Origin of the sequence: Kocuria sp. SM24M-10 (assembly GCF_001027955.1) — a bacterium.
In the GTDB taxonomy this organism is placed as follows: Bacteria; Actinomycetota; Actinomycetes; order Actinomycetales; family Micrococcaceae; genus Kocuria; species Kocuria oceani.
In genome coordinates this window covers 1-57,671 of record NZ_LDNX01000157.1, presented here as the reverse complement: position 1 = coordinate 57,671, position 57,671 = coordinate 1, and the positions used below count along the sequence as shown (strand labels likewise).

The window sequence follows — 57,671 nt, the reverse complement described above, 5'->3', positions numbered from 1 at the left end:
GCACGTTGGACGGCTGCACAGGTCCGGCCAGCCTCAGGCGCGCCTCGGGAATGTCTTGGCGTACGAGCGCGAAGGCACGGGCGAACGTGCCCAGATCCTTGAGCGGATCGATGCCTCCCACGGAGGAGACGGTGGGTACGGCCGGTTCGGACTCCACCGCCGTGAACATGGCCGGGTCCACCCCGTTCACGATGGTCTCCCGCTGGCCGTCGCCGGCACCCGGTAGCTTCTTCCACCGTGCACTCACTCGGCTGACCGGCGTGGCCTTCGGGTATTCGCGGTACGGCAGCCTGTACGGGGCGGCCACGAAGGCCATGATGGCGCGGCGGGCGGCCCACGGCATCTCAGTCCTGCCCAGAGCCAGATACCGTTCACGAAGGTGGACCTCGTGCTCGCTCATCACACCCGGAGCTACGGTCCGCCACATGTGGACGGGGCCGACCGGCGCTGACGGACCGTTGCCTGTCGCATGGACCACGTCCACGAGGCCACAGACCAGCACCGCTTCACCGCCGTGGAGCGGTGCTGGCCGGCAGGGACCTGCTGGTCTTCCCACGCCGCCAGCAGGGAGGGCACAGACACCTTGGTGGCCAGCACCCGGGCGATGCTCATCGTCCGGGAGATGTCCGCAGTTCACGGAGAATCGCAGCGAATCGGTCGTGGCTGGCAACACTGTCCGGCGCCAGCACCGCGCCCCGCATCGCATCGAGCAGCTGCTCGGCCCGTCGCCTGTCAGCACTTGTGAGGCGCAACGGCGTCGGCCAGGTACCCCACATGGGCACCCGGTGCGCGGTGGATGAGATTGGGCGGCGGATTCCACACGTCCGGCTCCTGCCCGGTGACCACGATGGCCGTGACCTCGAACTTGTGCTCCGGCATCCCGGTGATGAGCTGATCACACCACGTGCTCCCTCCCCATGGACACCGGATAAGTGCCTTCTGTCAGCATGGCCACGCGCATGTATCACTTTCCCTGTCAATTGCTCCACCGCACGTCGACCATGGCGCCAGGCCGAAGGCGGCTGCCCTCAAGCGCGCCCCCGCGCGCCTGAACCCTGTACTTCGCAACGTCATTCGCTGTCCGGGTCACCTCCTGAGCCGTCCTCGGTGCCCTGGAGCTCCCCACGCGGGCCGGGCGGTTCCCTGATGGCGATGGCTTGCACCGGTGGTTTCGCTGTCGTGTCCGGCTCGCCCGGCACACCGGCCTCAGTGGACCCGTGCGGCGTCTCGGTCACCGAAGGTTCCGTCTCCGCGTACCTGTGCCCTCCCAAAGTGATGGTGGTGGCCGATCCACCGTCCATGGGCAGCCAGCCCGTGGCCTTGTGCGCGTATGTACCGAGGACGCCGGCCGTGCTGACGGCGGCCCCCACCGGCAGCGACAGGGGAACGACGGCGTCCTCATGGGCGAAGAGATACACCTTGCCCATCCAGTAGACGCCCGTGGCGGCGTTCTCCCGACTCCAGGCGGACTGATTCCGGAGCACGGTCCCCGCCTCGGCCATCGTCGGTACCAGCAACGGCGCGCTGTCCGCGAAGACGCTGCGGTAGGAGCTGAGCACTTCCTCGAGCACCGGATACAGGATCCGTTCGCCCGTCTGGTTCGACTGGTGCACGTAGTGCGGTCTCGGATCGTTGCCGAGAACATGGCCGAGCGCGACACGGGCCTCGGTCGGGACGATGTGGCTCGCGAATCCGGTGTCGATGGGCAAAGGCGCGATGCAGGCGCCCGGCCCCGGGCCGCTCTCGCACATTCCGGAGCCACCGTCGGCTCGGGACGTGTACATCCAGTTGTACTCGTCCACCTGCTGAGCTTCGGTGCTGACGTTGTAGAAGATGTTCATCGGATATCGCGGGACGGTCAGCGCCGGGCCGAGAGCGCGCTGCTCCTTCTCCCTGGACGCGTCCGAGGCGATCCAGGCGATACCCGCATCCGCCAGGGCCGAGGCCAGGTGCGGGTTGTCCTCCGGCTGGTCCGGCAGGGACCTCAGCCCGGAGTGCTCTCCGGTGACCACCGAGCTCGCGTCGAGAGGTATGGACGACCGGGCCGCGAAGTCGATGTTCGCGGTGATCTCTTCGAGGATGACCTCCTGCGCCACGTATTCCCCGGCGCCGGTGTCGTCGGGCGCGCAGTTCGCCGGCCCCGGAGAGCCACCGGAGGACACACAACCCAGATGGCGGTGCGTGTACGTGTGATTGATCCACCGGAACTCGGAGGCATTCCTGCGCAACGCGGTCAGCAGGGAATCCGAACGACCGCCCGGAGCAGCCTCCTTCTCGGAGCCGGCTCCGTTGAAGGCGAGGTCGACCGGGAAGTTCCACCTCCTCTGCCAGGACCGCAGGTGGTCCACGTCCGCAACGGTCATCCGAGCGACGGGTACGGGCACGTCCGCAGCAACGCGTTCCTCGCAGTCGTGGGCGTAGGTGCAGTTCGCCTTCGAAGTCCATTGAGCGTCCGCCATCAGGACATCGTCGGAGTGCACCGAGAAGTAGTGGCCGTAGTGCCCCAGGTGGACGCCTTGCGTGAGCCACTCGAGCTGACCGTGGGCCAGCACGTTGAAGTGATGCTGGTACTGGTTCGATGCGAAGGTGTTGAACAGCTCCTCGCGGGTCCCGTCTCTGTGGATGCCGGTCAGGACTCCCACCCTGCCGGAGCCTGCAACGGTGGCTGTGACCAGCGGGACGACCGCAGGGCTCTCGGGGTCCTCGGCCTCAGCGAGGTAGCCGTAGGACTCGGACACTGCGGCGTCGGTGTCGTCCAGTGCGACCGTGGGCCGGAGGTAGCCGAAGTCGCCCGTCCTGGCGATCTCGGAGATGTGCACCTTCATGCCGTCGACCTCACCCGAATAGTGCGGTGGTCGCATGCCGTGTTCGGCGCCGGGCAGGACATAGGCGCTGATCTGCCGCACTCCGAAGGAGGATTCGTAGCGGTGCAGGGAGTCCAGCTCGTCCGTGGACAGTTCCTCCGGGGCAGTTGACGGCAGGATGATTCCGTTGTACTTGCCGTGCGGGGCCTGTGGATCCTCAGTGGTCAGGTAGGCCTCGTCGAGCTTGGGCCGTTCCCGGTCGTGGAGGTCGAGGACGTCGAAGGGTATTCCTTCGCGCGAGAGGCGGTCCTGGTATGCCGTCGACGTGTCGGAACCGTCCGTCACCAGGAGGACGCGAAGGTCGATCCTGGGATCGGCCCACCTCGTCACGCCGCCGCCGAGTGCCACCTGCGCTGGATCCGCGGGGATCGTGGCGGCCTGACCTGCCGGGCCCGAGAGGACGAGTGCGCCGGCGAGAGCTGTGGGCCACGTCCACCACGCCGTCCGACCTCGTACGGTTCGGTGAGAAGGCCTGACCATGTGCCCCCCTTTCCACGGCGTTCTGCTGATCCTGTCGATGTCGCACGGGCCGGAAAGCTCGTGGTTTCCCCTCCGGGACGCCCCAGCGGCTTCACAGCAGACTACGGAGTCATTGCACCGGTTTCTGCGCATGGCCGAGTTGGGCAGAGGCACACCGGCCGTACGTGGCGAATTCGTCCCCGCAAATGTGGACAACCCCCCGGGTTTTACGAACCATGACCCCTGTCGTTCTGAAGGCGGATACGTGCGTTCCCGACGCACCTCCCGCCACGTCGGGACGCGGAACCATCAGTGCCCCGGTTCCGCCGTGATCTGGACCCCGCCCGTGTCAGCGCTCGTGCCGATGGAACCGTTGACGCCAGCGCGCGGCGGCCGGATGTTCGGCCGGTCGGACCGGGATGCCGGTACCGCAGCGGACGTCGGATCCGGATCGGCGGGCAGGACCGCGTGCACAGCTTTCCGCCCGGTGTCCTGGAGCGACGACCGGGTCCTTCGGGCCGGGCACGATCGCCCATGCGCACCGGTTCGTCTCCGGCTCCCGCGACGACATTCTGCAGTCCTGGCGCCCAGCACCCAGGTCCATGTGCTTGCGCATGGAGGTGATCCCCAACTCCTGCGCTCGTTCGCACGAGTCCCGAACGTCCTCGAACTCCAAGTCGAACACGACCTTGCCGGCGGTTGTGAACGGCTCGTAGGCCTCGCACTCGTCGTAGGCGAAGCACTCCTCGTTGATGGCGAAGGCGAAGTCGGGGTCGAGCTCCGCGATCTGGTCCACGTCGTTCTTCAGCGCCACCGCGAGACCGCGTTCGTGCGCCAGTTGCGCAACGGCCCGGTTGTGCCGCCTCCGGTCCTCCGCGAGCAGCGGATAACCGGTGTCGTTGCCGTAGCCGTCCACGTTGTCGGGCTCCACCGCGTCGAAGCCCTTCTCCGCGCACTCGTCCATGCGCGTTGCCATGATCGGCAGCAGCACGTCCGGCCGGCGCACGTCCAGCCAGAGCTCCTCGTTCCACTCCTCCATGGCCTTGCCCACGACTTCCTCGGGGAACCGGCCGGCGTCCGGACGCCAGGTCTCGAGAGTCCCCGCGCTCAGATGGCAGATCGTCCGCTTGCCCTGTTTCCGGAAGTCCGCACGGCAGTCTCCGACGTTCCGCGACCGTCCCTTCAGTAGACATCCACTCCGGGTTCGACCGACGGGGTTCCGGAGAGCTGCCACTGCCACTGCACGCCCGGCGTCGGGATCCAGCGTTCTGCCTGAGCCCCGGCCTCCGGGTCCGGGTGCGGTGAGTGACGATCGGCCGGGGGGGGGGGAAGGACGACCGTGACATCGGCTGCCACGATGGCCACGACGATCAGGACCGCGGTGACGGCCGCCCGGTGCCTCACCCCGGATCGTCCTAGCCGAACCCGTTCCACGGGTGCGGCAGGCCGCCGGCTGTGACGAACGCGTACTCGGCCCCGCTCGGCGCCGCGCACGCGCGGGCGGAGCGCAGCTCGTCCGGCGTGCAGCTGTGCACGAGGTGCCAGGCCCCGGGGAGCCCGGGCAACTCCTCGCGGTGCTTGAGGTAGTCCGCGCCGGTGCCCTCGAACACGCAGGTGACATCGAGGGCCCGGGAGACCTCGGGAACGGGGACGACCCCGGGATTCCCTGCCACGGGACCGGCACCGTCGGCCCGCAGCCGCGCCACCGCGCGCAGAGCGGCGCCGGTCACGTCCACCGGCTCGCGGCCCGAGGGGAAGCGGTCGAGCATCACTCCGTCGATCCCGTAGCGTCGCCGCCAGGCGGCGGCGTCCTCGCACACCTCGGACAGCCCACGGCGCCCGTAGTCCAGGTCGACATAGCCGAGCAGCACCAGACCAGGAGCCCTGGCAGCCAAGTCGGACAGGGGCAGCGCGTAGTACGGGTCGTCCTCGCAACCCGGGCCGTCATGGACGTTCACCACGACGAACCCGTCGGTGATGCCGTTCGCCCCGGAGAACTCCGCTGCCAGGCGCTCCCAGGCCTCCGGATCCTGGGCGGGATGGACGTACCACGGGATGCCCACCCGCGTCGTGGTGGAGCCACTCATGCGAAGACCCTCGCGTCCGAGAACTGCTGCATGAGCAGGGTCAGGGCGATGAGGCACACAACAGCGCTGATCACGGCGACGGCGGCCCCGGACATCGCCGCGAACGCCAGCATGACGACCAGGGCGAGCCCTGCCGGGACCAGCCCCCTGAACGGGGATCCGAAGGCCGTGTGCACGGAGGAGAGCGTGGCCAGCACGGAGAACAGCACGGTGCCGACGACGGTCGTGGTGATCTGCTCGGACGACGCCCCTGTCACTTCCACGACCGCGACCACGAGCAGGGCGGCGAGCAGGGCCACGAGCAGAGCGGCAGCGGACGCCAACCCCCAAGCGAACCGTCTGGACCACAGCAGGGAAGTGGAGCGGTGGGCGAACCAGGACAGACGGCTGCGCAGGGCCACGATGCCGGGGTCGGTGCAAGCCACCAGCAGCACGGCCGTGGCCACGAATGCCGTGCCGTGGCTGGCCGGGACCGCGGAGAGCGCGACCACGAGGGCGGAGGCCAGCAGCATCGCTTGGGCGACCGGAACGGCGACACCACGAAGATCGCGGATCTCGGGCGTGCCCGTCTCGGCATGACCCCTCGTCAGCCGGACGGTGTAGCCGACGACCGCCACGACGGCTGTGATCGCCGGGAGCACCGCGAGAAAGCCGGTCGACCCACCCCCCTGTGGGGTGATCAGCCACGTGGTGGTCTGCAGCACGACCGCCACCATCATCACCGCCAGCGGGACGGCAACCTTGTCGAGCACCGTCAGCAGGGAGACCGCCAGCGCGTAGGCCACCCAGCCGAGAACCAGCCCGAAACCCGCAGCTCCGAGCACGCCGGTCAGGAGCAGCAGGAAGGCCGCAGTCAGCGCTGCAGCCGCACAGACGATTGCGACGACCTCCCCGCAACGAGCGGCACGCTCCTTCGAATCGAAGCGCAGTCGGTACCACGTCATGCCGGCAACGGCCTGGCCGAGGATCCATCCGGAGCAACCGGCCAGGGTCATCTCGCGGGACCCGGCACCGAGCTGCGCCTGCACGAGGGCGGCGAGCACGGCTCCGAGGACCAGCAGCGCCGCACGCATCCATGCCTTGGTCATCGAGTAGGCGACCGACGGGGACCTGTCCTCGGCGCGGTGGCGCGGGCCGTGGTCGACGACGTCACCGGCGAGGTCGAAGACCGAGTCGTAGCCGTAGGTCCGGGCCACGGAGCGATCACTGTATCCGCGGGACTCGATCCGGGCCGCGGCGTCGAAGAGATCGACGACCTGACCTCCGTCGCCGTCGAACTCCTCCGGCACGGCGCGGGGCGAGATGACCGGCCTCTCCGGCAGAGGTTGCGTGTTGGGCTGCATTTCCGTCTCCGTCCTAGCCGACTCGGTCGAGGTCACTCAGCGGACGGGTCGCGCTGACCACGACCAGACCTGCATGTTCTTCAGGGGATGCCAGCATGTCGGCCGCTCCGTCGTCGGCGTGTGCGCCTCCGACCGTGGTGAGCGGAAGCCCCTCTTCCGAGACGGCCGCTCGCGCGTACGCCTGGCGGTAGTTGTCCAGGCACACCCGCAGATCGAACTTCGCAAGGCTGTGCTGCCGGGCAAGCCGCCCGGTCCGGCGTCGGAGCAGGTCGTCCTGGAGCAGCTCCACGCACGCGTCGGCGAAGGCACGCGGGTTGCGGGCCGGAACCAGCCGACCGGTGCGCTGCTCGTCGTCGAGGCACTCCGAAACCCCGCCGACGTCGGTGTTCACGGTGGCACGGCCGCACATCATCGCCTCGACGACGGTGAAGGGCAGGCCCTCGGAGATGCTGGACAGCGCCACGATGCTGCCCGCCTCGATGGCAGGGCGGCTGCCGGCGGACGGACCCTCCCAGGTGAGGCTGTCACCGAGACCGAGCTCATCGGCGACAGTCTGCAGGTGCTGCTGGTAGGCGAGGTTGGACCGCTGCACCGGGCCGAAGAGCCGCAGCCGGGCGGCGGGCACCTCTTGCCGGACCAGGGCAAATGCGCGGATCAGGGTCTCGAGGTCCTTGAGCGGGTCGATCCGGCCCACGAAGGAAATGGTGGGCACGGCCGGTTCGGAGTCGACGGCCGTGAAGGTCGCCGGGTCCACGCCGTTGACGATGGTCTCGACCTGTGCCTCTGTGGCCCCGAGCAGCTGCTCCCAGCGGGCGTTGAAGCGGTTGACGGGCAGGATCTTGGGGTACTGGCGGTAGGCGAGCCGGCACAGGGCGGAGGTGAACGCCATCACCGCACGCCGCACCGACCACGGCAGCGAGGACTCGCTCATCGCCAGGTAGCGCTCGCGCAGGTAGACGCCGTGCTCGGTGAGAATGCCGGGGGTGCCGGTGCGCCACATGTGGGCCAGGCCCACGAGGGCGGACGGTCCATTGCCGGTGGCGTGGACGAGATCCACGTCCCCCAGCCGGGTGTCGAGCAACGCCAGCACCCGGTCCACGAGGCCGCAGGCCAGCACGGCCTCGCCCACGTGCAGCGGGCGGGCGCCCTCCGGCACCTGCTGCGAGCTCCACGCGGCCAGCAGCGCCGGGACAGAGCCCTTGGCTGCCAGTAGCCGGCCGATCGGGACCGTCGCGGAGATCTCGGTCAGTCCCCGGAGCGCCTCGCCGAAGCGCTCGTGGTTTGCCGTGACGTCCTGGCCCAGCGCGGCGTCCCACATCGTGTCGAGCAGCACCTCGGCCTTCTTCCGGCCTGCCGTCCGCAGCCGGAGTGGGGTCGGCCAGTCTGCCCACATCGGGACCCTCCGCACTGCCCGGACATTGGCGGGAACGGTCCACACGACCGGTTCCCGCCCCGTGGCCACGATCGCCGTGACCTCGAACTCGTGCTCGTCCATGCCCGTCACGAGCTGGTCGCACCATGTACTCACGCCCCCGGTGGTCACCGGGTACGTCCCTTCTGTCAGCATTGCTATCCGCATCTTCTGCTCCCCCTTAGCAGTGCGACCGACCGCCCCCTTGACGGTGGCCCTGGGCGCTGGTGGCCGGCGCGCCCCCCAGCGCCCCGGCCACCACCGCGTGCTCGCGGCTCCTATCCCGCGGCGACAGCCGTTTCCTCCGGCGCAACCACCGGATTCGGCTCGATCTCCGTGGTGGACGGACCCGTCGGGATGCTCGTATCGCTGAAGGTGTTCGGCGCCTCGACCGTGGTGGCCGCACCCGTTCCCCAGCCGAGCGTGCCCACGGAGTAGGTCACGGAGCCGCCGGCGGGCACGGTGACCCGGTCCGTGTCCTTGCCGGCGTAGGTCGCCGGCAGCGCCGTGCCGTTCTTCGTGGCGCCGTCCGGCAGCGACACCGGCACGGACGCGCCGTCACCCGTGGCGGCGACCCGCACCTGGCCCTTCCAGTAGAACGCCGTGGCATCCTGCTCGTTGCGCCAGGTGCTCTGCTCCAGCAGCTCGGAGCCGGCCATGGTCTGGGTCGGGTTGAGCACCGGGGTGTTGGCCGCGAACGTGTTCCGGTACTGCGTGAGGATCGTCTGCAGCACCGGGTAGATGATCCGATCCTGGGTCTGGTTGGACTGGTGCACGAAGTGCGGCCTCGGGTCGTTGCCCACCACGTGGCCGAGCGCGATCCGGGTCTCGATCGGCACGATGTAGTTCTGGAACCCGGTGGTGGTGGACAGCGGCGCGATGCAGGTGGTGGTCCCCGGGTTGTCCTCGCAGATGCCGGACCCCCCGTTCGCGCGGGAGGTGTAGATCCAGTTGTACTCGTCGACCGCCTGCGCCCGGGTGGCGGTGTTGTAGTAGATGTTCATCGGGTAGCGCGGCACGGTCAGCGCCGAGCCCACGGCCCGCTGCTCCTTCTCGCGCGACGCGTCCGAGGCGATCCACTTGACCGCCGTGGCGGCGAGCGAGGGCGCCAGGTTCGGATTGTCGGTGGTGACCTGCGGCAGAGCCCGCAGGCCCGAGTGCTCGCCCGTGACCAGGGCGTTGGGCTCGTACCTCAGCCCGTGGGTGTCTCCGAAGGTCTTGTTGGCAGCAATCTCGTCGGTGATGGTCGCCTGGGGCTGCCACTTGACGGATCCGTCCGGATTGGTGGCGCAGACCCAGGTTCCGAGGGACCCGTAGATCTTCTCGCACCCCAGGTTCAGGTGGGTGTAGGTGTGGTTGATCCAGCGGAAGGCGCTCGCGTTCTTCTTGTACGCGTTGAGCAGTGGATCGGAGGTGGTGTTGGTCTCCTCCAGGTACTGGGCGGTACCGGCGCCGTTGTAGGTGTTGTCGATCTTGAAGGCCCAGTTCTGTTCCCAGTTGCGCTGATAAGTCACGTCGCTGGCCACCATGCGGGCCGTGGTGCCCGGGGCGTCGGACGGGTACTGCGTCTCGTCGCAGTCGTCGCCGTAGGTGCAGTTGCCCGCCATGTTCCACAGAGCGTCGGCCATCAGGACGTCGTCGGAGTGCACCGAGAACCAGTTGGCGTACTCGCCCAGGCGCACCCCGCGGGTCAGCCACTCGAGCTGGCCGTGGCTGAGCACCTGGAAGTGCTGCTGGTACTGGTTGGACGCGTAGGTGTTGAACAGTTCCTCGCGCGAGCCGTCGTTGAACACGCCACTGAGCACGCCCTGGGTCGAGGTACCGGGAACGGTCGCCGTGACGAGGGGCGTCACGGTCACTCCGGGCGTGGTCGCCGGTGTCCCCAGGTAGCCGTAGGACTCGTCCACGGTGGGGTCGATGTTGTCGAGTTTCACCGTGCCCTTGAGGTAGCCGTGGCCGTTCGCCTTGGTCTTCGCGGCTGCGGTCACGGTCGCGTTCAAGCCGTCGACCTTGCCGGAGTAGGTGGGCGCGTTCATCCCGTGCTGTGCGCTGGGCCACACGTAGGCGCTGATCTGGCGGACGCCGAACCGCGCCTGGTACTCGTGCAGGGCCGTGAGCTCAGCCTGGGCCAGCCCCGCGGGCGCCGAGTTCGGCATGATCACGCCCTGGAACTTCGCGTGCGGAGCTTCCGCGTCGACGGTGGTGAGGTAGGCGTCGTTGAGGACCGGCCGGCCGGACTGGTTGAGGTCGAGCACCTGGAAGGGGATTCCTTCCCGGGTGAGACGGTCCTGGTAGGCGGTGATCATCTCGGAACCGTCGGAGACGACGAGCACCCGGAGGTCGATCTTCGGGTTCACCGCCTTGGCGACCGCGGCATCCGCGGGCGTGGTGGTCGCCTGTGCCACGGGGCCCGCGAGTAGCAGGGCCAAGGCGAGCGCGCTCGTTCGTGCCCATTTCCGTGCGGCAGCGGGTTCGCGGCCCGCAACGGAACCGGCGTTGGACAGAGTGCGATGATTCATGGTTTACCCCCCGGTGTGAACGACCTGCCCCCGCAGGTCCTTCCTGGTGCGACGGCAGCGCCCCGGAAGAGAAGCAGCCGATCGCACGGATCACCCGAAGAATATGCGGGAGCAAACGGATCTGCCAATCGCAGAATGACACAGTCCGGTTTTCACCAGCACTTTTGACCGGCTTATCCCCACATGAGACGACATCCCGGGTGGCAACATGTGGCTGTGGCTCACCCGGCAGGGGTTCGAGCCGCCGTTCGCGCGCGGTGACGGCGCCACGAGGGCCACCGCACCGGTCGAACCCGCGTGCAGGGGCGGCCCATGTGCTGGGGCGTCCGCACCATGGACGCCCCAGCACGGGAGGCGTCCGGGACGCGCCCGCGGCTACCGCAGGATGAGTGATTTGTCGTCGTGTGCCGCCGGCCCGCTGCACGAAGTGCTCTCCGGCCCTGGGCCGGTGCTCAGCGGGCGCCGGCGTGCCGCTCGGCGGCCTCCACGACGTTGAGCAGCAGCATGGCCCGGGTCATGGGGCCGACGCCGCCGGGGTTCGGCGAGATCCAGGAGGCCTTCTCGGCGGCCGCCGGGTCGATGTCGCCGGTGAGCCGCTTCTTCCCCGTCTCCGGGTCCTCCACGCGGGAGACCCCCACGTCCAGCAGCACGACCCCGTCCTTGAGGGCGTCCGCGCCGATCATGTGCGGGCGCCCGGCGGCGGCCACCACGACGTCGGCCTGGGCCAGCAGCGCGTCGAGGTCCTTCGTGCCGGTGTGGGCGAGGGTGACCGTCGCGTTGATCTCCCGGCGGGTCAGGATCAGTCCCATGGGCCGCCCGACGGTCACACCGCGGCCGACGACGAGCACGTGCCGGCCGGCGAGGTCCACGTCGTGGCGGCGCAGCAGCTCCACGATGCCGTTGGGCGTGCAGGGCAGCGGGGAGGCCATCGGGTCGGAGACGTTGAGCACGAGCCGGCCGAGGTTGGTCGGGTGCAGCCCGTCGGCGTCCTTGTCCGGGTCGACGCGCTCGAGGATCGCGTTGGTGTCCAGGTGGCCGGGCAGCGGCAGCTGGACGATGTACCCGGTGCAGGCCGGGTCGGCGTTGAGCTCGTCGATGACCGCTTCGAGGTCCTCCTGGGAGACGTCGGCGGGCAGCTCGCGGCGGATCGAGGAGATCCCGACCTCGGCGCAGTCCCTGTGCTTGCCGCCCACGTAGGAGTGGGAGGCGGGGTCGTCGCCCACGAGCACCGTGCCGAGGCCCGGGGTGACGCCCTGCTCCGCCAGCGCGGCCACGCGCTGGGCGAGCTCGGCCTTGATGGCCGCGGAGGCGGCCCGCCCGTCGAGGGTGCGCGCGCCCACGCTCACCACTCCTCGAGGCCGTCGTAGAGCGGGAAGTCGGCGGCGAGCTTGTCCACGCGCGCGCGCAGGGCGGCGACGTCCGCGCCGGGCTTGAGCGCGGTCGCGATGATCTCGGCGACCTCCTCGAACTCGGGGGCGCCGAAGCCGCGGGTGGCGAGGGCGGGAGTGCCGATCCGCAGCCCGGAGGTGACCATCGGTGGGCGCGGGTCCCACGGCACGGCGTTGCGGTTGACGGTGATCCCGGCCTCGTGCAGGAGGTCCTCGGCCTGCTTGCCGTCGAGCTGCGAGTTGCGCAGGTCAACCAGCACCAGGTGCACGTCGGTGCCGCCGGTCAGGACGGAGACCCCGGCCTCGGCGACGTCGGCGGCGGTGAGCCGCTCGGCCAGGATCCGGGCGCCCTCGACGGTGCGCTCCTGGCGCGCGCGGAACTCCTCGGTGGCGGCGATCTTGAAGGCCACGGCCTTGCCCGCGATGGCGTGCATCAGCGGCCCGCCCTGCTGGCCCGGGAAGACGGCGGAGTCGATCTTCTTCTTGAGCTCACCGGTGGTGAGGATCACCCCGGAGCGGGGACCGGCGAGGGTCTTGTGCACGGTGGAGGTCACCACGTGGGAGTGCGGGACCGGGTTGGCGTGCAGGCCCGCGGCCACGAGCCCGGCGAAGTGGGCCATGTCCACCCACAGCTTGGCGCCGACCTCGTCGGCGATGGAGCGGAAGGCCTCGAAGTCGAGCTCGCGCGGGTAGGCGGACCAGCCGGCCACGATGGTCTGCGGCCGCTCGGCGAGAGCCTGCTCCCGGACCCTGTCCATGTCGATCGTGTAGCTGTCGGGGTCGACCTCGTAGGCGGCGATCTCGTAGAGCTTGCCGGAGACGTTGAGCTTCATGCCGTGGGTGAGGTGGCCGCCGTGGGCCAGGGACAGTCCCATGAGCTTGTCGCCGGGCTGCATCAGGGCCTGCATCACGGCGGTGTTCGCCTGGGCGCCCGAGTGCGGCTGGACGTTGGCGTGCTCGGCGCCGAACAGCGCGGTGGCGCGGTCACGGGCGAGGTTCTCGACGACGTCGACGTGCTCGCAGCCGCCGTAGTAGCGGCGGCCGGGGTAGCCCTCGGCGTACTTGTTCGTCAGCACCGAGCCCTGCGCCTCGAGCACCGCGCGCGGGGCGAAGTTCTCGGAGGCGATCATCTCGAGGGTGCCGCGCTGGCGTCCGAGCTCGTCGGCGATGGCCGCCGCGACCTCCGGGTCGACCTCGGTGAGAGGCTGGTTGGTGACGGACTGGATCGAGCTCGTGGACATGCCGCTCCTCGGGTGGGGACCAGGGTGGATCGCCTACGAGTTTAGGCGATCGCCGAGCACCCGGTCTCGGGCGGCGTGCGAGGCCCTGCTCACGCCCCGCTCGAGGGGGCCCTGGCCCCGGCTCCGGCGCCACAGGACCGCGAACCCGACGGCCGCGGCGGCCTGCACGAGGAACCACAGGACGGGCTGCTCGTAGTGCACCTCGAGGTTCAGCGCGAGCAGGTGGGCCGAGTAGAGGGTCAGGGTCATCGAACCGGCCGCGACCAGCGGCAGGAGCAGGGCCTCCGCCCGGCGGGCGACGAGCAGGCACAGGCCCAGGGCGAGGGCGCCGGTGCCCACGCCGCCCAGCAGCGCGAGCGGGGTGTTGGTGTGCGGTCCGTCGACCGCCAGCCACCACCAGGTGGACGTGGGCAGCACCGGGTCCGGCCCCCAGACGAGGATGTCCTGGACGTCCTCCCGGCCCAGGAACGGGCTCGCGTCGAGCAGCCGCTCCATGCCGCCGAGAGGGTGCAGCAGGAGCCACGAGACCAGCGCGGCGCCGGCCGCCAGCACGGCGCCGCCCACCAGCAGGCCCAGCTGGGTGCGCCGCTCCGCCAGGGGCAGCCGGCCGACGGCCAGACCGGCCAGGAGGTACACGAGGTACGTCAGCGCCGGATAGGAACCGGTCAGCAGCAGCTGGGCCAGGGTGGTTCCCGGCGCGGTGAGGACGTCGGCCACGGTCGGGTTGTAGCTGTCGAACCCGGGCAGGACGGGTCCCAGCGCGTGGATCAGCACGGGGCCGAGCACCGCGAACCCGGCGGCCCAGGCCAGCAGGGCGCGCGCGGACAGGTGCAGGAACGGGATCGCCAGCAGGAAGAAGACCCCGTAGTAGACGAGGATGTTGTAGGCGGGCGGGTCGTCCGGGGAGGTCTGGTTGATGAGCAGGCCCAGGACGGCGATGAGCAGCGCCCGCACGAGCAGCCCCACCCGGTCCCCCGTCCTGCGCCGGCCCTCGTGCACGCGGCGACCGCCGGAGGTGAACGCCAGTCCGACTCCCGCGAGGAAGGCGAAGAGCGCCGCGGCGCGCCCGGAGAAGACCGTCCACTGCGCGGTCGCCTCGAAGGTCTCCGGGTCCCAGGAGGGCAGGATGTGCACGGACATCATGCCGAGCAGGGCGATCCCGCGGGCCGCGTCGACCCCGACCAGGCGCCGTGCGGCGCCCCGTGCCGGGGCGGGCCCGCGGGCCGGGACCTGCCCGGCCGGGGTGTCCTCGGCCGGGTGGTGGGTGTGCGGCATGGCAGTGGTTCCCCTCTCGCGGTGGGCCGGCGGGCCCCCTGCCCGCCGGCTCCGGGCCCGGGGCCCGTCGCTGCCCCAGTCCAGCAGGCCGGGATGTGGGCGCCTTATCCCGTTCCTGTGCCCCGCCTGTGAAGCCCCGGCGCACCGCGGTGCGCCGGGGCCGCGGAGCTACGCTGGAGGCGTTCCGCGGACCGCCGGGCCGCCGCCCGCCGGCCGTGGAGCCCCGTTCCCGGAGAACCCGCCCCGGGGGCCCCGTCCCCTCGAGGCCCCGTCGTATCGAGGTCCCGTCCAGTGAGGAGAGCAGTGCCGTGACCGAGCCCGTGCAGCGGCCCACCGCCGTCGATCTGCCGCGCCTGCGGCACCCGGACGGCGCCCCGGTGCGCGCCCTCGTCGTCGACGACGAGCCGCTGCTCGCGCAGATGGTCACCATGGGACTGTCCATGCTCGGCTGGCAGGTGCGCTCGGCCCACGACGGGGCCGCCGCGGTGGCCGAGGCCCGCGGGTTCCGCCCCGACGTGCTCGTGCTGGACGTCATGCTGCCCGGCGGCACCGGGGTCGAGCTGCTCGAGCGGATCCGAGCGTTCGCCCCCGCCGTCCCGGCCCTGTTCCTCACCGCCAAGGACAGCACGGAGGACCGGATCACGGGCCTGGCCGCGGGCGGGGACGACTACGTCACGAAGCCGTTCAACATGGAGGAGCTGCTGCTGCGGCTGCACCGCCTGGTGCAGCGCTCCGGCATCGCCCACCCGGACGCCGCCGAGCTCGTGGTCGGCGACCTCGTGCTCAACGCGGACACCCGGGAGGTCCACCGCGGCGGGGAGGAGATCACCCTGACCGCCACCCAGTTCGACCTGCTGCGCTGCCTGATGGAGAACGCGCGCCGGGTGCTCAGCAAGGCCCAGATCCTCGAGCAGGTGTGGGGCTACGACTTCGGCGGCCAGACCAACGTGGTGGAGCTCTACATCTCCTACCTGCGCAAGAAGATCGACGCCGGCCGCAGCCCCATGATCCACACGGTCCGCGGCGCCGGCTACGTGCTCAAGCCGGCCGAGTGAGCGCGGGCCGGCACGCAACGGGCACGAGGTGAGCACCGGATGAGCAGGACGGGACGGGTCCGGGCGCTGCAGCTGCGCACGAGACTGCTGCTGACGGTGCTCGCGCTGCTGACGCTCGCCTGCGCCGCGGTCGGCGTGCTGGGCCACGCCGCCCTGAACGTGTCCCTGGGCGAGCAGCTGGACCGCCAGGTCCGGGACGCCTCCTACCGCACGATCGAGTACGGGGTGCGGGCCTCCGCCGGGCCCTCGGAGGAGCTGGAGTCCATGATGGACGTCCCCGCGCAGGGCGCCGGGACGCTCAACGCCCGGATCGTGGAGGACGAGGTGGTCCGCGCGGGACTGTTCGCGGCCGACGGCTCCCGGCACAGGCTCGGGGACGAGGACCGGGAGCGGATCGAGGTCCTCGTCGAGGAGCTGGGCGCGCGCTCCGACGAGGACGGGGGCGCCCAGTGGGGGCCCCTGGACGTGGACCTGACCGTGGGCGGGTACCGGGTGCTGCTGGTCGACGACCCGTGGGACTGGGGGCTCGTGCTGACCGGGCTGCCGCTGGCGGACAAGGAGCAGACGCTGCGCCGGTTCGGGGCGAGCACCGCCGCGATCTCCACGGGGGCCCTGGCCGTCACCGGGCTGTTCGGCCTGGTGGTCATCCGCCGCACGCTGCGCCCGGTGGAGCGGCTCTCCGACGTCGCGACCCGGGTCTCGGAGCTCGACCTCGACCGCGGGGAGGTGGTCCTGCCGGTGGCGGCGGTCGCCCCGGCGGCCCACCCGGACACCGAGGTCGGCCGGCTCGGCCACGCCTTCTCCCGGATGCTGGACAACGTCGCCCACGCCCTGGCCACCCGGCAGCGCAGCGAGACGCGGGTGCGCCGCTTCGTGGCCGACGCCAGCCACGAGCTGCGCACTCCCCTGGCCAGCATCCGCGGCTACGCCGAGCTGATCCGGCTCACCGAGCCGATGAGCGAGCAGGGCCGCAGCTCACTGTCCCGGGTGGAGTCGGAGTCCGCGCGGATGACCGCGCTCGTCGAGGACCTGCTCCTCCTCGCCCGCCTGGACGAGGGCCGTCCCGTGGTGCCCGAGGACGTCGACCTGCTGGAGCTGGTCGTCGAGACCGTCAGCGACCGGCGGGTCACGGCGCCCGGCCACGACTGGCGGCTGGAGCTGCCCGACGAGCCCGTCGTCGTCCGGGGCGACCCGGCCCAGCTGCGCCAGGTGCTCATCAACCTGCTGTCCAACGCCCACCAGCACACGCCGGCGGGGACGACGGTCACCACCTCGCTGGGCACCGGGCCCGGCCACGAGGCGGTGCTCACGGTGGCCGACGACGGACCGGGCATCGGCGCCGCGTTCCAGGAGCACATCTTCTCCCGCTTCGCCCGGGAGGACGACGCCCGCGCCGGGGGCTCGGGGGGCGTGGGGCTGGGGCTGTCCATCGTGGAGGCCATCGTGCAGGCCCACCACGGCCGGGTGCGGCTGCGCAGCGTGCCGGGCTCGACGCGCTTCACCGTGCACCTGCCCCTCGCGGCGGACTGAGCCGGCGGCGGCTTGCCCCGATCGCCCCGGGGCCCTTTAATGAACTGGTCAGGAACCGTCGGCACGGACGGCCGCGCCGAGCCCGTGCCGAACCCGCAACGCCGCGTCCGGGGTCCGTAGCGTGCCGCGTGCTGGGTTTCTCCGTGCGGTTCCGCCGGGGCCGCGGACGCCGCACCCACGTCCGGAGGAACCCCCGTGAACGCTCTGCCCACCGCCCCGTTCACCGCGTCCCTGCCCCGCATCGGCGGCTCGGACGGTCCTTCGCAGCCCGTCGACCAGCTCCGCATCCCCCACGAGGCCGTGATCTTCGACATGGACGGCGTGGTCACCGACACCGCCGCCGTGCACGCCGCGGCCTGGAAGACGCTCTTCGACGGGATCCTGGCCGACGACCGGCTCGAGCCGGCGGTGGAGGGCGCGGCGGTGGACCGGCGGGCCTTCGACGAGGACGCCGACTACCGCCACTACGTGGACGGCCGGCGGCGCGAGGACGGGATCCGCTCCCTGCTCGCCTCCCGCGGCGCCCGCCTGCCCGAGGGCGACGAGACCCCGGGGGCGTGGTCGGTGCAGGGCCAGGCGGCGCTGAAGAACACCTACTTCCAGGAGGCCCTGGAGGTCACGGGCGTGCGGGTCTTCGAGAAGACCGTGGCGCTCATCGAGCGGCTGCGGGCGGCCGGGGTGCCGGTGGGCCTCGTGACCGCCAGCCGCAACAGCGTCCCGGTGCTCGCCGCGGCCGGGCTCCAGGACTCCTTCGACATCATCGTGGACGGGCACTTCGCCGCCGAGCACGGCCTGCCCGGCAAGCCCGCCCCGGACACGTTCCTCACCTGCGCCCGGATGCTGGGCGTGGACCCGGCCCGGTCCGTGGTGATCGAGGACGCCGTGTCCGGGGTCCAGGCCGCCGCGGCGGGCGGCTTCGGCACCGTGGTGGGGATCCGCCGGCACGGCGAGCGCCGGGACCTGTTCCGGGCCGGCGCCACGACCGTGCTCAACGACGTGGGCGAGCTGGACCTCGGCGCCCGCCGCGACCACCCCTGGAAGCTGGTCTTCGAGGGCTTCGACCCGGCGACGGAGGCCCGGCGGGAGACGCTGCTGACCCTGACCAACGGCTACATGGGCGTGCGCGGGTCGGCCTGCGAGTTCTCCGCCAACGGGGTGCACTACCCCGGCAACTACCTGGCCGGGGTCTTCAACCGGGTGGTCAGCCACCTCAGCGGCCGCGACGTCGAGCACGAGTCCATGGTCAACGCGCCCAACTGGACGCACCTGGACCTGCGGGTCTCCGGCGGCGACTGGTGGTCCGAGGGCGGGCTGCACCCCTCCGAGGAGCGCACCGAGCTGGACCTGCGCCGCGGTCTGCTCATCCGCTCCCTCGTGCTGACCGACCTCAACGGCGACCGCGGGGAGGACGGCTCCCGCGCCCGCCTGGAGATCGTCCAGCGCCGCCTCGTCTCGCTGCGCTACCGGCACCTGGGCGCGCAGGAGACCACCGTGACCGCCCGCGGCTTCTCCGGGCGCCTGCACCTGCGCACGGGGATCGACCCCAGCGTCCGCAACACGGGGGTGGCGGAGTACCAGGACCTCAACGACCACCACCTGGTGGACCTCGAGTCCACGTCGCTGCCCGACGACCACGAGACCCTGCTCTCGCACGTGCGCACCACGCAGTCCAAGATCGAGATCACCACCGCGCAGCGCACCACGATCGAGGGCGGTCAGAACGTGCGGGAGCGCCGGGAGATCCGCCCCGGCGGCACGGAGTTCCGCCGCCACCAGGTCAACATCGCCGACGGGCGGCCGGTGATCATCGACTCCACCACCGCGGTCGTCACCAGCCGCGACGCCGCGATCGGCTCCCCCCGCGAGGGGGCCCTCGCCGAGCTGGACCGCAACCCGAGCGGCGTGCGGGGCCTGCTGCCCTCGCACGAGGTCGAGTGGTCCCTGCTGTGGGACCGCTACGACGTGGACGTGTGCCCGGACCCCGAGGCGCAGACCCCCGAGCTGCTCCTCACCCAGCTGGCCCTGCGGGTGCACCTGTTCCACGTGTCCCAGACCCTCGCCCCCCACATGTCGCTGCGCGACGCCGGCGTGCCGGCCCGCGGCCTGCACGGCGAGGGCTACCGCGGGCACATCTTCTGGGACGAGCTCTACATCCTGCCGGTGGTCAACCTGCGGGAGCCGCAGGTGACGCGCTCGCTGCTCTCCTACCGGTGGCGCCGGCTGCCCATGGCCAAGCACCGCGCCATGGAGTTCGGCCTCGAGGGCGCGGCGTTCCCCTGGCAGTCCGGGTCGGACGGGCGGGAGGAGACCCCGCCGGAGCTGTTCAACCACCACTCCAACCGGTGGCTGCCCGACAACTCCTGGCGGCAGTTCCACGTGGGCCTCGCGATCGCCCACAACGCCTGGATCTACTACGAGACCACCGACGACGTCGACTGGCTGGCCGGCCAGGGCGCGGAGCTGATCATCGGCATCACCCGCCTCTTCGCGTCCCTGACCGACTACGACCCCGCGGACGGCCGCTACCACATCGCCGGGGTGATGGGACCGGACGAGTACCACGACGGTCCCCGCGGCCAGCACGGCGGTGGGCTGAAGGACAACGCCTACACGAACGTGCTGGCGGCCTGGCTGTTCCGGCACAGCGCCCACATCTTCCACCACATGGTCGAGCACCAGCGCGAGGAGCTCTCCGCCCGCTTCGGCCTCTCGGCGGAGGAGGTGGGGACCTGGCAGCGGATGTCCGAGCGGATGTTCGTGCCGTTCAACAAGGACGGCACCATCAGCCAGTTCCACGGCTACGACGACCTCGACGAGCTGGACTGGGAGTTCTACCGGGCCAAGTACCGCAACATCGGCCGCCTCGACCTCCTGCTGGAGAACGAGGGCGACATGACCAACAACTACAAGCTCGCCAAGCAGGCGGACACGATCATGCTCGTCTACCTCTTCGGCCCCGACGGCCTCGTGGAGGAGCTCGGACGGATGGGCTACGAGGTGGACCACGCCGCGATCGAGCGCACCGTGGACTTCTACATCGCGCGGTCCTCGCACGGCTCGTCCCTCTCCCGGGTGGTCAACGCCTCGGTGCTCGCCTGGCTGAACCCGGACCGGTCCTGGTCGGCCTTCCAGGACGCGCTGCTGATCGACCTGGACGACACCCAGGGCGGGACCACGGGCGAGGGGATCCACCTCGGCGCCATGGCCGGCTCCGTGGACGTCGTCACCCGGGCCTACGCGGGCCTGCGCGTGCGCGGGGAGTGGCTGGAGTTCGACCCCGCGCTGCCCAGCCAGCTGGAGCGGGTCAAGTTCACCGTCCTCTACCGGGGCCAGGTGATCCGCGTCTGCATCGACCACCACGTGCTCGAGCTCGAGGGCACCTCGCGGCGGGCCGGCAGCGTCACCATCCACGTGCACGGGGCCGAGTACGTGCTCAAGGGCGGGCAGAAGATCCGGGTCGCGATCCAGCAGCGCCACCCGCTGGGCACGGTCCCGGCGGCGTCGCGGCACGCCTGAGCCGGACCGGCCGCCGCGGGATCCCCGGCGGCGGCCGCTACGCTGGGGCCATGCAGCGCCCCGCCCCGACCGGACTGGTCCTCCCGCACGCCGGGCACACGCCCCGGATCGCCGCCTCCGCCTTCGTGGCGCCGACCGCGACCGTGGTCGGCGACGTGGAGCTGGGCCCGGACTCCGGCGTCTTCTACGGTGCCACGGTGCGCGGGGACCGCTCCCCGGTGCGGCTGGGGGCGGGCTCGAATCTGCAGGACAACGTGGTGGTCCACTCCGATCCCGGCCACCCCTGCACGATCGGGGCCGGCGTGAGCGTGGGCCACGGTGCCGTGGTCCACGGCTGCACCGTGGAGGACGAGGTCCTGGTGGGGATGAACGCGACCGTCCTCAACGGGGCCGTGATCGGCTCCGGGTCCCTGGTCGCCGCCGGCGCCGTGGTCCTCGAGGGCACCGTGGTGCCGCCGGGCTCGCTCGTGGCCGGGGTCCCCGCCAAGGTCCGGCGCGAGCTCACCGGGCCGGAGCGGGAGAAGGTGCGCGCCAACGCCCGGACCTACGTGCAGCTCTCCGCCGAGCACCGACAGCTGAACGCCTGAGCCCCGACGCCGGCCGCCCGGTCACTGCGCCGCCAGGGTGCGCGCGTAGTCCAGGTAGGCGTCGTGGTCGAATCCGGGCAGCAGGCACGACTGCACCACGTAGCCCTGCAGCACCGAGAGGATGGCCTGGGCGAACATCGCGACCCACTCCCGGGAGCGGTCCGGGCCCAGGCCGAGCTCCTCGGCGGCCCACCGGCCGTAGCGCTCCTCGACCTGCTCGCGCACCCGGGCGAGGTGCTCGCCGGCCACCGCGGCCAGGGCCGGTTCGCTCACGGCCTCGCCCCACGTGATCAGCAGCAGCCGCGTGGCCGCCGGGTCCGCGGCGAGCCGCTCCAGCAGCTCCGCCACCCACCCGGCCGGGTCCCCGCCGGTGGCGCCCGCCGACCGCCCGGACCCCTCCCCCGCCGCGGCCCGGGCCGTGCCCTCGTCCCCGGCCGGTGCCGGATCCTCGTCCGCCGTCAGGACGCGGTCCAGAGCCGCCCGCGCGGACGCGACCACGAGCTCGTGCTTGGACGGGAAGTGGTTGTACAGCGCCCCCGCGGACAGGCCCGTCGCGGCGATGATCCGGTGCATCGAGGCCCCGCCGAAGCCGTGCTCCAGGAAGCAGCGGCTGGCGGCCGCGACGATCTCGCGGCGGCGCTCGTCCTTGTACTGCTGGCTGACCCGGGGCACGCCGCCAGTGTAGGCGACGAACGGTCGTTCGGTTCGGTGCCGGGGCCCGTCCCTCCGGGCGAGGCGTGGCAGAATGCGCCCATGCCTGCCACCCCCCTCCCGCCCTTCGTCGACGCCGCCCTCGACGCGGCCCACCTGGACGCCCCGCTCACGCCGACCGGCCGCACGCTCGGCTGGGGCGTGGTCAGCACGGCCGACATCGCCGAGAAGGTGGTCCCGGACATCGCCGCCCTGCCGGACGCCCGGCTCGTCGCCGTGAGCTCCCGCGACCAGCACCGCGCCGAGGACTTCGCCCGCCGGCACGGGGTGGAGCGGGCGTACGGGAACACCGCCGGGAGCACGGGCCTGGAGCGCCTCGCGGCCGACCCGGACGTGGAGGTGGTCTACGTCGCCACGCCGCACGGCTACCACCACCGGGACGTGTCCGTGCTGCTGCGCGCGGGCAAGCACGTGGTGTGCGAGAAGGCCCTGGCGATGACCGCCGCGGAGGTCCACGACCTCCTGGGGCTGGCGCGCGCGCACGGGGTGTTCCTCATGGAGGCCGTCTGGACCCGGATGACCCCCGGCTTCCGCACGGCGATGCACTGGATCCGGGCGGGGCGGCTGGGCCGGGTCCGCTCGGTCGAGGCCTCGATCGGCACCCGCCGCCCGGTGGACCCCGACCACCGGCTCTTCCGCAACGCCGACGGCGGCGGGGTGCTGCTGGACATGATGGTCTATCCGCTGACCTGGACCGGGGCCGTGCTGGGCGCCCCGGAGAGCTGGACGGCGCGGGCCGAGCTGGGCGCCACGGCCGTGGACCTGGACACCGCCCTGACCCTGGACTTCGGGCACGGCCGGGGCCATGTGAGCGGCACCCTCTCCAGCACCGTGCCGCACCAGGTCACCGTCAGCGGCACGCACGGCTGGCTGCGCGTGGACGGGCGGATCAACTGCCCCACGACCCTGGTGCTGCAGAGCGCCGACGGCGCGCGCGGAGGTGCCGCCCCGGTCGTGGAGCAGGTGGAGGTGACCGGGGCCGGGTACGTCTACGAGATGCGCGAGGCCACCCGCTGCATCCAGCAGGGGCTGCCGGAGTCCCCCGTGATGCCGTGGGCGGACTCCCTCGAGCTCGTCGAGCTCTTCGACCGGGTCCGGGAACGGATCGGGGTGGACTACCCGAACGACCGCCGCTGAGGGCCGCACCACCCCGCCGGCATCCGGGTTCGCCCTGGGCGATCGGCCGCGCCAACCGTTGAACCTCGCCCCGCGACGGCGCTATCATCGAGCACAGTTGAGCCGATATGACTCAACTAAATGTCAAGGGCACTGCTCATGGAGTTGAGGAGATGATGGACGTGGCCACGATGTTCACGCCGTTCAACGATTTCGACCGCCTCGCCGCCTCGCTGTTCGCCCGCCAGGGCCTGCGGGAGATGCCGATGGACCTCTACCGGGACGGCGACCGCTACATCCTGCGGGCCGAGCTGCCCGGCATCGACCCGGACAGCGTCGACGTCGACGTCGACGGTCAGCTGCTGACCATCCGGGCCGAGCGGAAGCTGCCCGAGGTCCAGGACGTCCAGTGGATCACCCGGGAGCGGCAGAGCTCCTCGTTCGTCCGCCAGCTCAACCTCGGCCAGGGCATCGACATCCAGAACATCGCCGCGAGCTACGACAACGGCGTGCTCACGGTGACCATCCCGGTGTCCGCCCAGGCCAAGCCGCGCAAGATCCAGGTGGTCTCCGGCCAGGGCGAGCAGCAGGCCCTGGACGAGGGGCAGGAGGGCGACCGGGTGATCGGCGAGGGCGAGCTCGTCAACGGCACCCGCTCCACGCAGTCCACCGAGGGCTGATCCCGCCGGCGCGCCGGCGCCCCGGCACCGCCGCGGCCACGGGCCCGTTCCCCCCGGGGAGCGGGCCCGTGGCCGTGCCCGGGAGCGCCCTCGGGCGGGCGCCGGTCAACGGGGCGGGCGCGGGCTCGGGTATCTTGGCACCAGGACACACCGACCCGCATCCGTCGACAGACATGGGAGACAGCCCGCACATGGCCAAGATCATCTACACCCGCACCGACGAGGCGCCCCTGCTCGCCACCTACTCCTTCAAGCCGGTCATCGAGGCCTACGCCTCGACCGCCGGCGTCGAGGTCGAGACCCGGGACATCTCCCTGGCCGGGCGCATCCTCGCGGCCTTCAGCGACCGGCTGCCCCAGGAGCAGCGGGTCGACGACGCCCTCGCCGAGCTCGGCGACCTGGCGAAGAAGCCCGAGGCCAACATCATCAAGCTGCCGAACATCTCCGCCTCCGTCCCGCAGCTCAAGGCCGCGGTGAAGGAGCTGCAGGAACAGGGCGTCGCCCTGCCGGACTACCCGGACGAGCCGGAGACCGACGAGCAGAAGGACACCCGCGCCCGCTACGACAAGATCAAGGGCTCCGCCGTGAACCCGGTCCTGCGCGAGGGCAACTCCGACCGCCGCGCCCCCGCCTCGGTGAAGAACTACGCCCGCAAGAACCCGCACCGGATGGGCGAGTGGTCCGCGGACTCCCGGACCAACGTGGCCACCATGGCCGCGGACGACTTCCGCGACAACGAGAAGTCCGTGGTCATGGACTCCGAGGACACCCTCCAGATCCGCCTGGTCGGCGAGGACGGCAGCACCACGGTGCTCAAGGAGTCCGTGCCCGTGCTCGCCGGCGAGGTCGTCGACGCCACGGTGATGCGGGCCGCCGCCCTGGACGCGTTCCTCGCCGAGCAGGTCGAGCGCGCCAAGCGGGAGGGCGTCCTGTTCTCGGTGCACCTGAAGGCCACCATGATGAAGGTCTCCGACCCGATCATCTTCGGCCACGTCATCAAGGCGTTCTTCCCGGAGCTCTTCGCCGCCCACGGCGCCACCCTGGAGCAGGCCGGCCTCTCCCCCGCCAACGGCCTGGCCGCGATCCTCAACGGCCTCGACGCGCTCCCGGCCGAGGTCCGCGACGAGGTCCGGGCCGCGATCGACAAGGGCCTGGCCGACGGCCCGGCGCTGGCGATGGTGAACTCCGACAAGGGCATCAGCAACCTGCATGTGCCCTCGGACGTCATCGTGGACGCCTCGATGCCGGCCATGATCCGCACCTCCGGGCACATGTGGGGCCCGGACGGCGAGGAGGCCGACACCCTGGCGGTGCTGCCGGACAGCTCCTACGCCGGGATCTACCAGGCCGTGATCGACGACTGCCGCGCCCACGGCGCGTTCGACCCGCGGACCATGGGCTCCGTCCCAAACGTGGGCCTCATGGCGATGAAGGCCGAGGAGTACGGCTCCCACGACAAGACCTTCGAGATCCCCGCGAAGGGCAGCGTCCAGCTCGTCGACTCCTCCGGCACCGTGCTGATCGAGCACGAGGTCTTCCCCGGCGACATCTGGCGCGCCTGCCAGACCAAGGACGTCGCGATCCGGGACTGGGTGAAGCTGGCCGTGACCCGCGCCCGGGCCTCCGCGACGCCGGCGGTGTTCTGGCTGGACCGCACCCGCGCCCACGACACCAACCTCATCGCCAAGGTCGAGCAGTACCTCGCGGAGCACGACACCGAGGGCCTGCAGCTCGAGATCATGTCCCCCATGGAGGCCACCGCGTTCTCCATCGACCGGATCCGCCGCGGTGAGGACACGATCTCCGTCACCGGCAACGTGCTGCGCGACTACCTGACCGACCTGTTCCCGATCCTCGAGCTGGGCACCTCCGCGAAGATGCTCTCCGTGGTCCCGCTGATCAACGGCGGCGGCCTCTTCGAGACCGGCGCCGGCGGGTCCGCGCCCAAGCACGTCCAGCAACTGGTCGAGGAGAACCACCTGCGCTGGGACAGCCTCGGCGAGTTCCTGGCCCTGGCCGCGAGCCTGGAGCACCTGGCCTCCACGGCGGACAACGCCCGCGCCCGCATCCTCGGCGCGTGCCTCGACCGTGCCACCGGCACCTTCCTGGAGGAGAACAAGTCCCCCAGCCGGAAGGTCGGGGAGATCGACAACCGCGGCAGCCACTTCTACCTGGCCCTGTACTGGGCCCAGGAGCTGGCCCGCCAGGACGAGGACACCGAGCTGGCCCAGGCCTTCACCTCCGTGGCGGAGCAGCTGGCCGCCCACGAGGACGCGATCAACGAGGAGCTGCTCTCCGTGCAGGGCAGCCCGGCGGACATCGGGGGCTACTACCGCCCCGACGACGCCAAGACGTTCGCGGTGATGCGCCCCTCGGAGACCTTCAACCGGGTGCTCGCCTCGCTGTCCGTGTGAGTCGACCCCGTGCGGGTCGCGCCGCCCGGCGCGACCCGCACGCACGGCAACGGCCGCATCCCCCTCGGGGGTGCGGCCGTTGCCGTGCGCGGCGCCGCAGCCGCGCCGGGGAGCGGGTCAGTGGAAGAAGTGCCGCGCCCCGGTGAAGTACATGGTCACGCCGGCGGCCTCGGCCGCGGCCACGACCTCCTCGTCCCGGATCGAGCCGCCGGGCTGGACGACGGCGCGCACGCCCGCGTCGAGCAGCACCTGCAGCCCGTCCGCGAACGGGAAGAACGCGTCCGACGCCGCCACGGACCCCCGCGCGCGCTCGGCCCCGTCCTCCCCCAGCCCGTCGGCCCGCTCCACGGAGAGCCGGCAGGAGTCCACGCGGTTGACCTGGCCCATGCCGATGCCCACCGAGGCGCCCTGGTCGGCGAGCAGGATCGCGTTGGACTTCACGGCCCGCAGCGCCTTCCACGCGAAGGCGAGGTCGGCCAGCGTCCGCTCGTCGGCCGGCGCCCCGGCGGCGAGGGTCCAGGAGGCGGGGTCGTCACCGGCGGCGTCGAGCCGGTCGGCGACCTGGAAGAGGGCCCCGCCGGAGACCTGCCGGTACTCGAGGGCGTCGCGGGCGAAGCCCTCGGGCAGCTCCAGCAGGCGGATGTTCTTCTTCTCCTGCAGGAGCTCCAGGGCCTCCGGCTCGAAGCCGGGGGCCACGACGACCTCCGTGAAGATGTCCTTGACCGTCTCCGCCATGGCCCGGGTGACGGTCCGGTTCGCGGCGATCACCCCGCCGTAGGCGGAGAGCGGGTCGCACGCGTGGGCCTTGCGGTGGGCATCGGCGATCGGGTCCTCGGCGCCGGGGGTGGCCACGGCGATGCCGCACGGGTTGTTGTGCTTGACCACGGCCACGGCCGGCTCGTCGAAGTCGTAGGCGGCGCGCAGGGCGGCGTCGGCGTCCACGTAGTTGTTGTAGGACATCTCCTTGCCGTGCAGCTGGTCCGCCTGGGCGATGCCGGGGGCGGCCGCCTCGTCGACGTACAGGGCGCCCTTCTGGTGCGGGTTCTCGCCGTAGCGCAGGGAGGCGGAGCGCTGGAAGGCCAGCCCCGCGTAGGGCGGCCAGAAGTTGGCGTCCTCGTCCTGCTCGAACTGCTGGGCCGTCCACGTGGCCACGGCCGTGTCGTAGGCCGCGGTGTGGGCGAAGGCCGCGGCGGCCAGCCGGCGCCGGGCCGCGAGGTCGAAGCCTCCGGCGCCGGCGGCCTCGACCACCGCGCCGTAGGAGGCGGGGTCCACCACCACGGACACGGCCGCGTGGTTCTTCGCGGCCGCGCGCACCATGGAGGGGCCCCCGATGTCGATCTGCTCGACCACCTCGTCCTGGCCGGCGCCGGAGCGCACGGTGTCCACGAACGGATAGAGGTTCACGACCACGAGGTCGAACGGCTCGATCTCCAGCTCCGCGAGCTGGTCCACGTGCTCCTGCTTGCGGCGGTCCGCGAGGATCCCGGCGTGCACGCGCGGGTGCAGGGTCTTCACCCGCCCGTCCAGGCACTCCTGGAAGCCGGTGATCTCGGAGACCTCGGTCACCGGGACCCCCGCCTCCGCGATCCGCCGCGCGGTGGAGCCGGTGGAGACGATGGCCACCCCGGCCTCGTGCAGACCGCGGGCCAGGTCGTCCAGCCCGGTCTTGTCGTAGACGGACACCAGCGCCCGTCGGATGGGCACGCGGTCAAGTCGGATGGGGCTCACAGGTTCTCCAAGCGTCGGGGTCGGGGCTGCCGGCGGAAACCGCCGGAGACCATTTTACGGACCCGCGCCGCCACGCCCCTGCGTGCGCCCGGACCACCGGGCGGGCGGGCGTCCGGACCGGGGCCGGGGGGAGGGCCCCCACCCCGTCCGCGGGACCCCGGCGGGCTCAGCGGGCCGGGACGGAACGGGCGAGCAGGCCGAGGGCGTCCACGAGCAGCTCCCGTTCGGCGGCCTTGATCCGCTCGTGCAGCTGCGCCTCGGTGTCCTCCTCCCGCACCGGCACCGCCGCCTGGGCGAGGATCGGGCCGGCGTCGACGTCGGCCACGACCTCGTGGACGGTGACCCCGGTGACCTTGACCCCGTGGGCGAGGGCGTCCCGGACCGCGTGCGCGCCGGGGAAGGAGGGCAGCAGGGACGGGTGGGTGTTGACGATCCGTCCGCGGAACGCCTCCACGAACTCGGCGTCCACGATCCGCATGAACCCGGCGAAGAGCACCCGGTCGGGGGCGTGGGCGGCGACCGCCTCCTGCAGGGCCCGGTTCCACCGCGTCCGGTCCGGGTGGTCCGCGGGCCGGACGAGGAAGGTGGTGATCCCAGCCGCCTCCGCGCGCTCGAGCCCGAGGCAGGGCTTGTCCGCCCCCACGGCGGCGACCTCGACTTCGATCCGGCCCGCGCCCACGGCGTCGAGGACCGCCTGCAGATTGGTGCCGGACCCGGAGACCATGACCACGATGCGCATGCGGCCGAGTCTAGTCGGGCGGCGCGGGCCGGTCCGCGCGGTGCCCTAGAGTGAGGAGCATGACCCCTCCCCGCCCGCATCCCGAGCCGACCCCCGCGGACGCCCGGCGTGCCGCCACGACGCGCACGGCGGGAGCCGCGCTGGTGTGCGCGGCGGTGGCCCTCGTGCTCGTCGGCTCCGGGCTGTGGCCGACGGTGGCCGGGCTCGTCGCCGCGGCGGCGGGCCTCGGTCTGGGCATCGCGGCGCTCGTGCGCTCGCGCGGGTCCGGCCGGCGCGCGCTGCTGGTCGTGAGCGCGGTCGCCGCGATCGTGCTGGGCGCCCTGAGCCTGGCCACCGGCGGAGCGCGGCTGCTGCTGTGGCCGGTGGCCGAGGCCTATCAGCAGTGCGTGTCCAGCACCCTGACCCTCTCCGGGACCGCGCAGTGCCAGCAGCAGCTCGAGGACGGGATCTGGAGCTACCTCTCCGGGGACCCCGGGACCTCGGAGGGCGCCGCGGGCGCGTCCACGTCGAACGCCTCGGCCGACCCCGCGGCGTCCCCGGCGGCCACCCCGCGCCCCTGAGCCGGGCGCGGGACCGCGCTGCTGCCCGCTCCCCCCGCCGGACCGGCCGAGCGCATGGCCCGCCGCGCCGCGGCCTCGGCCCGGCGGCGCCGGCGGGCCTCCCGCCGGCCCGCCCGCCCGAGGTCCTCCCCGGTCCCGTCCCCGGGATCCTCCTCGGGGTCCGCCCCGGCGGCGCCGCCGCGCAGCGGCGCGAACGGCGGCTCCCGCTCCAGCCACGGGCCCACCACGTAGCCCACGACCGCCCCCACGGCCACCTCCGCCCCGAACCACAGCAGCACGTCCGGACCGTGCGGGCCGATCACCGTGAGCCGGCCCAGCCCGAGCGAGCCCTGCGCCAGCCAGCTCAGCAGCATCGCCAGCACGCCCGCGACCGCGCCGATGAACAGCGCGGTCAGCAGCGTGGAGAGCGGGAAGGTGATCCAGCGGGCGGGCAGCCGGATGGCCATCCAGTCGTCGAGGTGGTTCTCGCCCTCCCGCAGGAACCACCAGCCGGCGAGCACCCCGGCCAGCACCGGCAGCACGACCACGACCGCCGACCAGGACGGCAGCTCGCCGGGGGGCAGCGCGGCCAGGGCCGGGAGCAGCGGGACCGGCCCGGTCTGCGTGCCCAGCGGTGACGTGTGCGTGCCGTCCCCCACCTCGAAACCCGCGCCGGTGGCCCACGCGAGGGCGTAGACCGCGAGGTTCGGCAGGTAGCCCAGCTGCAGGCCCGTCAGGGCGGTGTCCCCCGGGGCCCCGGTGCCCAGCCGCTGGTAGACGTTCACCACGTCGTTCCAGTTCCACAGCAGCGCGGCGGCCAGCAGCGCCGCCCCGGCACCGACCCCGGCGACGGCCGCGACGAAGCCCGCCCGCAGCACCGCCCACACGTAGGAACCGGCCCACCGCGAGTACTGGCTCGTGCGCTCGACCCACGCGGCGGCGTTGACGCCGATCAGCCCGGGCAGGGAGCGGGAGGCCCGGTACGCCCCGACGAACGCGCCCAGGGCCACCGGCACGAGGGGGAACACCGCGGCGGCGGCCGGTCCCGCAGCGATCTCGCCGGTCCCGAAGAGCAGCGCGGCCACGGCCCCCGCGGCGGAGTACACCGCGAGCCCGCTCAGGTACGGCTGCCAGAACTGGCCCTCCCAGCAGGCCCGTGCCAGCCGCCGGCCGGCGTGCCAGGCCAGCACGAAGGGCACGAGCGTCAGGCCCAGCGGGACGAGGTTGACGGTCCCGGTGGTCGCGGGCAGTCCGGCCCCGGGGTCCAGGGCGACCTGCAGCGGGGTGAGGTGGGCCAGCAGCCACACCTGGCCGGAGAGCACGAAGCTGCCGGTCAGCCCGAGCGAGTCGAAGCCGTCGGCGAGCCACACCATGAGAACGGTCAGCAGGATCAGCAGGTAGGAGACCACGGCCACGGAGCCGAGCTCCACCACGCCCTGCAGCCACAGCGGCATGGGCACGCCGCGGCGGTCGGCGGACGGGGCGGGGGAGGAAGAGCCTAGGGAGTTCATCACCGCCCATCTTCCCACGCCTCCGGGGCCCGGGCCGAGGCTTCACGGGGCCTTCACCGGCGGGCCACGTGCCGCTCCCCCGGCGGACGCCCGTGCCGGGAAGGCTCGGCGCCATGAGAGTCGCCGTGGTCGCCGAACAGTTCCTCCCCCACCTCAACGGTGTCACCCACTCGGTCCTGCGGGTGGTCGAGCAGCTGAGCGCCCGCGGGCACGACGTCGTGGTCCTGGCGCCCTCCTACGACCCCGCGCCGCTCGGGCGCCTCGCCGAGGACGTCGTCGAGGACCTCGACGACGTGCCGGTGCACCGGCTGCCGGCCCTGCCGCTCACCGGCTATCCCGACGTGCGCGTGGCCGGCGGCACCGTGGCCCGGGTGCGCCGGCACCTGGAGCGGTTCCGCCCCGACGTCGTCCACGTCGCCTCCCCGTTCGTCCTCGGCCGGCGGGCGATCCTCGCGGCCCAGCAGCTCGGCGTGCCGGCCGTGGCCGTGTACCAGACGGACGTGCCCGGCTACGCGGCGAAGTACGGAGCGCCCTTCCTCGAGCAGCTCCTGTGGGGGCACGTGCGGAGCATGCACAACGCCGCGGCCCTGACCCTCGCCCCCTCCTCCTCGGCGGTGGCGCAGCTCACCGCGCACGGGGTGCGCGACGTGCACCTGTGGCGGCGCGGCGTGGACACCGCCCGCTTCTGCCCGCGGCACCGCGACGAGCGGTGGCGGGCGGAGGTCGCGGGCGGCCGCCGGATCGTGGGCTACGTGGGCCGGATCGCCCCGGAGAAGCAGGTCGAGGACCTCGCCGCGGTCGCGGACCTGCCCGGCACCCGCCTCGTCGTGGTGGGGTCGGGGCCGGAGGAGGAGGCGCTGCGGCGCCGCCTGCCGGACGCGCACTTCACGGGTCGCCGCTCCGGGGCCGAGCTCGCCCGCATCATGGCCTCCCTCGACGTGTTCGTGCACCCGGGCGAGTTCGAGACCTTCTGCCAGACCGTGCAGGAGGCCATGGCCTCGGGGGTGCCGGTGGTGGCCACGGGCCGGGGTGGTCCGGTGGACCTCGTCGACTCCTCCCGCACCGGCTGGCTCTACCCGCCGGGGGACCTCGCGGCGCTGCGCGGGCACGTGGCCGACCTGCTCGGCGACGAGGCCAAGCGGGCCGCCTTCGGGGCCGCCGCGCACGCCGCCGTGCAGGGCCGGACCTGGGACGTGCTGGTCGGGCAGCTGCTGGAGCACTACGACCGTGCCGTGGCCCTGGGCGCCCGCGGCCCGCGCCACCGCCGGACCGTCTGAGGCCTATCCCCGGGCGGGGACCGCGTCCAGCACGGGCACGCCCGTGCCGGCGTACCGTCGGGGCTCGGCGCTGAGCACCGTCAGCCCGTGCACCAGGGCGGTGGCCGCGGTCAGACCGGCCACCGGGTCGGCCGTCCCCGCGGCGCCGAGAGCGCCCCACGCCCGGCTCACCGCGGCGTCCACGGGGAGCACACGGTCCGGGAAGCGCGCTTCCAGCTGCTCGGTCCACGGCGTCTCGTCGGGCCGGTCCGACAGCAGCTCCCCCAGCACCAGGGCGGACAGGAACAGCCGCCGGTGGCCGTGCCGGCGCAGGGCGGCGGTCAGCTCGGGCGCGCGCTCCGGGGTGCGCACCCCGAGCAGCACGGAGCGGTCCAGGAGCAGGTCCATGGCGTGGATCCTCCCCCGGTCGTCAGGCCGCGGCGGCGAGGCGGCCGCGGACGGGCGCCAGCAGGAAGTCCACGAACTCCGTGCGCGCCTGAACCACCCGGGCGTAGTCGTCGATGCTCATCGCCGCGCAGCCGAGCACGGCCGGAGCCTCGGGAACGGGGGCGGGCCCACCCGGGCGGGCGGCGACGACGGTGGGAAGGGCGTCTGACATGACCAGGATCCTTCGGGCGCTCTTGCTCGCAGCGGGTGCCGCCACGGCGGCGATGCGAGCCGCTTCGTCATCCGAACCACCCGTGAACATGGGGTTGGTGCCCGGTCTAGTCGGAGCTTGGCGACCGGATCTCTTGAAGCTGCCCCCATTCAACCACATCCTCCCCGCCGGGTCCCGCCCGGCCGGTGGGGCCGGGCGTGTGAGCCGACCTTCCCCGTCCCGTCACCGCGGCGACACCTCGCCGACACATCGTTGCGCTGGAATGGGCTTCGAGCACCCGGGCGGCCCCCGACATTGCGGCCGACATCACGGTTCGGTCACACAAGTCATGGCCGTCTTGCCGGTCTGTCGGAGGCGCGGGGTAGCCTGGATCTGCTTTTCGAGATGCGGCATCCGCGTGCTCGACGGAGGGCGCACCGCCTTCCGGAGGGACCGCGGAGGGGCTCCGACCCGCTGTGCGCCAACCCGATGTTCCCGGGTGGATCGGATGACGAAGCGGCGGGCAACGGCATCGGATGCCCGCAAGAACGTCAGGAGAAAACATGACCATGTCCGAAGAAAGAACCACTTCCACCACCGATCAGCGGGAGGAATGGGTCGACGTCACCGTCACCGCCCTCCCCGATCTGCACCTCGTCCGGATCACCTCGACGGACGGCGACGTGCAGGAGTACCTCAGCGCGGAGGCCGACGACCTCGCCGCCGCGGCCGAGCACACGGCGGGCACCGCGCAATGGTGCGCCAAGTACCGCCAGCTCCTCGTCCCCGGCGCCCTGGCCGCGACCGGGCGGCACCCGTTCTTCAAGCTCCACCCCGCGTCCCTCCCGCTGTCGGCGTAGCCGGCGGGCCGGACACGACGAAGGCCGCAGCCCGATGGGCTGCGGCCTTCGTCGTGCGGTCGGCGCCACGGCGCCGGACGTCCGGGAGCCGCCGTCGCGCGTGCGGCGCCGTGGCGCTCGGCGGAGCGGCTCCCGCGGCGCGGCGGCTCACTCCAGGCCGTAGTCCCCGGCCGAGCCCCAGCCCTCCCCCGCCTCGTCGGCGGAGCCGTCCAGCTCCCACTCGCAGACCTCGAGCTCGAAGGGCACGGAGACGTCGAGCTCGGCGTCGGAGACGCGGTTCACCACGAAGGGGTCCTCCTCGTCCGGCGGACGGGACGGGACGGGTCCGGTCATGCGAGCTCCTCCCGGTCGGCGACGGCACGAGATCCGACGGCACGACATCCGGCGGCGCGGCCCCCACCGGCGCCGCGTGCGAGAGTCCGCAGGCTGTTGCCGGCGGAACGACAGAACCGCCGCCGGGCGCAGGCCCGGCGGCGGTTCTGGACGATCAACGGACCCGTGAGCCCTTCGAGGAGAACGTCAGGAGATGACGGTGATGTTCGCGGCCTGGGGGCCCTTGGGGCCGTCCTGGGTCTCGAACTCGACGCGGTCGTTCTCGTTCAGGGAGCGGAAGCCGCCCGAGTTGATCGCGGAGAAGTGGGCGAAGACGTCCTTGGAGCCGTCCTCGGGGGTGATGAAGCCGAAGCCCTTGTCAGCGTTGAACCACTTGACGATACCGGTAGTCATGGTGAGACCTGATCTTTCGTGAGATGAACGTTTCCCGACGTTCGAGAAACACAAGAGTTGTGATGCGTGGAAAACGTCTTCTCAGAAAAACTGCTGCACCCGGATGGGCCGAACTGCTTGAAATACAAAAACGACAACCTCAACAACTTCGCTCCACTGTACACGAGTTCCGGCGCCCCGCCACCCCGGTGCGGGGCGCCGGACGCGGCCGCCGGCTCCGGCCGGCGGCATGCCGCTCAGCCCGCGAGCAGCTCGTCGGCGATCGCGCGCACCCGCGCCCGCTCCTGCGGGTCCGGGGGGAAGACGTCGGCGGCGTCGGCGAACCACACGCCGTCGGCCAGCAGCCGCACGGCCAGCAGACGGGTGCGCTGCTCGACGGGCAGGTCGTCGGGGAGGTCCACCCAGGGGGCGATCCGCTCCACCCAGTGCTTCTTCAGCTTGGCCCGCAGCCGCTGGTCGGTGAGCATCACGAGGTCGGTCTCGTCCACCTCCCCGGACAGGCACCAGTCCAGGTAGGCGCGCACGCGCTCCTCTGCGGGCACCTGCTCCGGCGGGGCGGACAGGCGCCGGGCCATCTCCGCGTCCCAGCCGTCCAGCACCCGGTCCACCAGGGCGAACATGAGCGCCTCCTTGGTCCGGAAGTGGTACATCACCCCCGGCTTGCTCAGCCCCACCCTGCGGGCGGTCGACTCCAGGGACACCGTGCCGCCGCTGCGCACGAGTTCGAGGGCGCCGTTCAGGATGCGGTCGCGGCTGGAGGAGTTCATGCAGCCCATTTTACCAACCGGAAGGTTGGTGACACCATGTGACGCAGGCCGCTGTCCCGTCCAGGCGGAACACCGGCCGTCGCGGGGACGACGACGTCCCGCTCCCGCCCGGTCCGCCCGGACCGGTGTGCGGGCGACCCCACGAGATCCGGACCACCCTTCTCAGGAGGACCCGACATGACCGCTGCCCCGTCCACATCCGCCCCCGAGAGCGAGGGTCCGCCGGGTGCGCGGACCCACCCCAAGGTCAACCGCGCCGTCTTCGCCGGCTCCGGCGTGAGCATCGTCCTGTTCTCCCTCTGGGCGATCCTGGCCCCCGCGCAGGCCTCCACGGTGATCGGTGCCGTGGTCGGCTGGATCGCGACCAACATGGGCTGGTTCTACGTGCTCACCGCCGCCGTGGTGACGGCCTTCGTGGTGGTCGTCGCGGTCTCGCGCGAGGGCACCATCAAGATGGGCCCGGACCACTCGAAGCCGCAGTACAACCTGTTCACCTGGACCGCGATGCTCTTCGCGGCCGGGATCGGGATCGACCTGCTGTTCTTCTCGGTGGCCGAGCCGGTCACCCAGTACTACGGTCCCCCGGCCGGCGAGGGCGGGACCATGGAGGCGACCCGCATGGCCGTGGTGTGGACGCTGTTCCACTACGGCGTGATCGGCTGGGCCATGTACGCCCTGATGGGCATGGCCTTCGGCTACTTCGCCTACCGGTGGAACATGCCGCTGAGCATCCGCTCGGCCCTCTACCCGCTGATCGGCAGGCGGGTGCACGGCAGAGCCGGGGACGCGGTCGACATCGCCGCGCTGCTGGGCACGATCTTCGGCGTGGCGACCTCCCTGGGCATCGGCGTCGTCCAGCTCAACTACGGCCTGTACCTGCTGTTCGGGATCGAGGAGGGCGTCGCCGCGCAGACCGCCCTGATCGTCGTGGCCGTGGTCATGGCCACCGCCTCCTGCGTCTCCGGCGTGGACAAGGGCATCCGCCGCCTCTCCGAGCTCAACGTCCTGATGGCCGTGGCCCTCGTGGCCTGGGTTCTGCTCGCCGGGCGCACGTCCTTCCTGCTCGACGCCACCGTGAAGAACCTCGGCGACTACGTGGCCGAGCTGCCCTCCATGGCGCTCGACACCTTCGCCTACACCGGGGCGGCCGAGTGGATGGCCGGCTGGACCCTGTTCTTCTGGGCCTGGTGGATCGCCTGGGCGCCGTTCGTGGGGCTGTTCCTGGCCCGGATCTCCCGTGGCCGCACGCTGCGCGAGTTCGTGGTCGCGACCCTGACCGTGCCGTTCGTGTTCATCCTCATCCTGGTCTCGGTCTTCGGCAACAGCGCCCTGGAGATCGTCACCGGCGGCGACGACGCGTTCGGACAGGCCGCCATGAACACCCCCGAGCGGGCCTTCTACTCCCTGCTCGAGCAGTACCCCGGCGCGCCGCTGCTCATCGCGCTGGCGACCCTGTCCGGGCTGCTGTTCTACGTCACCAGCGCCGACTCCGGAGCGCTCGTGATGTCCACGTTCACCTCGACCATCCAGGACCCCACCCAGGACGGGCCCAAGTGGCTGCGCGTGTTCTGGGCCGCGGCCACCGGCCTGCTGACCCTGGCGATGCTGCTCGTCGGCGGGGTGCCGACCCTGCAGGCCGCCACCCTGATCATCGGCCTGCCCTTCTCGATCGTGATGTACCTCGTGATGATCGGGTTCTGGAAGGCCCTGCGCGCCGAACGCTCCCAGCGCGAGGGCCGCTCCGCGACCCGTCGCTCCGTGACGGCCTCCCGCACCCCGGGACCCGACAGCCAGTGGCGGCGCCGGCTCACCCGCATCGGCTCCTTCCCGGGCCCGCGGGCGGTGCGCCGCTACGAGGAGCAGGTGCTGGCCCCCGCCCTGGCGGAGGTCGTCGAGGAGTTCTGCGCCCAGGGCCACGCCGCCGAGCTGTCCAGCTCGGAGGTCGGCTACCAGGAGCTGTCCGAGTACACGCTGACCGTGCCGATGGGCGACGACCGGGACTTCTGCTACCAGATCTACCCCGTGGCCACCCCGGTCCCGGCCTTCGGCGGGTTCCGCACCAACCCCGACTCGGACCTCTACTACCGCCTCGAGGTCTTCAACGAGACCGGCTCGCAGGGCACCGACGTCATGGACTGGAACCGCGAGCAGCTCATCAACGACGTCCTCGACAACTGGGAGGCCCACCTGGCCTTCCTCAGCATCCACACCGGCCCGTCCAAGATCCAGGCCGGCGCCGAGGGCCACCCCGACTGGTCCACCGACATCCACGACGTGCCGACGGGGCAGACCCCCGCGGTGACGAAGGAGGCACACCCGTGACCGCGACCCTGTTCATCGATGGACGCTGGCAGACCGCCGCCGCCGGCGGCACCCGCACCATCGTCTGCCCCGCCGACGGCACCGAGGTCGGCGTCGTGGCCGAGGCCACGGCCGAGGACACCGAGCGCGCCATCGCCGCGGCCCGCCGGGCCTTCGACGACGGCCGCTGGTCCTCGGTGCCCGGCCCGCAGCGCGGGGACCTGCTGCTGCGGGTCGCCGACCGCCTGCGCGAGCGCCGGGACGAGTTCGCCCGCGCCGAGTCCCTGGACACCGGCAAGCGCCTGGTGGAGTCCGGGATCGACATGGACGACATCGCCGCGTGCTTCACCTGGTTCGGCAAGAACGCCGCCGAGCAGGCCGGCCGCGTCGTCGATGCCGGGGACCCGGCCGTGGTGTCCAAGGTCGTCACCGAGCCCGTGGGCGTGTGCGGGATGATCACGCCCTGGAACTACCCGCTGCTGCAGGCCGCCTGGAAGATCGCCCCGGCGCTGGCCGCGGGGTGCACCTTCGTGCTCAAGCCCGCCGAGCTCACCCCGCACACGGCGGTCATGATGATGCAGGTCCTCCAGGAGGTCGGCCTGCCCGACGGCGTGGCCAATCTCGTGCTCGGCGCCGGCGCCGAGGCCGGCGCGCCGCTGGCCGACCACCCGGACGTGGACCTGGTCTCCTTCACCGGCGGGGTGCTGACCGGCCGCGCGATCGCCGCCGCGGCCGCGCCCACCGTGAAGAAGATCGCCCTGGAGCTGGGCGGGAAGAACCCCAACGTGGTCTTCGCCGACGCCGACTTCGACGCCGCCGTGGACAACGCCCTCAACGGCGCGTTCGTGCACTCCGGCCAGGTCTGCTCCGCCGGGGCGCGGCTGGTGGTCGAGGAGTCGATCGCCGAGCGCTTCGTCGACGAGCTCGTCCGCCGCGCCGAGGGCATCCGCCTCGGTGGGCCCTTCGACGAGCAGGCCGAGACCGGCGCGCTGATCTCGGCCGCGCAGCGGGAGAAGGTGCACGCCTACGTCGAGCGCGCCCGCGAGCAGGGCGCCCGGATCCGCACCGGCGGCGGGTTCGCCACCGGCGCCTCCGCCGATGGCTCGCTGGACCTCGAGCGCGGCTTCTTCTACCGGCCCACGGTGATCGACCGCTGCACCCGCGAGATGGACTGCGTGCACGACGAGGCCTTCGGCCCCACCGTCACGGTCGAGACGTTCACGACCGAGGACGAGGCGGTGGAGATCGGCAACGACACCATCTACGGCCTCGCCGGGGCGGTGTGGACCTCCGACGCCGGGCGCGCCCAGCGGGTGGCCGCCCGCCTGCGCCACGGCACGATCTGGATCAACGACTTCCACCCCTACCTGCCGCAGGCCGAGTGGGGCGGGATGAAGCAGTCCGGCATCGGCCGCGAGCTCGGCCCCACCGGCCTGGGCGAGTACCAGGAGCTCAAGCACGTCTACCAGAACACCGCCCCCGCCGTGACCGGCTGGTTCGCCGCCCGATGACCGGCGCCCGCCGCGGCGCCGTCGTCGCCCCCGGGGACGACGGCGCCGCGGCGACCGCGCCCCGGGATCGGCCCCGGACCCCGCCCGAGACCCCTGAGACCCCGAGATCCCGAGACGTCGAGGAGAGACATGAGCACGCCCAGCCCCACCCCCGCCCCCGAGGCCCCGCAGGAGTTCGACTACCTGGTGGTCGGCGGCGGCTCCGCCGGAGCCGTCGTCGCCGCACGGCTGTCCGAGGACCCGGCCGTGACGGTCGGGCTCATCGAGGCCGGCCCGCACGACCAGCACCTCGACGAGGTGCTCACCCTCAGCCGCTGGATGGAGCTGCTGGAGTCCGGCTACGACTGGGACTACCCGCTCGAGGAGCAGGAGAACGGCAACTCCTTCATGCGCATGGCCCGGGCCAAGGTGCTCGGCGGCTGCTCCTCCCACAACTCGTGCATCGCGTTCTGGGCCCCGGCCGAGGACATCGACGAGTGGGAGGAGGTCCACGGCGCCGAGGGCTGGAACGCCGAGACCGCCTTCCGGCTCTACCGGAAGCTCGAGACCAACGACGACGAGGGCGCCCACCACGGCCACGACGGCCCCGTGCACCTCATGCAGATCCCCGACGCCGACCCCTGTGGCGTCGCGCTGCTGGAGGCCTGCGAGCAGGCCGGCATCCCGCGCACGCCGTTCAACACCGGCAAGACCGTGGTCGAGGGCGCGAACTTCTTCCAGATCAACCGCCGGCCCGACGGCACCCGCGCCTCGGCCTCCGTGTCCTACCTGCATCCCGTCGCGGACCGGGGGAACCTCACGGTCCTGCACTCCACCCAGGCCAGGCGCGTGGTCGTGGAGGACGGCCGGGCCGTGGGCGTGGAGGTCGTCGACAACGCCTTCGGCACCGCGCGCACCGTGCGCGCCCGCCGCGAGGTGGTCGTCTCCGCCGGGGCGATCGACACCCCCAAGCTGCTGATGCTCTCCGGGATCGGTCCGGCCGAGCACCTGCGGGAGGTCGGCGTGGACGTGCTCGTGGACTCCCCCGGTGTGGGCTCCCACCTGCAGGACCACCCCGAGGGCGTGATCCAGTGGGAGGCGCGGAAGCCGATGGTCACCGAGTCCACCCAGTGGTGGGAGGCGGGGATCTTCACCCGGGTCGACCCCGACGGCGACCGGCCGGACCTGATGATGCACTACGGCTCCGTCAACTTCGACATGCACACCTACCGGCAGGGCTACCCGACCGCGGACAACGTCTTCTGCCTCACCCCCAACGTCACCCACGCCCGCTCCCGCGGCACGGTGCGGCTGCGCTCACGGGACTTCCGCGACAAGCCCCGGGTCGACCCCCGCTACTTCACCGACCCCGAGGGCTACGACATGCGGATCATGACCGCCGGGATCCGCAAGGCCCGCGAGATCGTGGCGCAGTCCCCGCTGGCCGAGTGGGCCGGGCGGGAGCTGTTCCCCGGCGAGGACGTGCAGACGGACGAGCAGATCGCCGACTACGTCCGCCGCACCCACAACACCGTCTACCACCCGGCCGGCTCCTGCCGGATGGGCCCGGTGGAGGACGCGATGTCCCCGCTCGACCCGCAGCTGCGGGTCAAGGGCGTGCGCGGGCTGCGGGTGGCCGACGCCTCGGTGATGCCGGAGCTGACCACCGTCAACCCCAACATCACCGTCTACATGATCGGTGAGCGGGCCGCCGAGCTGATCGCCGCGGACGCCGGCGACCGGGCGGCCGACCCGACCGTGTAGCCGCGGACCGGACCGCGCCCCGGGCGCGGACGTGGACGGGCCCCGGGTCGTCCGACCCGGGGCCCGTCCACGTCGCCGGCCGGCAGCCGCTCAGCTCATCAGCTTGTCGACCAGCGCCTGGGCGAACTCCGGCGAGACGTCCCCGTAGTTGAGCGAGAAGTCCTCGTCCACCTTCGCCGGGAGCAGGCCCGAGCACAGCACCGCGGCGCGGGCGTAGAGCCCGGCCAGCTCCGCCCCGATGGGCACGGACAGCAGCTCCAGCTCCGGGTCGTAGGAGACGATCGGCACCCCGGCCTGCCGGGCCGCGAAGTGCTTGCCGATGCCCGAGGCCACGAACCGTGCGTGGCCGGACTCGACGTCGGCCGGGGTGCGGAAGGCGTAGCGCGTCCGGTGGTGGTGGTTGATCCGGTACAGCCCGGGCCGGTCCCGGTCCTCGGTGGGCTCCCAGGTGGCGTCCTCGGGCACGAACCGCTCGGCGACCCCGTTGTACTGCATCTCCGCGCGGCGCAGGTGCTCCTCGACCTCCGACAGCGGCGGCAGGGTCTCCAGCATCGCAGGACCGGCGTCGAGCACCACGTCGCAGAGACCCGCGGGCAGGGCCGCCTGCAGCTTCTCGAGGTCCACGTCCTGCAGCAGGGTCGTGCCGTGGTCCTCCGGGGAGAGCACCACCACGGAGGCGTCCTGCGCGGCGGCCGCCTCGGCCACCACGGCCTCCTTCTCCGGCGTCCACCCGCCGGTGAGCAGCACGGAGCCGTCCACGAGCTGGGTCAGGGTCGGGCCGCAGACCTGCCAGCGGCGCACGGTCCAGTGCTCGTCGCGGACCACCTCGAGGAAGCCCAGGGCCTGCAGGTGGCCCACGAACCACTCCTCGAACCGCTCCGAGTCCTCCAGCTGCCGGGCGAGGATCGACAGGCTGGATCGCTTGCCCCCGCCCAGGAAGGTGAGGGCGTCGCGGAACGGCGCCCAGGACGTGGGGTACTCCCCCTCGTCGGGGCCGATGAAGCGCAGCGCGTCCACGGACCCGGTGGAGGTGATCGCCGACGGCTTCGTGAGCCGCCCGGGGTAGCGCTTCTGCAGCCCGCACTGGGCGCACTCCCCGAAGATCCAGGGCGCCTTCGCCTTCGGCTCCATGGCGGGCAGCACGATCCGGTGCCGGCCGGTGGCCAGGCAGGAGCGTCCCTCCGGCTCGGGCAGCACGTTGGTGCGCTCGAGCAGCAGCTGCCCCTCGGAGGAGTGCCAGCCGGGGGCGCCCGGCACCTCGTGCTCCTCGGGCGCCGGGCGCGCGGGCAGGTTGTCGAAGGCACCCTGCACGTAGTGCTCGGGCAGCTGCCCCACGGTGGAGGCGGTGACCGGCCACAGCGGCTCGTCCGCCACGTGCACCATCTCCCCCTCGTAGCCGAGGGAGCGCTGGGTCAGGTAGAAGGACGAGTCCCGCAGCTTGAACTCCCGGCGCTGCTTGACCGTGCGCCCGGCCTTGAGCACCAGGGTGTAGTCGTTGGGCCTGAGCGTGCCGTCGGCCCGGGCCAGGGGCGTGCCCTGGAGGGAGATCTGGAACGGCGGCACCCGGGCCTCGGCGAGCTTCGCCTTCTCCAGCTTGAAGGAGTGCGGGTTGCGCCACTCGCACTCCACGGTCAGCGGGACGTCCGAGTCCGAGGTGATCGTCACCTGCGGGGGCCGCTGCGTGGACCAGCGCACCACGTCGCCGGGGATGCGCAGGCCGCCCGAGAGGGTCACCGCGGGCACCAGCCGCGGCACGAGGCCGGAGAAGTTGTCGTTCGCGGTGAGCTCCGGATTGCCCGCCCGCAGCACCTGCACGTCGTCGAACATCACCCAGCCCTCCGCGAGGCCGTGCGTGCCGGCCTCCACGAAGCGGTAGTCCGGGGACGCGGAGTCGTCGAGCACGCGCTTGATCTGGGCGATCCACTCCGGCTCGTCCCGGACCATGATCCGGCAGGGCCAGGCCGCGGGGATGTGGTCCACCGAGATGAAGGTGTCCGAGAACCCGTCCTTGGCGAAGATGACGACCGGGCGCGGGTTGCGCTCGAAGCGCACGTCCCCGGCGCTGAGCCGCAGCGCCCCGCCCAGCAGCGTCCCCGGGTCCGTGCGGGCGGTGTAGGCCGACACGCCCAGGAAGGCGTCCCCGATGAAGGACAGGAACACCGTGCGGGGACCCGCGGTGGTCTCCAGCTCCACCTCCCGGCCGGAGAGGAACCGCTTGGGCACCACGAAGCCGAGTTCGAACACGGGGTTGCCCACGTAGTCGGTGCTGTCCGTCAGGGACAGCGAGCACGACTTGACGGCGCTGCGGCCCGGCCCGCGGACGTGCGCGCGGACCTCGGCGCGGGCCTGCTCGCGGGACTGCTCCCACACGGCGAGCTCGGCGAGGGCGATCTCCAGTCCCGGCTCCCGGGTCAGCGGGTTCGCCCAGACCTGCTTCATGGCCTTCGAGGCCTTGGTCTCGGCCATGTCCAGCCAGAAGTCGAGGTAGACCCCGAGCTCGGCCGCGGAGAGGCCCTGGGCGGTGGTCATCCCCAGGTCCTCGAACATCCGGTGCAGCTGGCGGCGCTCGGCCTCCCCGAACATGGTCTGGGACAGCGCGAGCCCCACGGGCCGCTGGTTCACCGCGTAGGCCGTGGGCAGCCCGATCTCGCCGTCGCGCAGCTCCAGCCAGTAGCGCAGCGCGTCCCAGTACGCCTCGGTGTCCTTCTTGAACGAGGACTCGAGGGCCTTGGCGTTGTCCGGGCCGGCCTGCAGCAGCACGGTCAGCGGCAGGAAGAACGTCGAGACGGACTTGTTGCCCGTGCGCGCCGCGAGGGTGGACATGTGCCGCCCGGCGAGCGCGAACAGCGCCAGCAGCGCGACGACGGGCGGCGGCGGGATCTCCGCGATGGAGTCCAGGCTGCGGCGGGTGGCGCGGTACCACTGGCCGTTGAGGCGGTTGAACACGTCGAACACGGACCGCCGGCCGTCCTCGGTCACCAGCAGGGGGGTCACGGAGTCCGCGAGCGCCCGCAGCGCCGAGGGCCCGTCGAGCCCGTGCTCCTCGCCGATCGCGGCGAGGACCTTGTCGTCGAGGTCGAGGTAGATCAGCTCCCCCGCCCGCTCCGGGCCGAAGAAGGCCGCGCAGACGGCGTCGTTCCACCGGAGGTAGGCGAGCTCCTCGGCACTGTCGGCAATGGCATGGTCTCCGAGGCGGAGCCCAGCAGTGTCGGGCACGAGTCCTCCGTCCGCGGCCGCACGCGGGGCCGCTGTCGTCGTTCGAGGGGTCGCCTCGATTATAGATAGCCCGCGAGGGGGCCTCCGCACGCTCGTGGTTCGTCCGCGCGGGCGGATACGGTGGGGGGATGCAACCCCTCCCCGGTCCCCTCGTGGACGCCCGGCGGCTCGTGGCCGCCTCCGGGCCCGCGGTCTTCCAGCGCGGCCAGGAGTACTTCCGCGCCGGGCGCGTCCGGACGGTGCGGTGGTCCCCGGGGGCCCAGGAGGCGGGCAGCCTCTCCGCCGAGGTGGAGGGCTCGGGCTCCGTGTACAGCGTCACCGTGCGCGTCGGCACCGGCGGCGCGCCGGGGCCGGCGTGGTGCAGCTGCCCCGCCGGGGGGTTCTGCAAGCACGCCGTGGCCACGGTGCTGCGTCACAACTTCGAGACCGCCGTGCGCGCCCACCGGCCCGGCGGCAGCGCGGCCCCCGTCTCCCCCGGGGCCACGGCCGGGGCGAGCACGACCGCCGGGCCGGAGGAGCCGCCGGACTGGAAGGACGCCCTGGCCGAGATCCTCGGCGGCGCGGGGCCGGTCGCCCCGGACCCGGAGGACCCGTCCGGGGTGGCGCTGGAGTTCGACCTGCGCCGCGAGCCCTACCGCTACGTGCACGGCACGGGCCGGGCCGGCTCCCCGTGGCACCTCTACGTGCGGCCGGTCCGCCGGGGCCGCCGGGGCCAGTGGATCAAGGGCGGGCTGGACTGGGAGACCGTCGGCGGGGAGTTCCGCGCCGGGCCGCTGAGCCCCGGCCAGGCGGACTGGTTCGACGAGCTCCGGGCGCTGAGCGCCACCCGCACCCCCTACGCGGTGCACGACCGGCACTGGATCCGCCTGGACTCCTACGCCTCGCCGCTGCTGTGGGGCATCCTCGCCCGGGCCGAGGACGCCGGGATCACCCTGGTCGGCCGGGAACACGGGCTGCCGGTGACGGTGGAGGAACCGGGACGCTTCCACGTGGACGTCGTCCGCGGCCCCGGGAAGGACCTCGAGCTGCGGCCCACCGTGGACAGCGGCGGGCGCCGGATCGCGCTGGACACCGCCCGGATCATCGGCGATCCCGGGCACGGGCTGTTCGCCCCGGACGGGGACCCCCGGGACGTCGCGGACACCGAGGACCTCAACCTCTTCCCGCTGCGCCTCGTGCCGCTGGCCACCCGGCTCACCCGGGAGCAGCGGCGGTTCCTGGACACCGCGGGCGGTCTGACGATCCCCCAGGACGAGGTGGAGGAGTTCTTCGACCGCTACTTCCCCCGCCTGCACCGCAGCATGGACGTGGACAACGGGGACGGGTCGATCGAGCTGCCGCAGGTCGCCGACCCCGAGCTGGTGCTCACCCTGGAGCACCAGGAGCTGACCATCCGCGCCCGGTGGGAGTGGGAGTACCAGAAGGGCCGGGACCGGGTCCGGCTGCCCTTCCGCCCGGTGGACCCCCTCGCCGACGAGCCGGTGCACCGCGAGTCCTCCTGGGAGACCGCCGTCACCGCCGCGGTCCGGCACCGCGCCCCGGGCGTGGACCTCCGCCGCTCGAGCTACGTGGCGGGGGACGCCCTGGTGCTCGTGCGGCAGTGGCTGCCCGCCCTGGAGAAGATCCCGGACCTGCGGATCGAGCACACCGGAGGGCGCCCGGCCTATCAGCAGATCACCGACCCGCCCACCATCACCGTCAGCACCGCCCCCACGGAGCGCCGCGACTGGTTCGACCTCGGGGTCACGGTGAAGGTGGGCGAGTTCTACATCTCCTTCGCCGACGTCTTCCGCGCCCTGGACCTCGGGCAGGACGTGATGCTGGCCCCGGACGGGTCGTGGTTCTCCCTGGACCGGCCCGAGTTCGACCGGCTGCGCGAGCTCATCGCCGAGGCCCGTTCCCTGCAGGAGACCCCCGAGGGCCCGCTGCGGATCCACCGCCACCAGGCCGGGCTGTGGGAGGAGTTCGAGGACCTCGCGGCCGAGACGGACCAGGCCGAGGCCTGGCGGGCGTCGGTGCGCTCCCTGCTGGAGCTCGAGACGGTGGAGGCGCCGGCCGTGCCCGCGTCCCTGCACGCCGAGCTGCGCCCGTACCAGCGCGACGGCTACGCCTGGCTGAGCGTGCTGTGGGACCACGGTCTCGGCGGGATCCTCGCCGACGACATGGGCCTGGGCAAGACGGTCCAGGCGATCGCCCTGATCTGCCGCGCCGTCGAGCGCGACCCGGACCTCCCGCCCTTCCTCGTGGTGGCGCCCACCTCCGTGGTGCCCAACTGGGTGGCCGAGATCCGCCGCTTCGCCCCGTCCCTCACCGCCGTGGGGGTGACCGACACCCAGGCCAAGGCCGGCACCGCGCTCGCGGACACGGTGGCCGGCGCCCAGGTGGTCGTGACCTCGTACACGCTGCTGCGCCTGGACGAGCACGCCTACCGGGGGGTCGCCTGGGCGGGGGTGCTGCTCGACGAGGCACAGTTCGTGAAGAACCCCCGGACCAAGGCGCACCGGGCGGTCCGGGACCTCGGGGCCCCGTTCACGCTCGCGATCACGGGCACCCCGCTGGAGAACAGCCTCGTGGAGCTGTGGGCGCTGCTGTCCCTGACGGCGCCGGGCCTGTTCCCGTCGCGGCGGAAGTTCACCGAGACGTACCAGCGCCCCATCGAGCGCGGGGAGGACGCCGCGGCGCTGGCCCGCCTGCGCCGGCGCGTGAAGCCGCTCATGCTCCGGCGCACCAAGGAGTCCGTGGACCTGGAGCTGCCGCCCAAACTGGAGCAGACCATCCAGGTGGAGCTCTCCCCCGCGCACCGCCGGCTCTACGACACCCGTCTGCAGCGGGAGCGGCAGAAGGTCCTGGGGCTGCTGCGGGACCTGGACAGGAACCGGTTCACGATCTTCCAGTCCCTGACCACGCTGCGTCTGCTCAGCCTCGACGCCTCCCTCGTGGACCCCGAGGCGGAGGTCTCCTCGAGCAAGCTCGACCTGCTCTTCGAGCACCTGCCGGAGATCGTGGCCGAGGGCCACCGCCCGCTGGTGTTCAGCCAGTTCACGAGCTTCCTCAAGAAGGCCGCGGCCCGCCTGGACGAGCTGAGGATCCCCTACGCCTACCTGGACGGCTCGACGACCGACCGGGCGCGGGCGCTCGAGCGCTTCACCTCCGGGGAGGCGCCCGTGTTCCTGGTGAGCCTCAAGGCGGGCGGCTTCGGGCTGAACCTCACCCAGGCCGACTACTGCTTCCTGCTCGACCCGTGGTGGAACCCCGCCACGGAGGAGCAGGCCGTGGACCGCACCCACCGCATCGGCCAGCAGAAGAAGGTCATGGTCTACCGGCTCGTCGCCCGGGACACCATCGAGGAGAAGGTCATGGCGCTCAAGGAGCGCAAGGCCCGGCTGTTCACGGCCGTGCTGGACGACGACCGGATGTTCTCGAGCGCGCTCACGGCCGAGGACATCCGCGGGCTGATCACCCCCTGACCTGGGGTTTTACCACCGCGAGCGCCGGCGTCATCCGCCGGTCACAATCCCCTGGGACAGGCGGGCGCCACCCCCCACCGACTAGGATCGGCAGTGGGCCCCCCGCTCCCCGTGGGCACCCCAACCCGGTCTTCCCGACCGGGCACCCGACGACCGACCGACCGGAGGACCCTCCATGCCCTACGCCGTGGCGGGCCTCGCAGCCTTCGTGCAGCGCTATGGCTCCCTGATCCGTGCCATGGCCGACCGCGGCATGACGCGCGGGCAGGTGCGGATGCGCTTCCAGCTCCTGTTCCCGGAGGAGTCCACCGTCCTGCTGGACGCGGCGATCGCCGAGCTGGGCCAGCGCTTCGCGCAGGAGGCCACTGCCCCCGAGGTCACCGACGGCGCCGTGGGCGCCGGCGTCTGGCTCGTCATGGCCCAGCACCTGGGGGTCGGCCCCGCCCGCGACTACGCCGCCCTGCACCTGAGCGCCGACGTGGTGCGCGACGTCACCGCGCTGCTCGCCGGCGCGGACCCGGACGGCACCCTCACGCAGCAGACCCTGGCGCTCATCGGCGCGGCCCAGCAGCACTGCGCCGAGCAGACCGCCTGCCGGCCGCTCAGCGCGCACGCCTACGAGCTCGCCCGGCTGAGCCTGTGCACGGACGCGAACTTCCTGTGCGGCATCGCCCACTACTGGCCCGTTCCCGAGCGCGTGGTCGCCCAGCGCCTGGGCGGCGGGCACTGGGACGCGGCCCTGGAGCGGATCGGCCTGCGGGCCGGCACCGAGCCCGCCCACGAGCACGTGTTCACGGAGGAGGAGTACGCCGCGGCGGTGACGGCCTTCCTCAGCCACTGCCGCAGCACCGGCCACCATCCCACCACCGCCCGGTACGGCCGCTGGGTGGTCGAGCAGGAGGCCTCCAGCACGCGCCGGCCGTACTTCGACGGCGTCCGGCGGTTCTTCGGCTCCTGGGAGGAGGCCATGCGCTTCGCCTCGACCCGCCAGCCGGCCGGGGAGCCGGTCGGCGAGGGCTTCTCCGACACGCGGACCTGGTCGGACCTGGCCACCCCCGAGGCCCAGGAGATGCTGGGCCGGGCGGGGATCGGCGTGGTCGGCCCCGGCACGGCCGCCGAGGTCGTCGGCGAGGACGTGTGGGAGGACCTGCGGCGGCTCATCGCCACCGTGCTCGCCCGGCTGCCCTGGAACGACTTCCTCGTGGTCGAGTACGAGCGTGACGACGACCGCTCGGAGGCCCCGGTCGCGTGGGCCGGGGTGGGACCCCACGGCGTGGAGTGCTCCGTGGTCTCCGGCGGCCAGCTGACCCACGCGGCCTGGCCCGTGGACGCCACGTTCTTCCACGAGGACGAGTGGCACGAGCCCTCGGCGTGGAACCAGCCCTGGACGACCGGCCCGCTGGGCTTCCCGGAAGCGGCGCAGAAGCTGGTCGAGGGACTGCGCTTCGGCTGGGGCTGCTCCGACCCCTACCGGTTCCACTGGGGGGTGGGCTCCTTCCCCGCCGAGACGCGGGAGGACAGCTCCGTGATCGCCCCCGGGGGCCACCGGTGGCCGGCCCCGGACGCCGCGGACAGCATCGACTCCTGATGTGCCGGGGCCCGCGCCCCTTCGGTGCACCGAAACCGGGGGCCGTGACGGCCGGTCTACACTCGTCGGGAAGCGAAGGGGAGTAGTTCCCGGGTGCGCGCACCCGTCGGTCTGTCGCCATCCCGGTCTCGACGTGGAGTCCCGGCAGCCCACCCGCGCCGTCGGGCGAACGAGACCTTCCGGACCGTCCCCGTCCCCGGTCGGGCCCCGCGCGCCGTGCGCCGCGACGGGCCCGAGGAAGGCCCTCATGAGCCCCGAACAGACAGCCCCCTCCCCCGCTCCCGGGGAACGCCCGCCCCGTCCGGGTCCGCCGGAGCGCGGCCAGATCCGGCGCTGGCGCAAGTACCTCGCGGAGGAACGGGCCGAGGCCCGCATCTACCGTCTGCTGGCCGCCCGCAGCACCGGCCGGGAGGCGGAGATCCTGCACCGGGTCGCGGAGGCCGAGCAGCGCCACGCCGAGCACTGGGTGCGGCTGCTCGGCCCGCACGCCGCCACCGACGCCCGCCCGTCCCTGTACTCCCGGCTGCTGATCTTCCTCGCCGCGCACTTCGGCTCCGTCTTCGTCCTGGCCCTGCTGCAGCGCGCCGAGAGCCGCTCGCCCTACGACGGGGAGCAGGACGCGTCCGACGCCATGGCCGCCGACGAGGCGGTGCACGAGGAGATCGTCCGGGCGCTGGCCACCGAGGGCCGGCACAAGCTCTCCGGCAACTTCCGGGCGGCGGTCTTCGGCGCCAACGACGGACTCGTCTCCAACCTCGCGCTGGTCATGGGCGTGGGCGCCACCGGCACGGCCCCCACGATGGTGCTCTTCGCGGGGATCGCCGGCCTGCTCGCGGGGGCGCTGTCCATGGGGGCCGGGGAGTACGTCTCCGTGCGCTCCCAGCGGGAGCTGCTCGACGCCTCCCAGCCGACCCAGGTCACCCTCCACGTCGCCCCGAACCTGGACCTGGACGCCAACGAGCTGGTGCTCGTCTACCGCGCCCGGGGGATGAGCGAGGAGGCCGCCGAGCACCGGGCGGCGGAGCGCCTGGGCTTCTACGAGTGCGACTGCGACCCGTCCCGCTCCTTCCAGGAGCCCGCCGAGGACCAGCCCGAGCAGCGGGCGCACGTGGCGCTGGGCACCGACCTGGGCGCCGCGGCGTCCAGCTTCTGCTTCTTCGCCTCGGGGGCCGTCATCCCGATCCTGCCCTACCTCCTGGGCCTCACCGGGTTTCCCGCCATGGCCGTCGCCCTCGCGATGGTCGGCCTCGCCCTGCTGGTGACCGGAGGGCTGGTCGGCCTGCTCTCCGGGGCCTCCCCCTGGAAGCGGGGTCTCCGCCAGTTGGCCATCGGCTACGGGGCCGCCCTGGCCACCTACGTCCTGGGCCTGCTCTTCAACACGACCGTGGCCTGAGACCGGGCTCGGGACGGGGCCGGGGACGCCGCGCCCCGCTCGGAGGGCCACCCAGGCCTGTCCCCACTTGAGCGGACAGCGCGGCGCGAGTGCCCGGCTGCCTGCACCGGCCCCCGCGCACAGAGATGCTGGTCGGACGCGAATTCTCGCGGGAACGCCCGGCCGGGAACGCGGGCAGCAGGCCCTGAGCCGCCCGCCGGCAGAGCCTCGGCGCGGCTTCCTGACAATTTCCTGGGGACAGCGGGTGCCGACACGGCTCCGGGTCGGATAAAGTTGCGATCGTGGTGAGAACCACAGCAATGGGGGAAATTGCGCGGGCACGACCGATTCGGACGCACTGGGGGGTGCACCGTCTGCGGCGCCCGCGCTCTGAAAGCCGCTCAGCCCACGGCTCTCCTCTGTTGAGGCGTGCAACGCCTGCCGATGGCCGCGGGTCCTCCGAAGCGAGGCGCATCTCTCCCCGCGCCGGGCGGACTCCTACCGCCCGTTCCCGCGGCCATCGGTCTACACCGCGCCGGCCCGGCACCGAGCCCGTGGCGCCGCTCCCGCCGTCCCTACCCTCTGCCCGCGCGGGCTAGGATCGTAGGGCCGCACCGGCCGATGCCGTGCCGTGCGACCCACCACCCGCCCAGCGCCGAGGAGTTCCGCCATGCCCGACCAGGTCCCGGGGACCGTCGAACACGTCCTGACCGTCCACTGCCCCGAGGCCCACGGGCTCGTCAGCGCCATCACGTCGAACCTGACGGAGCAGGGCTGCGACATCTTCGACGTCAAGCACTTCTCCGACCGCTTCACCGACGAGTTCTTCATCCGCTGCCACACGGTCAGCGAGGCCGGGGCGGCCACCGTGGAGTCCCTGACGGAGGGCTTCGCCCCGGTGGCCGAGCAGCACGACATGCGGTTCCGGCTGGTCTCCGCGCAGCGCAGGACGCGGGTGCTCGTGCTGGTCTCCCGGTTCTCCCACTGCCTCACCGACCTGCTGCACCGCACCCGGATCGGCGAGCTGCCCATCGAGATCGTGGCCGTGGTCTCCAACCACCTCGACCACAAGAGCCTCGTCGAGTGGCACGACGTCCCGTTCCACCACGTGCCCGTCACCCCCGAGACGAAGCCGCAGGCGGAGGCGAAGCTGCTCGGGCTGGTCGAGCACTACGACGTCGAGCTGGTGGTGCTCGCCCGCTACATGCAGGTCCTCTCGGACGAGCTGACCCGCGAGCTGTCGGGCCGCTGCATCAACATCCACCACTCGTTCCTGCCCTCGTTCAAGGGCGCCAAGCCCTATCACCAGGCCTACGCGCGCGGCGTGAAGATGGTGGGCGCCACGGCCCACTACGTGACCTCGGACCTGGACGAGGGCCCGATCATCGCCCAGCGCGTCATCGCCGTGGACCACGCCCACACGCCCGCGGACCTGGTGGCGGTCGGCCGCGACGCCGAGATGCAGGCCCTCTCACGGGCCGTGAGGTGGCACGCCGAGGGACGCGTGGTGCTCTCCGGCAACCGCACCATCGTCCTGGTCTGACCGCCCGGACGGCGCCGCGGCCGGTGGGGTGCCGGTCCGGCCACCGGTCCGGCCGCGGCACCTGCCGCGGCCGGACCGGCGCGGCGGCCGGGCGGTGCTACCCGGCGCTGCGCACCGGGTCGGCGGCCACCCGCACCGGGACGCCGGTGCGCAGCGACTCCTGCGCGGCATCGGCCACCCGTGCGGCGGCCACGGCGTCCTCCGGTGGGCACGGGTTGGCCCGGCGGCCCAGGACGAGCTCCACGAAGGCGACCATCTCCGCCCGGTAGGCCGCGGCGAAGCGCTCCGCGAAGGTCCGGTGCGGGGTACCGGCCGGGAAGGTCACGCCCGGTTCGGCCGAGCGCACCGCGGTCCGGTCGTCCAGGCCCACGGCCAGCGAGGCGCGGGAGCCCTGGATATCCAGGCGCACGTCGTGGCCCGCACCGTTGTAGCGGCCGGCCGAGACCGTGCCCACGGTGCCGTCGTCGAAGGTCACCATGGCGAGCGCCGTGTCCACGTCCCCGACGGACCCGATGGCGGGATCGCCGTTGTTGGAGCCCCTCGCATAGACCTCCACGATCTCGTGGCCGGTCAGCCAGCGCAGGATGTCGAAGTCGTGCACGGAGCAGTCGCGGAACAGCCCGCCCGACGCGGCGAGGAACTCCACCGGGGGCGGGGTCATGTCGCAGGTGACGGCGCGCAGGGAGTGGATCCAGCCGAGCTCGCCGGCGGCGAGGGCCTCCCGGGCCCGCAGATAGCCCGCGTCGAAGCGGCGCTGGTGGCCGATCTGCACGGTCCCGCCGGCCGCCCGGACGTGCTCCAGCACGGGCAGCGAGTCCGCCACGTCCAGGGCCACCGGCTTCTCGCAGAACACCGGCACGCCCGCGTCCACGCCCGCCCGGATCAGCCCCGGGTGGGTCGCCGTCCCGGTGGCCACGACCAGCCCGTCCACCCCGGACCCCAGCATCTCCGCCACGGAGGGCACGAACCGGGCCCCCAGCCGCTCGGCGACCGACCGGGCGTGCGCCGCGGCGACGTCGGTCAGCACCAGCCGGACGTCGATCCCCCGCGGGTTCAGCTCCTCCTCGAGGGAGGCCAGGTTCTCGGCGTGCATCACGCCGATCCGGCCGACGCCGACGAGGCCGAGGGTGATCTGCTCCATGGTGCTCCTTCGTGCAGGACTGAGGGCTGACGCCCGGGTCCGGTGTCGGGCGGTGGATCGAACGGAGGGGGCCGCCGGCCGGGCCGGGCGGCGCGGACCGCGCTCCGCCCCCCAGACTGGGTGACCCTGGTCACAGATGTCAATAAAATGTATGGACATATTCACATCACGCCGTGGACAATGGACAGCAGCGCCATCCGTCCCCGCCCGGCCCACCCCTGGAGGCACACCATGTCCGGCCCACTCCGTCTCACGGTCGACAAGTCCTCCCCCGTACCGCTCTACCACCAGGTGGCGCAGGGCCTCGAGGACGCGATCCGCAGCGGAGAGCTGCCGCCCGGGACGAAGCTCGACAACGAGATCGACCTGGCGAACAGCCTCAACCTCTCCCGCCCCACCATGCGCAAGGCGATGGACCAGCTCGTGCGCGCCGGGCTGCTGGTGCGCAAGCGCGGGGTGGGCACGCAGGTGGTGGGCACCCAGGTGCGCCGTTCCCTGGAGCTGACGAGCCTGCACGAGGATCTCCGGCGCAGCGGCAGCGCGCCCAGCACCGACGTGCTGGACTTCGCCGTGGTGCCCGCCGACGACGAGGTGGCCCTGCTGCTGGGGCTGCAGCCCGGGGACGAGGTCTACCACCTCGTGCGGCTGCGCTGCACGGACGGGGAACCGCTCGCGCTCATGGAGAACTGGATCCCGCGCGCGCTGTGCGAGCTCAGCCGGGACCGGCTGGCCGAGGAGGGGCTCTACTCCCTCATGCGCGGCCAGGGCGTCAACTTCCAGCTGGCCCACCAGCGGGTGGGTGCCGTCTCGGCCGACGCGTTCCAGGCGGAGCAGCTGCGCGTCGACCCCGGTGCCGCGCTGGTCAGCATGCACCGCACCGCCATGGACGACCTCGGCCGCCCCGTGGAGACCGGCCGGCACGTGTACCGGGCGGACAAGTACACCTTCGAGCTGACCCTCGTCCAGCGCTAGGCATCGTCCGGGCACCGCCGGCCCCGGATCCCGCCGCCCCGGGCGGCAGCTCCTCCACGGGCCCGGCCCCGCCCGCGTCTCCCCGCGCACCGCCCGGCCCCCGGGCCCCGGGCCCCGACATCTGACCAGCACCACCCGACGACACCGGAAGGCACACCGACCGCATGCACACCGACAGCTCCCGCCCCGAATGGGTCCACCCCAAGGACTCCGCCGCCCAGGACGGCTGGTTCGTCTCCCTCGGCGGCCACGACTCCGCCACCGAGGTCCCCGGCTGGGCCCACACGGGCCTGCGCGTGGCCGATCTCGGCCCGGGCGACCGGATCACCCTGGACGCCGCCGAGGAGGAGCGCATCGTGGTGCCCCTGACCGGCAGCTTCACCGCCGAGACCGGTGGTGAGACGTACGACCTCGCCGGGCGCCCGTCCGTCTTCGCCGGCCCCACCGATGTCCTCTACACCGGGGTCCGCCGAGACCTGACCGTGTCCACCGCGACCGGCGGCCGGGTGGCCGTGGCCTCCGCCCCGGCGCGCGAGGAGTACCCGACCCGGCTGGTCGCCCGTGCGGAGATCCCGGTGGAGCTGCGCGGGGCGGGCCAGTGCTCCCGGCAGGTGCACAACTTCGGCACGCCCGCGGCGCTGGAGGCCGACCGGTTCATCGTCTGCGAGGTGCTCACCCCGGCGGGCAACTGGTCCTCCTATCCCCCGCACAAGCACGACGAGGAGAAGGACGGGGAGACGGCCCTCGAGGAGATCTACTACTTCGAGACGCAGCTCGCCGCCGGCATGCCCGCCCCGGAGGAGGGCGGTCCCGATCCCATGGGCTACCAGCGGGTCTACGCCTCCGACGACCGGCCCATCGACGTGGCGGCGGAGGTGCGCTCGGGCGACGTCGTCCTGGTGCCCTACGGCTGGCACGGCCCGGCCATGGCGACCCCCGGCTACGACATGTACTACCTCAACGTCATGGCCGGTCCCGGCCGGGTGCGGGAGTGGCTGATCAGCGACGACCCGCACCACGGCTGGATCCGCCGGACCTGGGACGAGGCGGCGATCGACCCGCGCCTCCCCTTCGGGCGCTGAGCACGTCCGCGCCGCCGCCGGGCGAGCGGCCCCGGACGGGCCCGGCGGACCCGGAGCCCGCCCGGCCGTGGAGCCGCCGGCTCGCACTGCTCGTGGCGGCGGTGCTGTTCATGGAACACCTCGACGGCACGATCCTCGTGACGGCGGCTCCGCGCATCGCGGCCGATCTCGGCGTGGGCAGCGCCGAGGTCGGCCTCGCGATGACCGTCTACCTCGTCACGGTCGCCACCTTCATCCCCGTGGGCGGGTGGCTGGCCGGCCGCTTCGGGGCCCGGCGGGTGTTCTGCACGTCCATCGTCGTCTTCACCCTGGCCTCCGTGCTGTGCGCGGCCAGCGGCAGCCTGCCGGCCCTCGTGGCCGGACGGGCCCTGCAGGGCCTCGGAGGGGCCCTCATGGTCCCCGTCGGACAGCTCGTGGTGCTGCGGGCCACGGACCGGCGGGACCTGCTGCGGGCGATCGCCTGGATCACGTGGCCGGCGCTGCTCGCCCCCGTGCTGGCACCGCTCCTGGGCGGGCTGCTGACCTCCTGGGCGAGCTGGCACTGGATCTTCCTGGTCAACGTCCCGGTGGGGGCGGCCGCCCTGCTGGCGGCCCTGTGGCTCGTCCGGGACGTGGAGACCGAGCGGCGGCCCCTGGACGCACCCGGCCTGCTGGGCGCCACGGTCACCGTGTTCGGGCTGGTGGCCGGGCTGCAGCTCGTCGTGGACCCGCGGTGGGCCCCGGCCGGGGCCGGGCTGCTGTGCGCGGCCGCGCTCAGCGGTGCCGCGGCCGTCCGGTGGCTGCTGCGCAGCGCGCACCCCCTGCTGGACCTGCGGGTCTACCGGATTGCCGGCTACCGGGCGGCGAACTCGGGCGGGCTGGTCTACCGTGCGGTCGTCAGCTCGGTCCCGTTCCTGCTCCCGCTGCTGTTCCAGGACGGCTTCGGCCGCTCGCCCGTGGAGTCGGGGCTGCTGGTCACCGCGGTCTTCCTCGGCAACGTGGGCGTCAAGCCGGCCACCACGCCGCTGCTGCGCCGGTTCGGGTTCCGCGCCGTCCTCCTCGGCTCCGTGGCCGGTGGTGCCGCCTGCATCGCGGCGTTCCTGCTCCTCACGCCCGCGACGCCCCTGTGGCTCGTGACCGCCCTGCTGCTGCTCAGCGGGGCGCTGCGCTCGATCGGCTTCACCGCCTACAACTCCCTGCAGTTCGCCGACGTGGAGCCGGGCCGGCTCTCCTCGGCCAACACCCTGTCCGCCACCGGCGCGCAGCTGGCCACCGGTCTGGGGATCGCCGTGGGAGCGCTGGTCCTGCAGCTGGCCACGACCACGGCCCCGGCCGGGCCCGAGGCCGGCGACCTGTTCCCGTACCGGGTCGCCTTCGCCGCCATGGCGGCCCTGCTCCTGGTGCCCCTGCTCAGCGTGCTGCGGCTCCCGCCGGGGACCGCCGCGCACGTCGCCGGGCGGCTCCCCCGGGCGGCGGCGTCCCGGCGGGCGGGGTGAGGGTCCCGGGTCCGCGGCCCTGCCGTCCGCACTCGCATGAGCGGCAGGCACCATGTCCTGCCCGGGCGGGCGACGGGGTGCCCCGGGTGCACCGGGTAGTCCCGCCGAGGACCGGCGTCGGGGCGCAGTGGAGCCGTGGCTCCGCCGCGCCCCGACGCCGGCCCGTCGTGGCCCCTCAGGCGCGGGCCGGAATCTGGGCCGCGCCGTAGAGCTCCGGCTTCGGCTGGAGCTGCACGGGGACGATCTCCCCGCTGGCCTGCGCCCGGACGCCGGCCTCGCAGCACGCCGCCGTGGCGTAGCCGTCCCAGGCCGAGGGCCCGCCGATCCCCCCGCGGGCGGCCGCGTCGACCCAGGCCTGGATCTCGCGGTCGTAGGCCTCGACGAAGCGCTCCTCGAAACCGGGGGTCACGGACCCGCCCCAGGTGCCGGCGGTGCGGACGTAGGGCTCCTGGTCGCCGCCGATGCCGACGATGCCCGTCTCGAAGGACGCCTGGGTGGCGACCTGGTAGCCGAACTGGGCGTTGACGTAGACCTCCACCTGGGCGAGGATCCCGGACTCGGTCTCCAGGAGCACGAGCTGGGGGTCCCGCTGGCCCGCCGGCGCGTTGCGGGTGGAGCGTCCGATCCGGACCTGCACGGAGGTGATCTCCTCGCCGGTGAAGAACCGCACGGCGTCGAACTCGTGGACCACAGAGTCGTTGATGATCATCTCGTTGGTGAACCCGGCCGGGGTGGTGGGGTTGCGGTGCTGGTGGTGCAGGGTCAGCAGCTCGCCGTAGGTCTTCTCCTCGATCATCCGGCGCAGGCTCAGGTAGCCGGCGTCGAAGCGGCGCATGAAGCCGACCTGGACCAGCTGACGGTCCGCGGCGACCTCCGCCTGGACCACGCGCCAGGAGGACTCGGCGTCGGGGGTGAGCGGCTTCTCGCACAGGATGGGCAGGCCGTGCTCGATGACGGGCAGCAGCACCTGCTCGTGCAGGAAGCCGGGGGTCGCGATCAGGACGGCGTCCGCGGCGTCCCGGTCGAGGACCTCCTGCAGGTCCGTGTGGGCCGCGGCGCCGGGGATGTGGGCCACGGCGGCCTCGGCGCGGGGCCGGTCGATGTCGACGACGGCGGCGACCTCGGCGCCGTTGATCCGTCGGTGGAGGCGCTCGATGTGGTCGGCGCCCATGCGTCCTGCGCCGACGACGGCGACGCGCAGCGGGGTGTTCATGGTCGGTCTCCTTCATCTGCCCCGGTGGGGCACGGGTGGTTCGGGACCGCGCCCCCGCCGGTGGGGCACCGGCGGGGGCGCGGGGGCGGGGTGCGGGTCAGGTGCAGCACTTCGACCTCGCCCAGCG

At 72.7% G+C, this 57,671-nt stretch carries 43 protein-coding genes and 2 riboswitches (1 of these 45 running past the window's edge); of the genes, 20 read left to right on the top strand and 23 right to left on the bottom strand.

Features of this window, described 5'->3' with window-relative positions:
* The 11 genes from ABL57_RS22070 to ABL57_RS18730 all read right to left on the bottom strand — a co-directional run.
* Positions 1-400: the 5' portion of a hypothetical protein gene (locus ABL57_RS22070; RefSeq protein ID WP_152683467.1), read on the bottom strand. It extends 194 nt beyond the left edge of the window; 400 of the gene's 594 nt are visible here — the first part of the coding sequence; it begins with the start codon at positions 398-400; its stop codon lies off the left edge, out of view.
* Between the two features lie 332 nt (positions 401-732).
* Complete coding sequence (locus tag ABL57_RS21525; protein WP_256363827.1) at positions 733-930, bottom strand: DUF3492 domain-containing protein; 198 nt, start codon at positions 928-930, stop codon at positions 733-735.
* A 140-nt stretch (positions 931-1,070) separates the two neighbouring features.
* Complete coding sequence (locus tag ABL57_RS18770) at positions 1,071-3,212, bottom strand: hypothetical protein (RefSeq protein ID WP_053005179.1); 2,142 nt, start codon at positions 3,210-3,212, stop codon at positions 1,071-1,073.
* Between the two features lie 460 nt (positions 3,213-3,672).
* Complete coding sequence (locus ABL57_RS21520; protein WP_160310821.1) at positions 3,673-4,557, bottom strand: endo alpha-1,4 polygalactosaminidase; 885 nt, start codon at positions 4,555-4,557, stop codon at positions 3,673-3,675.
* A gap of 181 nt (positions 4,558-4,738) precedes the next feature.
* On the bottom strand, positions 4,739-5,410 hold the full coding sequence (locus ABL57_RS22515) for a spherulation-specific family 4 protein (protein ID WP_160310820.1): 672 nt from the start codon (positions 5,408-5,410) through the stop codon (positions 4,739-4,741).
* The gene (locus tag ABL57_RS22510; protein WP_047805001.1) at positions 5,407-6,753 is read right to left on the bottom strand and encodes a hypothetical protein; all 1,347 of its coding nucleotides are present in this window, start codon (positions 6,751-6,753) and stop codon (positions 5,407-5,409) included. Before ABL57_RS22510 ends, ABL57_RS22515 begins: the two co-directional genes overlap by 4 nt.
* A 13-nt stretch (positions 6,754-6,766) precedes the next feature.
* Positions 6,767-8,320 (bottom strand): GT4 family glycosyltransferase PelF, encoded by a 1,554-nt coding sequence (gene pelF, locus ABL57_RS18750; protein ID WP_160310819.1) that lies wholly within the window; start codon positions 8,318-8,320, stop codon positions 6,767-6,769.
* A 122-nt stretch (positions 8,321-8,442) separates the two neighbouring features.
* Complete coding sequence (locus tag ABL57_RS18745; protein WP_053005169.1) at positions 8,443-10,569, bottom strand: hypothetical protein; 2,127 nt, start codon at positions 10,567-10,569, stop codon at positions 8,443-8,445.
* Between the two features lie 566 nt (positions 10,570-11,135).
* Positions 11,136-12,023 carry a bifunctional methylenetetrahydrofolate dehydrogenase/methenyltetrahydrofolate cyclohydrolase gene (locus tag ABL57_RS18740; protein ID WP_047804999.1) on the bottom strand — a complete coding sequence of 296 codons (888 nt, stop codon included), beginning with the start codon at positions 12,021-12,023 and terminating at the stop codon, positions 11,136-11,138.
* Between the two features lie 2 nt (positions 12,024-12,025).
* Entirely contained in the window at positions 12,026-13,312 is a 1,287-nt protein-coding gene (glyA, locus tag ABL57_RS18735; protein ID WP_047804998.1) for a serine hydroxymethyltransferase, read from the bottom strand.
* A gap of 33 nt (positions 13,313-13,345) precedes the next feature.
* Positions 13,346-14,587: a heparan-alpha-glucosaminide N-acetyltransferase domain-containing protein gene (locus tag ABL57_RS18730; RefSeq protein WP_047804997.1), complete on the bottom strand. Its 1,242-nt coding sequence runs from the start codon at positions 14,585-14,587 to the stop codon at positions 13,346-13,348.
* A 308-nt stretch (positions 14,588-14,895) separates the two neighbouring features.
* On the opposite strand from ABL57_RS18730, the gene ABL57_RS18725 reads away from it, so the two are divergent.
* The 4 genes from ABL57_RS18725 (at position 14,896) to ABL57_RS18710 (ending at position 21,275) form a co-directional block, all read left to right on the top strand.
* Positions 14,896-15,642 (top strand): response regulator transcription factor, encoded by a 747-nt coding sequence (locus tag ABL57_RS18725; RefSeq protein WP_277551476.1) that lies wholly within the window; start codon positions 14,896-14,898, stop codon positions 15,640-15,642.
* A gap of 39 nt (positions 15,643-15,681) precedes the next feature.
* A complete protein-coding gene (locus ABL57_RS18720; protein WP_047804996.1) occupies positions 15,682-17,172 on the top strand; it encodes a HAMP domain-containing sensor histidine kinase in 1,491 nt (496 codons plus the stop codon).
* Between the two features lie 195 nt (positions 17,173-17,367).
* On the top strand, positions 17,368-20,688 hold the full coding sequence (locus ABL57_RS18715) for a beta-phosphoglucomutase family hydrolase (protein ID WP_047804995.1): 3,321 nt from the start codon (positions 17,368-17,370) through the stop codon (positions 20,686-20,688).
* Between the two features lie 50 nt (positions 20,689-20,738).
* The gene (locus ABL57_RS18710) at positions 20,739-21,275 is read left to right on the top strand and encodes a gamma carbonic anhydrase family protein (protein ID WP_047804994.1); all 537 of its coding nucleotides are present in this window, start codon (positions 20,739-20,741) and stop codon (positions 21,273-21,275) included.
* Between the two features lie 21 nt (positions 21,276-21,296).
* Here ABL57_RS18710 and ABL57_RS23450 read toward each other — a convergent pair whose 3' ends face one another.
* Positions 21,297-21,947 (bottom strand): TetR/AcrR family transcriptional regulator, encoded by a 651-nt coding sequence (locus tag ABL57_RS23450; RefSeq protein ID WP_047804993.1) that lies wholly within the window; start codon positions 21,945-21,947, stop codon positions 21,297-21,299.
* Between the two features lie 81 nt (positions 21,948-22,028).
* Here ABL57_RS23450 and ABL57_RS18700 point away from each other — a divergent pair, with 81 nt between their 5' ends.
* From ABL57_RS18700 to ABL57_RS18690, 3 genes are all read left to right on the top strand, one after another.
* Positions 22,029-23,123, top strand: a complete 1,095-nt coding sequence (locus ABL57_RS18700; RefSeq protein WP_047804992.1) for a Gfo/Idh/MocA family protein — start codon at positions 22,029-22,031, stop codon at positions 23,121-23,123.
* 155 nt (positions 23,124-23,278) lie between these two features.
* The gene (locus ABL57_RS18695) at positions 23,279-23,782 is read left to right on the top strand and encodes an Hsp20/alpha crystallin family protein (protein WP_371212495.1); all 504 of its coding nucleotides are present in this window, start codon (positions 23,279-23,281) and stop codon (positions 23,780-23,782) included.
* Positions 23,783-23,973: 191 nt separating this feature from the next.
* Positions 23,974-26,196 carry an NADP-dependent isocitrate dehydrogenase gene (locus ABL57_RS18690; RefSeq protein ID WP_047805010.1) on the top strand — a complete coding sequence of 741 codons (2,223 nt, stop codon included), beginning with the start codon at positions 23,974-23,976 and terminating at the stop codon, positions 26,194-26,196.
* Positions 26,197-26,313: 117 nt separating this feature from the next.
* On the opposite strand, the gene purH is transcribed toward ABL57_RS18690, so the two are convergent.
* A complete protein-coding gene (gene purH / locus ABL57_RS18685; protein ID WP_047804991.1) occupies positions 26,314-27,924 on the bottom strand; it encodes a bifunctional phosphoribosylaminoimidazolecarboxamide formyltransferase/IMP cyclohydrolase in 1,611 nt (536 codons plus the stop codon).
* A gap of 166 nt (positions 27,925-28,090) precedes the next feature.
* On the bottom strand, positions 28,091-28,663 hold the full coding sequence (gene purN, locus ABL57_RS18680; RefSeq protein WP_082157578.1) for a phosphoribosylglycinamide formyltransferase: 573 nt from the start codon (positions 28,661-28,663) through the stop codon (positions 28,091-28,093).
* 59 nt (positions 28,664-28,722) lie between these two features.
* On the opposite strand from purN, the gene ABL57_RS18675 reads away from it, so the two are divergent.
* On the top strand, positions 28,723-29,223 hold the full coding sequence (locus ABL57_RS18675; protein ID WP_047804990.1) for a hypothetical protein: 501 nt from the start codon (positions 28,723-28,725) through the stop codon (positions 29,221-29,223).
* Here the strand turns inward: ABL57_RS18675 and ABL57_RS18670 are convergent.
* Entirely contained in the window at positions 29,118-30,713 is a 1,596-nt protein-coding gene (locus ABL57_RS18670) for a DUF6350 family protein (protein WP_047804989.1), read from the bottom strand. The genes ABL57_RS18675 and ABL57_RS18670 overlap by 106 nt on opposite strands.
* A 113-nt stretch (positions 30,714-30,826) precedes the next feature.
* On the opposite strand from ABL57_RS18670, the gene ABL57_RS18665 reads away from it, so the two are divergent.
* The gene (locus ABL57_RS18665; RefSeq protein WP_047804988.1) at positions 30,827-31,990 is read left to right on the top strand and encodes a glycosyltransferase family 1 protein; all 1,164 of its coding nucleotides are present in this window, start codon (positions 30,827-30,829) and stop codon (positions 31,988-31,990) included.
* A gap of 3 nt (positions 31,991-31,993) precedes the next feature.
* On the opposite strand, the gene ABL57_RS18660 is transcribed toward ABL57_RS18665, so the two are convergent.
* Positions 31,994-32,377, bottom strand: coding sequence for a PIN domain-containing protein (locus tag ABL57_RS18660; protein ID WP_053005167.1), 384 nt, complete (start codon positions 32,375-32,377; stop codon positions 31,994-31,996).
* 22 nt (positions 32,378-32,399) lie between these two features.
* The gene (locus ABL57_RS18655; protein WP_047804987.1) at positions 32,400-32,588 is read right to left on the bottom strand and encodes a hypothetical protein; all 189 of its coding nucleotides are present in this window, start codon (positions 32,586-32,588) and stop codon (positions 32,400-32,402) included.
* 13 nt (positions 32,589-32,601) lie between these two features.
* Positions 32,602-32,727, bottom strand: a riboswitch (SAM riboswitch).
* 281 nt (positions 32,728-33,008) lie between these two features.
* A riboswitch (SAM riboswitch) is annotated at positions 33,009-33,122 on the top strand.
* A gap of 8 nt (positions 33,123-33,130) precedes the next feature.
* On the opposite strand from ABL57_RS18655, the gene ABL57_RS18650 reads away from it, so the two are divergent.
* The gene (locus ABL57_RS18650) at positions 33,131-33,427 is read left to right on the top strand and encodes a hypothetical protein (protein WP_047804986.1); all 297 of its coding nucleotides are present in this window, start codon (positions 33,131-33,133) and stop codon (positions 33,425-33,427) included.
* A gap of 147 nt (positions 33,428-33,574) precedes the next feature.
* On the opposite strand, the gene ABL57_RS18645 is transcribed toward ABL57_RS18650, so the two are convergent.
* From ABL57_RS18645 to ABL57_RS18635, 3 genes are all read right to left on the bottom strand, one after another.
* The gene (locus ABL57_RS18645) at positions 33,575-33,760 is read right to left on the bottom strand and encodes a hypothetical protein (RefSeq protein ID WP_047804985.1); all 186 of its coding nucleotides are present in this window, start codon (positions 33,758-33,760) and stop codon (positions 33,575-33,577) included.
* Positions 33,761-33,946: 186 nt separating this feature from the next.
* Positions 33,947-34,153: a cold-shock protein gene (locus ABL57_RS18640; protein ID WP_047804984.1), complete on the bottom strand. Its 207-nt coding sequence runs from the start codon at positions 34,151-34,153 to the stop codon at positions 33,947-33,949.
* A gap of 236 nt (positions 34,154-34,389) precedes the next feature.
* Positions 34,390-34,920, bottom strand: coding sequence for a TetR/AcrR family transcriptional regulator (locus ABL57_RS18635; RefSeq protein WP_047804983.1), 531 nt, complete (start codon positions 34,918-34,920; stop codon positions 34,390-34,392).
* Positions 34,921-35,097: 177 nt separating this feature from the next.
* Between ABL57_RS18635 and betT the strand changes: the two genes are divergently transcribed.
* From betT to ABL57_RS18620, 3 genes are all read left to right on the top strand, one after another.
* Complete coding sequence (gene betT / locus ABL57_RS18630) at positions 35,098-37,242, top strand: choline BCCT transporter BetT (RefSeq protein ID WP_047804982.1); 2,145 nt, start codon at positions 35,098-35,100, stop codon at positions 37,240-37,242.
* Positions 37,239-38,732 carry an aldehyde dehydrogenase family protein gene (locus tag ABL57_RS18625; RefSeq protein ID WP_047804981.1) on the top strand — a complete coding sequence of 498 codons (1,494 nt, stop codon included), beginning with the start codon at positions 37,239-37,241 and terminating at the stop codon, positions 38,730-38,732. The genes betT and ABL57_RS18625 overlap by 4 nt, the downstream gene beginning before the upstream one ends.
* A 129-nt stretch (positions 38,733-38,861) precedes the next feature.
* Complete coding sequence (locus ABL57_RS18620) at positions 38,862-40,475, top strand: GMC family oxidoreductase (protein WP_047804980.1); 1,614 nt, start codon at positions 38,862-38,864, stop codon at positions 40,473-40,475.
* Positions 40,476-40,565: 90 nt separating this feature from the next.
* Here ABL57_RS18620 and ABL57_RS18615 read toward each other — a convergent pair whose 3' ends face one another.
* Entirely contained in the window at positions 40,566-43,691 is a 3,126-nt protein-coding gene (locus ABL57_RS18615; RefSeq protein ID WP_047804979.1) for a hypothetical protein, read from the bottom strand.
* Between the two features lie 128 nt (positions 43,692-43,819).
* On the opposite strand from ABL57_RS18615, the gene ABL57_RS23445 reads away from it, so the two are divergent.
* From ABL57_RS23445 to purU, 4 genes are all read left to right on the top strand, one after another.
* The gene (locus tag ABL57_RS23445; RefSeq protein WP_047804978.1) at positions 43,820-47,158 is read left to right on the top strand and encodes a DEAD/DEAH box helicase; all 3,339 of its coding nucleotides are present in this window, start codon (positions 43,820-43,822) and stop codon (positions 47,156-47,158) included.
* A 175-nt stretch (positions 47,159-47,333) separates the two neighbouring features.
* On the top strand, positions 47,334-48,746 hold the full coding sequence (locus ABL57_RS18605; protein WP_047804977.1) for a hypothetical protein: 1,413 nt from the start codon (positions 47,334-47,336) through the stop codon (positions 48,744-48,746).
* A 247-nt stretch (positions 48,747-48,993) separates the two neighbouring features.
* Positions 48,994-50,139: a VIT1/CCC1 family protein gene (locus ABL57_RS18600; RefSeq protein ID WP_047804976.1), complete on the top strand. Its 1,146-nt coding sequence runs from the start codon at positions 48,994-48,996 to the stop codon at positions 50,137-50,139.
* Between the two features lie 649 nt (positions 50,140-50,788).
* Positions 50,789-51,661 carry a formyltetrahydrofolate deformylase gene (gene purU, locus ABL57_RS18595; RefSeq protein ID WP_047804975.1) on the top strand — a complete coding sequence of 291 codons (873 nt, stop codon included), beginning with the start codon at positions 50,789-50,791 and terminating at the stop codon, positions 51,659-51,661.
* Between the two features lie 97 nt (positions 51,662-51,758).
* Here the strand turns inward: purU and ABL57_RS18590 are convergent, their stop codons facing one another.
* Complete coding sequence (locus ABL57_RS18590) at positions 51,759-52,802, bottom strand: Gfo/Idh/MocA family oxidoreductase (RefSeq protein WP_047804974.1); 1,044 nt, start codon at positions 52,800-52,802, stop codon at positions 51,759-51,761.
* Positions 52,803-53,033: 231 nt separating this feature from the next.
* Here ABL57_RS18590 and ABL57_RS18585 point away from each other — a divergent pair, with 231 nt between their 5' ends.
* The 3 genes from ABL57_RS18585 to ABL57_RS18575 all read left to right on the top strand — a co-directional run bounded on the left by ABL57_RS18585 (position 53,034) and on the right by ABL57_RS18575 (position 56,331).
* Entirely contained in the window at positions 53,034-53,774 is a 741-nt protein-coding gene (locus tag ABL57_RS18585; protein WP_047804973.1) for a GntR family transcriptional regulator, read from the top strand.
* 164 nt (positions 53,775-53,938) lie between these two features.
* On the top strand, positions 53,939-54,856 hold the full coding sequence (iolB, locus tag ABL57_RS18580; protein ID WP_047804972.1) for a 5-deoxy-glucuronate isomerase: 918 nt from the start codon (positions 53,939-53,941) through the stop codon (positions 54,854-54,856).
* A gap of 92 nt (positions 54,857-54,948) precedes the next feature.
* A complete protein-coding gene (locus ABL57_RS18575; protein ID WP_256363826.1) occupies positions 54,949-56,331 on the top strand; it encodes an MFS transporter in 1,383 nt (460 codons plus the stop codon).
* A 175-nt stretch (positions 56,332-56,506) separates the two neighbouring features.
* Here the strand turns inward: ABL57_RS18575 and ABL57_RS18570 are convergent, their stop codons facing one another.
* A complete protein-coding gene (locus ABL57_RS18570; RefSeq protein WP_047804971.1) occupies positions 56,507-57,544 on the bottom strand; it encodes a Gfo/Idh/MocA family protein in 1,038 nt (345 codons plus the stop codon).
* Positions 57,545-57,671: the final 127 nt, after the last annotated feature.

Coding starts and splice junctions, on each gene's coding strand:
- ABL57_RS22515 (WP_160310820.1), bottom strand. CDS start 5,410: ATGAGTGGCTCCACCACGACGCGGGTGGGCATCCCGTGGTACGTCCAT.
- ABL57_RS22510 (WP_047805001.1), bottom strand. CDS start 6,753: ATGCAGCCCAACACGCAACCTCTGCCGGAGAGGCCGGTCATCTCGCCC.
- pelF (WP_160310819.1), bottom strand. CDS start 8,320: ATGCTGACAGAAGGGACGTACCCGGTGACCACCGGGGGCGTGAGTACA.
- glyA (WP_047804998.1), bottom strand. CDS start 13,312: ATGTCCACGAGCTCGATCCAGTCCGTCACCAACCAGCCTCTCACCGAG.
- ABL57_RS18730 (WP_047804997.1), bottom strand. CDS start 14,587: ATGCCGCACACCCACCACCCGGCCGAGGACACCCCGGCCGGGCAGGTC.
- ABL57_RS18720 (WP_047804996.1), top strand. CDS start 15,682: ATGAGCAGGACGGGACGGGTCCGGGCGCTGCAGCTGCGCACGAGACTG.
- ABL57_RS18710 (WP_047804994.1), top strand. CDS start 20,739: ATGCAGCGCCCCGCCCCGACCGGACTGGTCCTCCCGCACGCCGGGCAC.
- ABL57_RS18700 (WP_047804992.1), top strand. CDS start 22,029: ATGCCTGCCACCCCCCTCCCGCCCTTCGTCGACGCCGCCCTCGACGCG.
- ABL57_RS18695 (WP_371212495.1), top strand. CDS start 23,279: ATGGACGTGGCCACGATGTTCACGCCGTTCAACGATTTCGACCGCCTC.
- ABL57_RS18690 (WP_047805010.1), top strand. CDS start 23,974: ATGGCCAAGATCATCTACACCCGCACCGACGAGGCGCCCCTGCTCGCC.
- purN (WP_082157578.1), bottom strand. CDS start 28,663: ATGCGCATCGTGGTCATGGTCTCCGGGTCCGGCACCAATCTGCAGGCG.
- ABL57_RS18675 (WP_047804990.1), top strand. CDS start 28,723: ATGACCCCTCCCCGCCCGCATCCCGAGCCGACCCCCGCGGACGCCCGG.
- ABL57_RS18670 (WP_047804989.1), bottom strand. CDS start 30,713: ATGAACTCCCTAGGCTCTTCCTCCCCCGCCCCGTCCGCCGACCGCCGC.
- ABL57_RS18665 (WP_047804988.1), top strand. CDS start 30,827: ATGAGAGTCGCCGTGGTCGCCGAACAGTTCCTCCCCCACCTCAACGGT.
- ABL57_RS18660 (WP_053005167.1), bottom strand. CDS start 32,377: ATGGACCTGCTCCTGGACCGCTCCGTGCTGCTCGGGGTGCGCACCCCG.
- ABL57_RS18655 (WP_047804987.1), bottom strand. CDS start 32,588: ATGTCAGACGCCCTTCCCACCGTCGTCGCCGCCCGCCCGGGTGGGCCC.
- ABL57_RS18650 (WP_047804986.1), top strand. CDS start 33,131: ATGACCATGTCCGAAGAAAGAACCACTTCCACCACCGATCAGCGGGAG.
- ABL57_RS18645 (WP_047804985.1), bottom strand. CDS start 33,760: ATGACCGGACCCGTCCCGTCCCGTCCGCCGGACGAGGAGGACCCCTTC.
- ABL57_RS18640 (WP_047804984.1), bottom strand. CDS start 34,153: ATGACTACCGGTATCGTCAAGTGGTTCAACGCTGACAAGGGCTTCGGC.
- ABL57_RS18635 (WP_047804983.1), bottom strand. CDS start 34,920: ATGAACTCCTCCAGCCGCGACCGCATCCTGAACGGCGCCCTCGAACTC.
- betT (WP_047804982.1), top strand. CDS start 35,098: ATGACCGCTGCCCCGTCCACATCCGCCCCCGAGAGCGAGGGTCCGCCG.
- ABL57_RS18620 (WP_047804980.1), top strand. CDS start 38,862: ATGAGCACGCCCAGCCCCACCCCCGCCCCCGAGGCCCCGCAGGAGTTC.
- ABL57_RS23445 (WP_047804978.1), top strand. CDS start 43,820: ATGCAACCCCTCCCCGGTCCCCTCGTGGACGCCCGGCGGCTCGTGGCC.
- ABL57_RS18605 (WP_047804977.1), top strand. CDS start 47,334: ATGCCCTACGCCGTGGCGGGCCTCGCAGCCTTCGTGCAGCGCTATGGC.
- ABL57_RS18600 (WP_047804976.1), top strand. CDS start 48,994: ATGAGCCCCGAACAGACAGCCCCCTCCCCCGCTCCCGGGGAACGCCCG.
- purU (WP_047804975.1), top strand. CDS start 50,789: ATGCCCGACCAGGTCCCGGGGACCGTCGAACACGTCCTGACCGTCCAC.
- ABL57_RS18590 (WP_047804974.1), bottom strand. CDS start 52,802: ATGGAGCAGATCACCCTCGGCCTCGTCGGCGTCGGCCGGATCGGCGTG.
- ABL57_RS18585 (WP_047804973.1), top strand. CDS start 53,034: ATGTCCGGCCCACTCCGTCTCACGGTCGACAAGTCCTCCCCCGTACCG.
- iolB (WP_047804972.1), top strand. CDS start 53,939: ATGCACACCGACAGCTCCCGCCCCGAATGGGTCCACCCCAAGGACTCC.
- ABL57_RS18570 (WP_047804971.1), bottom strand. CDS start 57,544: ATGAACACCCCGCTGCGCGTCGCCGTCGTCGGCGCAGGACGCATGGGC.